Below are 55,598 nucleotides of genomic sequence, written 5' to 3' on the forward strand. Positions count from 1 at the left end.
AGCGACGACGGCAAGACCATGGAGCCGCTGGAAAACTACGGCGTGCAGGTCATGTCCATCGGCTTCCTGGTGGACCAGGACGAAGCCATGATCTGGCGCGGCCCCATGGCCACCCAGGCGCTGGAGCAGCTCTTGCGCCAGACCAACTGGAAGGACCTCGACTACCTCATCATCGACATGCCCCCCGGCACCGGCGACATCCAGCTCACCCTGAGCCAGCGCGTGCCCATGACCGGCGCGGTCATCGTCACCACGCCGCAGGACATCGCGCTGCTGGACGCCAAGAAAGGCATCAAGATGTTCGAGAAGGTGGGCGTGCCCATCCTGGGCATCGTCGAGAACATGGCGGTGCATGTGTGCAGCAACTGCGGCCAGGTCGAGCACATCTTCGGCGCCGACGGCGGCAAGAAGATGGCGGCCGAATACAACATGGACTACCTGGGCGCGCTGCCGCTGGACATGAGCATCCGCCTGCAGGCCGACAGCGGCAAGCCCACCGTGGTGGCCGACCCGGACGGCGACGTGGCCAAGATCTACAAGAAGGTGGCGCGCGACGTGGCGGTGAAGATTGCGCAGCAGGCGAAAGATTTTTCGAGCAAGTTCCCGACGATCTCGATCAGCAAGAACACCTAGTAGGTGCAAAACCTGATTTGCTATTAAAAATATAGCTATCAGCGCTTGATGGATAAGCGCTAGAGGCCAAAATAGCTAAAAAATCATGAGCGGACGAATTGTGCAAGGGGCGCTTGCCCAATTGCCCAGGGGGAGCGCCTGATGTGGCATTCCGCTCTGAGGCAGGGCGCGACCCCATGAACCTGCTCGCCTCCCTGCGCTACCTGGTGGCGCTGCACGAGCACCGGCACTTTGGCCGTGCCGCGCAGGCCTGCCACATCACGCAGCCTGCGCTGTCCAACGCTTTGCGGGCGCTGGAAAAGGAATTTGGCGTGGTGGTGGTGCGCCGGGGCCGCAGCTTTGAGGGCTTTACGCCCGAGGGCGAGCGCGTGCTGGCCACGGCCCAGCGCATGCTGCATGAACACCAGGTGCTGCAACAGGACCTCTTAAGCGACGCCGCTCACCCGCGCGGCACCCTGCGCCTCGCCGCCGTGCCCACGGCCATGCCCATCCTGGCGCGGTTTGCGGCGCAGTTGCAGGCACGGCACCCGGGCATCGTGCCGGTGGCGCTGTCGATGAGCTCGCAGGCGCTGGAGGCGGGGCTGGAGAACATTTCGCTGGACCTGGCCCTGGGCTACACCGAGCGCATGCCCTCGCGTGGCGGGCAGCTCAAGGCCTGGCCGCAGTATGTGGAGCATTACTTTGTGCTGCGCCGCGCCCCTGGGGCCACAACGCGCGGCCTGCGGATCGGTGCGCCCATGCAGTGGGCCGACGCCGCGCGCCTGCCGCTGTGCCTGCTCACCCCCGAGATGCACAACCGCAGCCTGGTCGATGGCGCCTTTCGCAGCGCAGGTGCCACGGTGTTGCCGGCCATGGAAACCGATTCGGTGCTGACCCTGGCGCTGAGCGTGGTGGCGGGCGAGCTGTGCAGCGTTTTACCGGGCGCGCTGGTGGATGCGGTGCGCGGGCATGACGGGATCCAGGCGCTGCCCCTCATCGGCCCCGTGCTGACCACCCCCATTGGTTTCATGTCGCACAGGCATGTGCAGCCCACGCGGGCACTGGATGCGGCGCTGGCGCTGGCACAAGACGCGGACTGGCTGCGACACGCCACGGCGCACAGCGGGTTGTTGGCTGCGGGTTGACGGCCAAAGACGTCGGCCGGGCGCTGACGCTCATTTACGCGGCGCAGACTTTTCCGTCGTTTCATTTGTTTTTGTGATCGCCCCATGTGCATCCGCAATTTGACGTGCTCTGCGGCCGTGCCTGACACTGCGGCGGCGCGCCGGGCTTATGCAGGCGCCTTCATACAAAACAACGCCCCCACGCACCCGCCCCATGCCCCTTACCGAAGCCCCCACCGTGGCCGCCGTGTCGGTCAACGACATGCGCGAGCGCATCCGCCGCAAAAGCCGCCTCAAGGGCCGCCAGCCCGAGGACGCAGCGATGGCCGATGTGGCGCAGTTGCTGGGCCCGCGCCCGGCCGAGGGCTTTCGGCGGGACCTGCTCATTGAATATCTGCACCGCCTGAACGACCACTTCGGCGTGCTGCGCGACCGGCATCTGGTGGCGCTGGCCAAACAGATGAATCTGCCCATGGCCGAGGTCTATGAGGTGGCGAGTTTCTATCACCACTTCGAGATAGTGCGCGGTGATGACGCCCTGGCCCCGCGCCTGGTGCTGCGCGTGTGCGACAGCCTGAGCTGCAGCCTGGCCGGTGCACACGAACTGCTGGCCATGCTGCCCGAGCGCCTGCGCGCGGCCGGGCAGGGCGATGTGCAGGTGGTGGCGGTGCCCTGCGTGGGCCGCTGCGAACAAGCGCCCGTGGCGGTGGTGCACCAGTGCCCAGTGCCACACGCCACGGTGGATACATTGCTGGAAACGGTCAGTTTGAAGCCAAATCGGTCTCTAGCGCTTCATCCACAAGCGCTAGCAGCTATCAATTTTGATATTTCCGGGCTGGCAGAGCAAAGCGTGCCCGCGCAGCCGGATGGGATCAGCCCCGCCCATACGGACCTGGCCACCTACCGTGCGCACGGTGGCTACCAGACCGCCGCCGCGTTGGTTAATGGCGAAATGGATGCCGAGGCGGTGCTCGCGGCCATGGAAAACTCGGGACTGCGCGGCCTGGGCGGCGCGGGCTTTCCGGCCGGGCGAAAGTGGCGCATCGTGCGCGACCAGCCCGCGCCGCGTCTGATGGCCGTCAACATTGACGAAGGCGAGCCCGGCACCTTCAAAGACCGTACGTACCTGGAGCGCGACCCGCACCGCTTTCTGGAAGGCGTGCTCATAGCTGCCCAGGTGGTGGGCACCGAGGCCGTCTATATCTACCTGCGCGACGAATACCACGGCTGCCGCGCGCTGCTGCAAGCGGCGCTCGACGACCTGCGCGCTGAGCCCCCATGCCCCCTGCCGCACATCGAGCTGCGGCGCGGCGCAGGCGCCTACATCTGCGGCGAAGAGTCGGCCATGATCGAGAGCATCGAAGGCAAACGCGGCGAGCCCCGCATGCGCCCGCCTTACATCGCGCAGGTGGGCCTGTTCGGCCGGCCCACGCTGGAGCACAACTTCGAGACGTTGTACTGGGTGCGTGACATCATCGAACGCGGCCCGCAGTGGTTTGCCAGCTTTGGCCGCAACGGCCGCAAGGGGCTGCGCAGTTTCAGCGTGAGCGGGCGCGTGAAGCACCCGGGCGTCAAGCTCGCTCCCGCAGGCATCACGGTGCAAGAACTCATCGACGAATACTGCGGCGGCATGCTGGATGGCCACCAGCTCTACGCCTACCTGCCTGGCGGCGCATCGGGCGGCATATTGCCCGCCAGCCTCAACAACATCCCGCTCGACTTCGACACCCTGCAGCCCTACGGCTGCTTCATCGGCTCCGCCGCCGTCATCGTGCTCAGCCAGCACGACCGGGCGCGCGATGCGGCGCTGAATGTGATGCGATTTTTTGAACACGAAAGCTGCGGCCAGTGCACGCCTTGCCGCGTGGGCACGGCCAAAGCGGCCACGCTGATGGAAGCGCCGCTGTGGGACGAAGAGCTGCTGGACGACCTAGCGCAGGTGATGGCCGACGCGTCCATCTGCGGCCTGGGCCAGGCGGCGCCCAACCCCATTCGCTGCATCCACAAATACTTTCCGCACGAGGTGGGGGAGGGGCCGTGGCCGGGCGATTTGCCCAAGCCGCGCAACAGCCCCCTGACCGAACAGTTGCCTACCGGGGTGAAGCCATGAGCGCCGTGTTGACTTCTACCGCTGTGCAGGCCGGCGTGGCGTTCGAGCTGGACGGCCAGCCCGTCACCGCGCTCCCCGGCGAAACCATCCTCAAAGCCGCGCAGCGTCACGGTGTGGACATCCCGCACCTTTGCTACACCGACGGCCTGCGCCCCGACGGCAACTGCCGCGCCTGCGTGGTCGAGATCGCGGGCGAGCGCACGTTGGCGCCCAGCTGCTGCCGCGCCCCGACAGAAGGCATGAAGGTGCAGGCGTCCAGCCCGCGTGCCCGCAAAAGCCAGCAGATGGTGGTGGAGATGCTGCTGTCCGACATGCCGGATGCGGGCTACAAGTGGAACGACCAAAAGGCCAATACTCCTGAATTGATAGCTGGTAGCGATTGTCCATCAAGCGCTAGCGGCCAATTTGATTCAAAAACTGCTGAAACGATAGGCCAGCACGGCGAGTTGAGCGAGTGGGCCGACCGCCTGGGCGTGGCCGTGCGCCCCGCGCTCCAGGCCCTGCGCCGCGAGCAGCCCGCGCCCGACCTGAGCCACCCGGCCATGGCCGTGAATCTGGATGCCTGCATCCAGTGCAATCGCTGCGTGCGCGCCTGCCGCGAAGAGCAGGTCAACGACGTGATCGGCTACGCGCTGCGCGGGGCCGACAGCAAGATCGTCTTCGACCTGGACGACCCCATGGCAGAGAGCACCTGCGTGGCCTGCGGCGAATGTGTACAGGCCTGCCCCACGGGCGCGCTCAGCCCCAAGACACACATCGGCTCGCAAAAGGTGGACCGCAAGGTCGATTCGGTCTGCCCGTTCTGCGGCGTGGGCTGCCTCATCACCTACAACGTGCGCGATGAAAAAATCATCAGCGTCGAAGGCCGCGACGGCCCGGCCAACCACGGCCGCCTGTGCGTGAAAGGGCGCTTCGGTTTCGACTACGCCCACCACCCCGACCGGCTGACGGTGCCTTTGATCCGCAAGCCCGGCGTGCCCAAGGAGGTGCGGCCCTACGGCGCCGACTGGCGCGACACCTTCCGCGAGGCGACCTGGGACGAGGCGCTCGACCTGGCGGCGGGCACACTCAAAAACCTGCGCGACACGCACGGCCCCAAGGCGCTGGCGGGCTTTGGCTCGGCCAAGGGCAGCAACGAAGAGGCCTACCTGTTCCAGAAGCTGGTGCGCACAGGCTTTGGCAGCAACAACGTGGACCATTGCACCCGGCTGTGCCACGCCTCCAGCGTCGCTGCGCTGCTTGAAGGTGTGGGGTCCGGCGCGGTGAGCAACCCGGTGCACGATGTGGAGCATGCCGAGTTGATCTTCGTGATCGGCTCCAACCCCACGGCCAACCACCCGGTGGCGGCCACGTGGATGAAGAACGCCGCGAAGCGTGGCGCCAAAATTGTGCTGGCCGACCCGCGCATCACCGACATTGGCCGCCATGCGTGGCGCACGCTGCAGTTCAAGGCCGACACCGACGTGGCCATGCTCAACGCGCTGATCCACACGGTGATCGACGAAGGCCTGGTTCATGAAACCTTCATCCGCGACCGCGCCAACAACTTCGAGGCGCTCAAGGCCAACGTGATGGGCTGCAGCCCCGAGGCCATGGCCCCCGTGTGTGGCATCCCAGCCGAGACGCTGCGCGAGGTGGCGCGTGCGTTTGCGCAGGCCAAGGCATCGATGATCCTCTGGGGAATGGGCGTGAGCCAGCACGTGCATGGCACCGACAACGCGCGCTGCCTGATCGCGCTGTGCGCCATCACCGGCCAGATCGGCAAGCCCGGCTCGGGCCTGCACCCGCTGCGCGGCCAGAACAACGTGCAGGGCGCGAGCGACGCGGGGCTGATCCCCATGATGTTCCCCAACTACCAGCGCGTGGACAACGCCGGGGCGCATGCGTGGTTCGAAGACTTCTGGGGCACCAAGCTCGATGAAGCGCCCGGCTACACGGTCGTCGAGATCATGCACAAGGCCCTGGCGCCCGACAGCGACCCGCACAAGGTGCGTGGCATGTACATCATGGGCGAGAACCCCGCCATGAGCGACCCCGACCTGAACCACGCGCGCCACGCGCTGGCCAGCCTGTCGCACTTGGTGGTGCAAGACATCTTCCTGACCGAAACTGCCTGGCTGGCCGATGTGGTGCTGCCCGCCAGCGCCTGGCCCGAGAAGACCGGCACCGCCAGCAATACCGACCGCATGGTGCAGATGGGCCGCCGCGCCTTGAACCCGCCGGGCGATGCGCAGCCGGACCTGTGGATCATTCAGCAACTGGCTCGACGGATGGGGCTGGATTGGAACTACGAGGGGGAAGAGTCGGGCGTAGCTGCCGTGTACGACGAAATGCGCCAGGCGATGCACGCCAGCATTGAAGGCATCACCTGGGACCGGCTGGAGCGCGATTCGAGCGTGACCTACCCGTGCCTCACAGAGGGCCACCCCGGCCAGCCCATCGTCTTCACCGAAAAATTCCCCACCCCCACGGGCCGCCTGCAACTGGTGCCCGCCAGCGTGATCCCGGCGGCGGAAAAGCCCGACTCAGAGTACCCGCTGGTGCTCATCACCGGCCGCCAACTGGAGCACTGGCACACCGGCAGCATGACGCGGCGCAGCACGGTGCTGGACGCCATCGAGCCCATGGCCACCGCGTCGCTGCATGGCGACGAACTGGACCGGCTGGGCGTGCAGCCCGGGGCGCTGGTGGGCATTCGCTCGCGGCGCGGCATGCTGCAGGTGCGCGTGCGCCGCGACGACGGCACGCCGCGAGGCACCGTGTTCATGCCCTTTGCGTATGTGGAGGCGGCCGCCAATCTGCTGACCAACGCGGCACTGGACCCGTTCGGCAAGATCCCGGAGTTCAAGTACTGCGCGGTGGCGGTGGAGGTGCTGGAGGGGGCTGCAAGCTGACCGTGCGCAGAGGGGCTTTACGGACAAAGCTGCTGGTGGCTTTGCGCCGGGGTAAAGTCTGCGCCCATGACTGAGCGCCCCTACACCGACGTTGCCGTGATCATGCGGTGCGAGCACATCGACAACCGCTGGCAGCCCTGGCGCTGGTCGCTGGCCGAAGTGGTGATCAACGAGCCCGCCTTTGGCACCGAGCCGCGCCAGCTCATTCAGGACGACCGTGAGCAGCGCTGGCTGTTCCCGGGGTTCAGGGCAGAGCTGTTCCGCGACGACGCCGAGGGCTACCACCTCAATCTCACTTCGCCCGCACCCTGCTGGTTTGTGATGTGGCGCCGCGATGAGGACCCCGGCACCGGCGAGATCCCGCTGGCCCGCCCCCTGGCTGTGAGCCTGAGCTACCACGATGCCGGACGCTGGCTGGATGCCCAGGAAACCGTGGAACAAGTGCCTGCAGCGCCCGAGGTGGTCGAGGCCCTGCGCGCTTTTGTGGCCGAGCACTACCAACCCGAACCCAAGCGCCGCAAGCGGCCTGACAGCTTCCGCTCGCTGCAGGACCGGTTTGGCAACCCCGCATCCGTTTCCACTGAAAAAACACGCGGTGGAGGGGGCGGCCATGGCTGACGGGTTTTTGGGCCGCTGGTCGCGCCGCAAGCAGGAGGTGCGCGAGGGCAAGCCGTTGGAGGAGCCGCCGCCACCCGCGCCGTCAGTGCCGTCAGCCGCTGCTTTGGCACCGCAGCCCGCGTCGGCTGTGCCTGCTGGTGCAGCCCCTGCCGAAGCGGAACGCGCTGCGCCTGCCAGCGAAGCCCCGCCGCCGCCCACGCTGGCCGATGCCCAGGCGCTTACGCCCGCGTCAGACTTCAAAGCCTTTGTGGCCCGCGATGTATCGCCCGAGGTGCGCAACCTGGCCATGAAGAAGCTCTTTGCTGACCCACACTTCAATGTGATGGATGGCCTGGATATCTACATCGGCGACTACACCCAGCCTGACCCGCTGCCCGAGGGCATGCTGCGCAAAATGGCCAGCGCCCACGCCATGGGCTTCTTTGACCATGAAAAGAAGGCCGAAACCGATGCGGCGCCCGATACACCTTTGGAGGGCGTGGTCGCTGAGGCTCCTGCAGGCACGGACGCAGCAGCAGCCCCAATAGCCCCTGCCGCCGCTCAGCCTCGGGATGATGCGGAGGAAGAAACCCCTTCAGACGTGGCACAGTCCGGGGTATGCAACGCTATTCCTAGCGACCCCTCCAGCGAGCTTGCGCTGGTTACCGGCACCCCAGGGGATGCGGTTGCCATGCCAGCCAGCCACACAGAACATGACCACGACGCTCATCTGCGACTGCAACCAGACGATGCCCCTCAACGCCAAGGCGTTGGGCGCGGCACTGCATGAAGACCTGACCCTCCACTCCACCCTGTGTCGGCGCGATGCGGGGGCTTATCAAAACGCCATCCGGTCGGGCGATCAGGTGGTGGTGGCCTGCACACAAGAGCAGCGCCTTTTTGCCGACCTGGGCCAACAGACCGAAGGTGCGGTGTCCCCCATCCGGTTCGTGAACATCCGCGAAACCGGTGGCTGGAGCCGCGACTCTGACAAAGCCAGCCCAAAGATCGCTGCCCTGCTGGCAGCTGCGCATTTGCCCGAGCCGCAGCCCGTGCCCACGGTCACCTACAAAAGCACCGGCCGCTTGCTCATCATTGGGCCGCTGGACCAGGCCGAGCAGGCTGCTGCGCTGGTGTCCGATGTGCTGGATGTGACGCTTTTCACCCAAGGCCCCGGCAATGCGGGCGGTGCGCAGGCCCGGCGTTTTCCGGTGTTGGGCGGGCGCATCACGGGTCTTGCCGGCTGGCTGGGCGCGTTTGAGCTGCAGTGGAAGGCCGACAACCCCATTGACCTGGACCTGTGCACACGCTGCAACGCCTGCGTGGCAGCATGCCCCGAGAACGCGATTGGGCTGGATTACCAGATCGACATGGCGGCCTGCAGTTCGCACCGCGACTGTGTGAAGGTGTGCCAGGTGGCCGGTGCCATTGACTTCACGCGCGATGCTGCTGCGCAGACCGACCGCTTTGACCTGGTGCTGGACCTGCGCTCACCCACCGCCACACCCACCTTCCTGCAGCATGCGCTGCCGCAGGGCTACCTGCGCTGGGACGGGCGTAGTGATGGGGTCAATATGGCCACGCTGCTGAAGCTGCGCGAGCTGGTGGGCGAGTTTGAGAAACCCAAGTTTTTTGTCTACAAGCAAAAGCTTTGCGCGCACAGCCGCAACGAAACCGTGGGCTGCAACGCCTGTGTGGACATCTGCTCGGCCGAGGCAGTCAGCAGCGACAAGAGCCGCCAACAAATCAAGGTGAACCCCAACCTGTGTGTGGGCTGCGGTGCCTGTACCACCGTGTGCCCCACGGGAGCACTCACCTATGCCTACCCCAGCGCATCCGAGCAGGGCACCAAGCTCAAGACGCTGTTGTCCACTTACACCGCTGCGGGCGGCAAGGATGCCGTGCTGCTGCTGCACAGCCAGGAACGCGGTCAGGCGCTGGTGGAGGAACTGGGCCGCGCCGCCCAGCTGAAACTGGCGCGTGGCGTGCCCGCCAATGTGATCCCGGTGGCGCTGTGGCACACGGCCAGTACCGGGGTGGACCTGTGGCTCAGCGCCATCGCCTATGGGGCTTCGCAGGTGGTATTGCTGACGACAAATGAAGAAGCGCCGCAGTACCTCGATGGCCTGCAGGCGCAGATGGATGTGGCTCAGAGTCTCTTGCGTGGCCTGGGCTATACGGGCACGCATGTGCAGCTGGTGCGGGCATCGAACCCGACGGACCTGGACGCTGCATTGCAGACCCTGGGCCAGACCCGCCAGAAGACCCCGGCCGTGGCCGCACGGTTTGCCGTGGCGCAGGAAAAGCGCAGCACGCTGGAGATGGCGCTCGACCACCTCATCGAGCAGGCCCCGATGCCTGTGGCTGAGCGGCCCGAGGCCATTGCCCTGCCCGCTGTGGGGTCGCCCCTGGGCACGATTGAGGTCAACAAGGACCGCTGCACCCTGTGCCTGAGCTGCGTGAGCGCCTGCCCCGCCAGCGCCCTGCAGGACAACCCGCAGATGCCGCAGCTGCGCTTCATCGAAAAGAATTGCGTGCAGTGTGGCCTGTGCTCCACCACCTGCCCGGAAGACGCCATCACCCTGCAACCGCGTTTGCTGCTGGCGCCGGAGCGTGCGCAACTGCGCGTGCTCAACGAGGCCAAGCCCTGGGCCTGTGTGCGTTGCAGCAAGCCGTTTGGCACGGTCAAAGCCATCGAGGCCATGCTGGGCAAGTTGTCTGGCCACGCCATGTTCCAGGGTGAGGCGCTGGAGCGTCTGAAGATGTGCAGTGACTGCCGCGTGATCGACCTGTATTCCTCCCAAAGCGAAACGAAAGTGACGGACCTGTGAGCGCCAACCCTTCCCTGATGTCTGCCGGACCGCCCACCAGCTCTGCCCTGGACGAGGAAACCGCGCGCGCCGAGCTCTATGGTCTGCTGTCGCAGCTTTACTACGCGGTGCCCAGCGCGGAGCTGTTGTCCGCATTGCGCGTGGCAGTGACGGAGGCCCCGGCCGATGGCGCGTTTTTGCAAGAGCCCTGGCAAGTGCTGGTCGGCACAAGCCGCGAACTGAGCGATGCCGCGATTGCGCTGGAGTTCGATCGTCTGTTTGGCGGTGTGGGCAAGCCCGAGGTGTACCTGTATGGGTCGCACTATCTGAGCGGCTTTTTGAACGAGAAGCCCCTTGCTCGCCTGCGCACCGATCTGGACGGCCTGGGCCTTGCGCGCGACGATGCCATGTCAGAGACCGAGGACCATGTGGCTTACCTGTGCGAGGTGATGCGCTACCTGATTGCCGGGGATGACGTTGCTGTCTGCAACCTGACATCCCAGCGCGACTTTTTTGCAACGCACCTGCAGCCTTGGGTTTTGCGGTTGTGCGATGCACTGGGCGCGCACCCGCAAGCACGCTTTTATGCCGCAGTGGCCCAGTTCACGCGGGCTTTCGTGTCGGTGGAGGCCCAGGGCTTCGACATGTTGGAGTGAGTCTGGTGTCCGCACAAACCCTGATGCGGACGCTATAAAAGATGAGTGAGTTAGTGGGTGGTGTAAAGCTCGATTGCAGGGTTTTACACACTGACATAGACTGTATGAAATCCGTTTCATAGCTGCCAGCCATTCTGGAGACACGCATGCAGAACCGCCAGCCAAATTCGTCCCGCCGGAGTTTTTTTTCCGGCGCCGCCACCGTAGGGGCTGCAGCAGCAGCCGTTGTGGCTCTCCCCCATGTAGCTCCGTCAGATGCCGTCGTGTCTGAACCCGCTCGCGTTGCGCCAGAAAAAGGCGGTGGCTACCACCTGTCTGCGCACGTGAAGCAGTACTACAAGACCACCCAACTCTGACCGCGGGGCGTGCCATGTTGTTAACCAAGAAGTCCTCCCACGAGGTGCAGAACGCATCGTCGTCTGCCTCTCCTTTTGTGCACAGCCTGCGTCGCGGCCTGTCGCAGGCGCTGCCCACCATGGACCGGCGCTCGTTCCTGCGCCGCTCCGGTCTGGGCGTCGGTGTCGGTATTGCGGCATCGCAGCTCACGCTGGTCAAAAAATCAAACGCTGCCGAAGGCGCCAAGGTCGCTATCGGCGACAGCAAGATCGAAGTGCGCCGCACGATTTGCACCCACTGTTCGGTGGGTTGTGCAGTGGATGCCATTGTCGAAAACGGCGTTTGGGTGCGGCAAGAGCCCGTGTTTGACTCGCCCATCAACCTGGGCGCCCACTGCGCCAAGGGCGCGGCATTGCGCGAACACGGCCACGGCGAATACCGCCTGCGCTACCCCATGAAGCTGGTCAACGGCAAGTACGAACGAATCAGCTGGGACACGGCGCTGAATGAAATCACCGCCAAGATGCAAGAGCTTCGCAAGGCCAGTGGCCCCGACAGCGTGTATTTTGTGGGCTCGTCCAAGCACAACAACGAGCAGGCCTACCTGCTGCGCAAGTTTGTAAGCTTCTGGGGCACCAACAACTGCGACCACCAGGCACGCATCTGCCACTCGACCACCGTGGCGGGTGTGGCCAACACATGGGGCTATGGCGCCATGACCAATTCGTACAACGACATGCAAAACAGCAAGGTCGCCCTGTACATTGGCTCGAACGCGGCAGAGGCACACCCCGTGAGCATGCTGCACATGCTGCACGCCAAGGAAACCGGCTGCAAGATGATTGTGGTGGACCCGCGCTTTACCCGCACGGCTGCCAAGGCTGACGAGTTCGTGCGCATTCGCTCCGGCACCGACATCCCCTTCCTGTTCGGCGTGCTGTATCACATCTTCAAGAACGGCTGGGAAGACAAGAAGTACATCAACGACCGTGTCTACGGCATGGAGAAGGTGCGCGACGAAGTGCTGGCCAAGTGGACCCCCGACAAGGTCGAAGAGGCCTGCGGTGTTCCAGAAGCGCAGGTGTTCAAGGTCGCCAAAATGTTGCACGACAACAACCCCGGCACCATCGTGTGGTGCATGGGGCAGACGCAGCACACCATCGGCAACGCCATTGTGCGTGCGTCGTGCATCCTGCAACTGGCGCTGGGCAATGTGGGCAAGACCGGTGGCGGCACCAACATCTTCCGCGGCCATGACAACGTGCAAGGCGCCACCGATGTGGGTCCCAACCCAGATTCGCTGCCCGGCTACTACGGCCTGGCCGAAGGCTCGTGGAAGCACTTTGCCGCCGTGTGGGGTGTCGATTTTGAGTGGATCAAAAAGCAGTACGCATCGCCCGCAATGATGACCAAGAGCGGCATCACCGTGTCGCGCTGGATCGATGGCGTGCTGGAAAACAATGAGCTGATCGACCAGGATTCCAACCTGCGCGGCGTGTTCTTCTGGGGACATGCGCCCAACTCGCAAACCCGTGGCCTCGAAATGAAGCGCGCCATGGACAAGCTGGATTTGCTGGTCGTGGTGGACCCTTACCCATCAGCCACGGCGGCCATGGCCGCCATGCCAGGCAAGGCCGAAGACCTGAACCCCAACCGTGCCGTGTACCTGCTGCCCGCGGCCACGCAGTTCGAGACCAGTGGTTCTTGCACGGCATCCAACCGCTCCATCCAGTGGCGTGAGAAGGTGATCGAGCCGCTGTGGGAGAGCCGCTCGGACCACATGATCATGCACCAGTTCGCTGAAAAGCTGGGCTTCGCGGCCGAGCTGTCCAAGAACTACAAGATGCAGAAGGTCAAGGGCATGGACGAGCCCGTGGTCGAAGACATCCTGCGCGAAATCAATAAGTCGGTCTGGACCATTGGCTACACCGGCCAGAGCCCTGAGCGCCTGAAGGCCCACATGCGGAACATGCACCTGTTCGATGTGAAGACCCTGAAGTCCAAGGGCGGCAAGGACAAGGAAACCGGCTACGACTTTGGCGGTGACTATTTCGGTCTGCCATGGCCCTGCTACGGCACGCCCGAGCTCAAGCACCCCGGTTCGCCCAACCTGTACGACACCTCCAAACACGTGATGGAAGGCGGCGGTAACTTCCGCGCCAATTTCGGTGTGGAAAAGGACGGTCAGAACCTGCTGGCAGAAGACGGCTCGCACTCCGTGGGTAGCGAGATCACCACGGGCTACCCTGAGTTCGACCACGTGCTGCTCAAGAAACTGGGTTGGTGGGACGACCTGAGCGACGCCGAGAAAGCCAAAGCCGAAGGCAAGAACTGGAAGACCGATCCCACGGGCGCGATCATCCGCGTGACGATGAAGCATGGTTGCCATCCGTTCGGTAACGCCAAGGCCCGCGCGGTGGTGTGGAACTTCCCTGATGCCATTCCGCAGCACCGCGAGCCGCTATATGGCACACGGCCTGATCTCATGGCCAAGTACCCCACGCACGATGACAAAAAGGCGTTCTGGCGTCTTCCCACGCTTTACAAGAGCGTGCAGGACAAAAACATTGCGGACAAGGTGCAGGAAAAGTTCCCGCTCATCCTGACTTCTGGCCGACTGGTCGAGTACGAAGGTGGTGGCGAGGAAACCCGCTCCAACCCCTGGCTGGCCGAGCTGCAGCAAGAGTCGTTTGTCGAAATCAACCCCAAGACGGCAGCCGACCGCGGCATCCGCAATGGCGAGCGTGTGTGGCTGAGTTCTCCTACCGGCGCACGCCTCAATGTGCAGGCTCTGGTCACCGAGCGTGTGGCACCAGACACAGTGTGGATGCCGTTTCACTTCTCGGGCCACTGGCAGGGCGTGGACATGCTGGCGCACTACCCCAAGGGCGCAGCACCCGTGGTGCGCGGCGAGGCTGTGAACACTGCAACCACCTATGGCTACGACAGCGTGACCATGATGCAAGAAACCAAAACCACGATCTGCAACGTGGAACGCGCGTAAGGAGACGGCAATGGCACGAATGAAATTTATCTGCGATGCAGAGCGCTGCATCGAATGCAACGGCTGCGTGACGGCTTGCAAGAACGAGCATGAAGTACCGTGGGGCGTAAACCGCCGCCGCGTGGTCACGCTCAACGACGGTGTACCCGGCGAGAAGTCCATCTCCGTGGCTTGCATGCACTGCAGTGATGCACCCTGCATGGCCGTTTGCCCCGTCAACTGCTTTTACCGCACCGAAGAGGGTGTGGTACTGCATGACAAAGACGTGTGCATTGGCTGCGGCTACTGCAGCTACGCCTGCCCATTTGGCGCGCCCCAGTTCCCATCTTCGGGCACGTTTGGTGTGCGCGGCAAGATGGACAAGTGCACGTTCTGTGCGGGTGGCCCTGAGGCGCATGGCAGCCAGTCCGAGTTTGAAAAATACGGGCGTAACCGCCTGGCCGAGGGCAAGCTGCCCGCCTGCGCAGAAATGTGCTCTACCAAGGCACTGCTGGCTGGTGATGGCGATGTGGTGGCGGACATCTTCCGCAACCGTGTCGTGCAGCGTGGCAAGGGCGCCGAAGTGTGGGGCTGGGGTACTGCCTACGGCTCGCAACAAGCGGGTCAGCCTGCAGGAGCCAAGTCATGATGAAGCGTCTTCACCTCATCCTCGCTACCGCTTTCGCATTGACCGCGCTGACGGCTTGCGGAGAGCATCCACAGACTGGCGCGGGCATCCGCAGCGATGCGGCGCCTTACGCCGGCACCGGCAGCAACTTCATGCAGTCCGGCTGGACGGCTGGTGACAAGACCAGCTGGGAAGCCCAGTTGAAGGCGCGCCAGCAGTACGGTCAGAACGAATACACCCGCACTCCATCATCCAAGTGAGGTCCACCATGAAACACATCGTGTGGTCCTTGGCCTTGGTGGCAGGCTTGGCATGGGTGCCTGCCCAAGCGCAGGCACCTGCGGTCCCGGATGCGGCAGCGCGAGCAGGCACTGCTGCCCCAGCGCCCGCTGCTGCGCCGGGGGGCATTCAAAGCCAGAACATTTTTGAGGTCAAGCCGGACGCCAGCGCCGACCCCAAGTACGCAGAGCAGACCAACGGCGAACGCGCCAAGGTGCAGCCCGGCAACAACGCGCCCATGTGGCGCCAAGTGGGCCAGGGGGTGACGGGCTACAGCAGTCTGCCCCAAAGCCAGGCGCCTGAAGCGGGCAACCTGATCCAGCCTTTTGTGCAGTACCCCGGCTCCCGCGTGACCAACGCGGGTGAGGCGTGGCGGCAGGTGCGCAACAACTGGATCATTCCGTACGGCGCGGCGTTGTTTGCCATCGTGTTGCTGGCATTGGCTATCTTCTATTTTGTGAAGGGCCCCATGGGCCAGGAACATTCTGACGGAGTGGGTCCACGCCGCATCGAACGCTTCACGCCATTTGAACGTGCGGCCCACTGGTCCAACGCCTTTGCGTTCATCACCCTGGCCATTTCGGGCATTGTGATGGCGTTCGGCAAGTTCTTCCTGCTGCCCATCATGGGCAGCACGCTGTTCGGCTGGCTCACTTATGCGCTCAAGAACGTGCACAACTTCGTGGGCCCGCTGTTTGCCGTGTCGCTGCTGGTGATCATCCTCACCTTCATCAAGGACAACATCGCCAACCGGGCGGACTTTGTGTGGTTGGCCAAGGGCGGCGGCATGTTTGGCCGTGGTGATCACCACCAAGTCCCCTCGCACCGCTTCAACGCGGGTGAAAAGGGCCTGTTCTGGTGGGGCATCACGATCCCGGGCGTCTTTGTGGTGGTGTCTGGCCTCGTGCTCGACAAGCTGATTCCCGGTTTTGGCGATGTGCGCAGCGACATGCAGATTGCCCACATGGTGCACGCCACGCTCGCGATCTGGATGATGGCGCTGATCTGCGGCCATATCTACATGGGCACCGTGGGTATGCGCGGCGCCTACAAGGCCATGCGCACTGGTTATGTCAGCGAGGGTTGGGCCAAAGAGCACCACGAACTCTGGTATGACGACATCCAGGCTGGCAAGATCCCCCAACAGCGCAGCGCTACGCCCCCTGCAGGCGAGGCCGTTGCAGGCAAGCCCGTTCAGGCATGAGGCTCCCCATGACGATGACATTCCTCGCACGTAAAACCTTGGTGGCTCTGTGCGCCACCTGTGTCTGCACTTTGGCGTCGGCCAAGTTGCCACCGCCAACCCCTGAGGCTGCGGCCAAAGCGGCCGAAGCAGCAGCCAAATCGGCATGGGCAGGCAAGGTCGACAACTTCAAGCTCTGCCTGTCGCAAGACAAGGTTGCCGCGCACTATCGCAAGACCACGCCGTCGGCCAAACCCGCCACTGCAGCGGGCACGGGTTGCACCGATCCAGGGCCATTCGCATACACGCCCCCTGTTGCCAAGCCGATCGAAGCCGCAGGCGCTCATTCGCCACCGGGTACGGCCAGCAGCCCACCTAACACCCAGGTTCCCCAGGCACCTGCGGCGGCGGGGGCGGCATCAGCCCCCAAGTCCTGATTGCAGCATCCGTAGTAACCGCTGGATCAGCGCTCTCTTTACGCAGGCCGCACCACAGACCGTGGTGCGGCTTTTTCGTTGGCGATGGGCAACGTGGCGCCAGCAGATTGTTTACATTGTTTGTAACCGCCATCTCGTAACCCTGTCCGTAGACACCCCAATGTCGTGCCACCAGTGGCTGGACAACGCAGTGCGTACATTTGACCCATGACTTCCCGAACTGCTCCCGCTTTCGCATCCCCCGGCTGGCCCCGCCTCACACAGGCGCAGGCGCCGCTCACGCATTCCGTCGATGTGGTCAACGAGCGCGGAGAACGCGAGCAGGTGCAGATCCCCGCCGAGCGGCCCCTCACCGTCTATGTGGACAAGCGTGAACTGGTCACGCTCATGACCCTGGGCGCACAGCCTGAACTGCTGGTGCTGGGCTACCTGCGCAACCAGCGTTTGGTGGAGTCGGTGTTTGACATTGAATCCATCACCGTCGATTGGGAGGTGCATGCTGCCGCCGTACGCACACGCCATGGCATTGCCCGGATTGAAGAGCGCACGGCCAGCAAGGTGGTGACCACGGGCTGCGGGCAGGGCAGTGTGTTTGGTGGGCTGATGGACGAGGTAGACCGCATCGCATTGCCCGATGCGCGCCTGACGCAGGCCCAGTTGTACGGCATCGTGAACGCCATACGGCTCAAGGAAACCACCTACAAGTCGGCGGGCTCTGTGCATGGCTGCGCGCTGTTCCGGGGCGAGGACCTGCTAATTTTTGTGGAAGACGTTGGGCGCCACAACGCCATCGACACCATTGCGGGCTGGATGTGGATGAATCCCGAGTCAGTTGAACCCGACCTGGCGGACTCCGAGGCTCCGCATTCCGGGTATTCGCAGGAGTCGCGGGCCGTCGGCGCCGAAGCGATTCCTCCTCACGGCGCCCACGTTCCCATGTCTGGCGGAGACAAGGTTTTCTACACAACCGGCCGGCTCACCAGCGAGATGGTCATTAAATCCGCGCAGATGGGTGTTCCCATTGTGGTGTCGCGCAGCGGCATGACTCAGATGGGCCACGCAGTGGCGCAGCAACTGGGGCTGTGTGCCATTGGGCGCGCCACCAACCGGCGGTTTGTCTGCTACAGCGGCGAGCATCGCTTGGTGCTGCAGCCGGAATTGGCGACACCGCCATCGGTGGCCCCGGCTGCGACGACCAATACTGCCGTGTAGTCTGCCAACGGACAGCCTTCGGCCTGCAGCGCGGTCACGCCACAATGGCATGATGCGCGCATGAAAGACCTGCACGCCGAGAAAAAGAGCGCCTGGGCCGACACGCTCCCCAGCCAATGGGGCCCTGAGTTCGCCAAGATAGAAATCCCCCTGGATGGGCATCCCGGGCTGCCGCAGCCTGCCCAGTCGCTGCACCAGGCGACAACGGCCGTCCCCACGCGTCTGCCGTTGGTCCGCTGGCTGGTCGAAGGTCTGCGGGCCACGTTTTTCTATCGACCCCGCACTGGAGCCAGCACACCGACGCCCTGGCAGCTGATCGTGCTGGTGATGGCGGGCACCGCGCTGCTGCTGGGCATGGCGCGGCTGGAGGTCGCAGGCCCCGCTCAGTTCAACCCGCGCGGGTGGCTCATGTCGCTGTGGAGCGGGCTGTTGATTCTGTGGCTTGGCTGGTGGGCCATGGCGCCTGCACAGGCGCGGCCTGCGGACGATGAGCGGGCACCGACGGGCGGACTTGCGGCATGGTATGCCCTGTCTTCGTGGGCACCGCTGCTGCCGACCTTGGCGATGTACGGGCTCTTGGCATCGGTGGCGCACAAGCCGTCACTGTGGGCCGGTGATGTGGCCAGCATGGTTCTCTGGGTTATCTATGGCGCGCTAACGGTCTGGATCATTGCCGCACTGGTAGTGGTCAGCGCGCGCTTCATCCGCTCGTCAGCCCGCACCACGGTGTGTGCCGCGGGGTTGATCGGTGTGATCGCCCTGGGCACCTGGCAGTTTCCGGATCGCCCGTGGGAGTTCGATGCCGAAGCGGCCCAGGCGCTGGCTGCAGCCTCGGGCGATTCTGGTGACCCGGCAGCCGAGCCGGTCCGGCTCACCCTCACGCAAACGGTGTTCGAGGCACAGCAGCCCTTGCTCCCGCAGCAACTTCAGGCCCTGGCGCCCGAACGCCCCGGCGTTGCCGATGTGTATGGCCTGGTGTTTGCGCCCTATGCAGGCGAAGAAGTGTTTCGCCGCGAAAGCACCATGGTCAGCACCTTGCTGCAAGAGCGTTTTGACGCGCAGGGCCGGGTGATCCACCTGCTCAACCATGCCGACACCGCCGCCACCCACGCCTGGGCGACACCTCAAAACCTGCAGCGTGCCATTGCAGGCCTGGCCCAGCGCATGGACCGCGACGCCGACGTGCTGGTCATCTACATGACCTCGCACGGCGCACGCAACCACGAGCTGGCCGCCGCACATTGGCCGCTGCAGGTGCCGCCCGCCACCCCCGAGATGCTGCGTGCCGCACTGGACGAGTCGGGCATCCGCAACCGGGTGATTGCCGTGTCGGCCTGCTATTCGGGCGGCTGGATCGAACCCCTGGCCACCGACAGCACCCTCATCATGACGGCGGCCGACGCCACACACACTTCGTACGGCTGCGGCACACGCTCCGAGCTCACCTTTTTTGGCCGCGCGGTATTCAACGAACAACTGCGCCAGACCCATTCGTTCAGCCAGGCCTTTGAAAAGGCTGTGCCCCTGATCGCCCAGCGCGAAGTCGAAGCGGGCAAGGCCGATGGTTTCTCTAACCCACAGATCCGCGTGGGCACGCAGATTGCGCCTGTTTTGCAGGCGTTGGAGGAACGTCTTGCAACCACCATGGCGGAAGGCGTGCCCGTGGCAGTCAGCGCCAGATAGGCGAGGAGCGTGTCGGACCTAGACATCGTCGGCTGCGAATACAGCACGAACTGTCCTCGCTGGGCCCCATTTTTGCATCGACGCTCCGAGAACCCGTTCAATATCTTTTCGGGGGTCGCAATGGAGTCCAGCCGTCCGATTTCACTCCAACCCCTCGGGCAAGGTCCTTGTGCAACCCCCAAAAGATCTTGAACAGGTTTTAAGTCCGACAGGCCCCTGGAAACTCCCCACGGCCTGTCAGCCCGTTCGGTTTGCGCTAAGGTCCAAGCCATGAATCTGTCTTTTCTACGCCTTGGCTGGCGCACCCTGGCGCGTGACCTGCGCGCGGGCGAGCTGCGCTTGCTCATTGTTGCGGTCACCCTTGCGGTGGCCGCGCTCACTTCGGTCGGGTTTTTTGCCGACCGCCTGCAGGGTGGCCTGCAGCGCGACGCCCTGCAACTGCTGGGCGGCGACGCCGTGGTGGCCAGCGACAACCCCACGCCCGCTACTTTTGTGGAACGTGCCCAGGCCTTGGGTCTGCAGACGGTGACCACGCTGGGCTTTCCCACCATGGGCCGGGCCAGCGACGCGCAAGGCGGCGCCAGCAAGCTGGTGGCGCTCAAAAGCGTGCAGCCTGGTTACCCGCTACGCGGCAGTCTTAAAGTGGCCGATGCGCCCGGGGCGCTGGACCAGCCCACGCGCGACATCCCGGCGCGTGGCGAGGTGTGGGTGGATGCGCCTCTGCTCGAATCGCTGAACCTCGCCATGGGCGACATGCTGCTGCTGGGCGACGCGCAACTGCGCATCGCACGCATCATCGTCATCGAGCCTGACCGTGGTGCAGGCTTCATGAGCTTTGCGCCGCGCGTCATGGTCAACGAGGCCGACCTGCCCGCCACCGGCCTCGTGCAGCCCGCCAGCCGCCTCACGTACCGGTTTGCGGTGATCGGCACGCCTCCCGCCGTCAAGGCCTTTAACGACTGGGCCGTGGCGGAGCTGAAAAAGCCCGAGGTGCACGGCGTACGTCTGGAGTCACTGGAAAGCGGCCGCCCCGAGATGCGCCAGACGCTGGACCGCGCCCAGAAGTTCTTGAGCCTGGTGGCACTGCTGGCCGCGCTGCTTTCTGCTGTCGCCGTGGCCCTGGCGGCGCGCGGTTTCGCAGCAGATCACCTCGATGCCTCGGCCATGCTGCGCGTACTGGGCCAGAGCCAGCGCACCATTGCGGGCGCCTACACCACCGAGTTCGCGCTGATTGGCCTGTTTGCCAGCGCGCTGGGGGTGCTGGTGGGTTATCTGGTGCACTACGTGTTTGTGTTGCTGCTGGCGGGGCTGGTCGAATCGGCCCTGCCTGCGGCCAGCCTGTGGCCGGTGGCGTTTGGCCTGGGCATGGGGCTGACGCTGCTGTTCGCGTTCGGTTTGCCGCCGGTGCTGCAACTGGCCCAGGTGCCGCCACTGCGAGTCATTAGGCGTGACGTGGGCGGGCTCAAGCCGGCGTCGCTGGCGGTGCTGGGCGTGGGCATTGCCGGGTTTGCGGCCCTGCTGCTGGCCGTCAGCAGCGACGTGCTGCTGGGCCTGATCGCCGTGGGCGGCTTTGCAGGCGCCGTGGCGCTGTTTGCAGGGCTGTCGTGGGTGGCTGTGAAGCTGCTGCGCAAAAGCGTGAACGAGGCCACCGCACCGCGCTGGCTGGTGCTCGCCACACGGCAGATCTCTGCGCGCCCGGCCTACGCCGTGGTGCAGGTCAGCAGCCTGGCCGTGGGCTTGCTGGCGCTGGTGCTGCTGGTGCTGCTGCGCACCGACCTGATCAGCAGCTGGCGCAACGCCACACCGCCCGATGCGCCCAACCGCTTTGTGATCAACGTGATGCCCGACCAGGCAGACGCCTTTCAGCAACAGCTCAAAGATGGCGGCGTGGCCAACTACGACTGGTACCCCATGATCCGCGGCCGGTTGATTGCTGTGAACGGCAAGACGGTGGGCCCTGACGACTACACCGAAGACCGTGCCAAGCGCCTAGTAGACCGCGAATTTAACCTCTCCAACGCGGTGGAGGCGCCGCCGCACAACCAGGTGGTGGCCGGTGCCTGGACGCCAGGCGAAGAGGGCGCCATCAGCGTTGAAGACGGCATTGCCGAGACCCTGGGCCTGAAGTTGGGTGACCGCCTGCAGTTCGATATGGGCGGTGTGCAGAACGAAGCCCGTATCACCAGCCTGCGCAAGGTGGACTGGGGTTCGATGCGCGCCAACTTCTTCGTGATGTACCCGGTGGCTACCGTCAAGGACGTGCCCGTCACTTACCTTGCCGCCTACCGCGCGCCCGAAACCAATGGGTTTGACAACGCACTGGTGCGCCAATTCCCCAACATCACCAACGTGGACATGGGCGCCACCATTGCCCAAGTGCAGCGCGTGCTGGAGCAGGTGATCCGCGCGGTCGAATTCCTGTTCGCTTTTACGCTGGCCGCAGGCCTGGTGGTGCTGTTTGCCGCCGTCACCGCCACGCGCGAGGAGCGCGCCCGCGAATACGCCATCATGCGCGCCGTTGGTGCCCGGGCCAGCCTGCTGCGCCAGGTGCAGCGCGCCGAGCTGGTGGGTGTGGGCCTGCTGGCAGGCTTTCTGGCCAGCGCGGTGGCGGTGGGTGTGGGCTGGGCCTTGGCACGCTTTGTGTTTGACTTCACCTGGACGGCGTCGCCCTGGGTGCCGCTGGGCGGTGCCGTGGCAGGCGCGGTGCTCGCGCTGGCGGCCGGATGGTGGGGGCTGCGCGAGGTGCTGCTGCGCCCGGTGGTCGACACGCTGCGGCGCTCGGCTGAGTAATCGGTGCCTGGAGCCGTTGCTATTACAAAGTTGCCCTACTGATATGTTTTTGATAGCTGCTAGCGCTTGATGGATAAGCGCTAGAGCCTATTTTTATATGAATTCTGACGTTTCTTCTCAACCTGGTGGTAGTGGCGACGAACCCGCCGCCGCCGTCATCCCCTTCGAATGGATCGGCGGCGAAAGCCGCGTGCGCGCGCTGGTCGAGCGCTTTTATGACCTGATGGACCTGGAACCCGGCTACGCCGAACTGCGCGCCGCCCACGGCAGCGAACTGGCCCAGGCGCGGCAAAAGCTCTTTATGTTTTTGTGCGGCTGGCTCGGTGGCCCCTCGTACTACACCGACCAGTTCGGCCACCCGCGCCTGCGCGCGCGGCACATGCCCTTTGCCATCGGCATCAAGGAGCGCGACCAGTGGGTGGCCTGCATGGACCAGGCCATGGGCGAAACCGGAGTACCGCCGGACCTGCGCGCACGGCTGAAGGACAGCTTCATGGGCACGGCCGACTGGATGAGGAATAGAAATACCCCCTGAGTCGCCTCCGGCGCCTTCCCCCTGAAGGGGGACGCACCCGGTGGACTGGCAAAGCCAGATCCACGGGCGCACTCGCTCGGTCTGCGCCAGTAGAAGCGAGTTGCTACTTTATTGATAGCTGATTGCCCATATTCAATAAGCGCTAGAAGCATTTTTTCCTGAAAAAACCACCCGTTGAAATGTATGAATGCGCGGCACAACTGCCACTAAGATGCGCCCATTCATCCAATCAATTCACAACAAGGGAGGTGAGGGTATGTCAACAACCGCTTGGATCGTTCTGGGTGTGGTGGTGGTCGCGTTGGTCTGGGCCGTCACCGTGTACAACCGGCTGGTGCAACTGCGCAACCGCATCGCCAACGCGTTTGGCCAGATCGACGTGCAGCTCAAGCGCCGGTATGACCTGATCCCTAACCTGGTGGAGGTGGCGCGCGGCTATCTGGCGCACGAAGCTGCCACGCTCGAAGCCGTCATCAAGGCCCGGGGCCAGGCCCAGGGCGCTGCCGCCGCCGTGCGCGCCAGCCCCGAAAGCGCCAGCGCCATGGGCGCGCTGGCTGCGGCTGAGGGCGTGCTGGGTGGCAGCTTGGGCCGCTTGATGGTGGTGGCCGAGGCGTATCCCGACCTCAAGGCCGACGCCACCATGCAGTCACTGTCCGAAGAACTCACCAGCACCGAAAACCGCCTGGGCTTTGCACGCCAGGCCTACAACGATCAGGCGCTGGAGTTCAACGACAAGGCCGCGCAGTTCCCGGACCTGATCGTGGCGCGCCTGATGGGTTTTCCCATCGTGCCCATGCTCGAATCCACACGCAACGAGGAAGAGCGGGCAGCGCCCCAGGTGAAGTTCTGAGCGGCCTGAAAGGGCGCCAACACCATGAAATTTTGGGACCACCAGACCAACGCGCGCAGCGAGACACGCCGCTTGCTGCTGGGTTTTGCCATGGCGGTTGTCGTGCTGGTGGTGGCCGTGCATGCAGCGCTGGCGCTGGCCTGGCTGCTGATGGCGGCGGTGTTGCCGGTGCATCTGGACTTCCCCCAAGGTTTTTTGGCGGCCAATGTAGGCGTGTCGCTGCTGCTGGTGCTGGGTGGCTGGTGGGTGGAGACGTCCAACCTGCGCGCGGGCGGCGTCAAGCTGGCGCGCCGCGTGGGTGCGCGCGAGCTGCGGCCATCGCTGTCGCACGCCGAGCAGCGGCTGTCCAACATCGTCGATGAGCTGTGCATTGCCGCGCACATGCCGCGCCCCCAGGTCATGGTCATGCCGCGCACCGACGCCATCAACGCGTTTGCCGCAGGTTGGGACGAGAGCGACGCCGTGGTCGCTGTCACGCAGGGCGCGCTGGATTACCTCAACCGCGAAGAAATGCAGGGCATGGTGGCGCACGAGCTGAGCCATCTGCACGAGGGCGACACGCGCCTGAAGATGCGGCTGGCGGGCATGGTGTTCGGGTTGGAGCTGGTCTACAACTTTGGCGACTCGATGCGCGAGCGGCGCGGTCTGGCCTGGTGGTTTGGCTCGGCCATCATGGTGGCGGGGTTTGCGGGCTGGCTCACGGGCCGCATGCTCAAGGCCGCCGTGTCGCGCCAGCGTGAATACCTGGCCGATGCGCGCGCCGTGCAATGGACACGCAGCAAGGACGGCCTGGGCGGTGTGCTGCGCAAGGTCATGGCCCAGCGCCGCGACACCCCGGCCGGGTATGCCGAGAACCCCGTCCACACGGGCCTCGCCCATCCGGCCGTGCAGCACATGCTGCTGGTGGATGTGGACGGTGGCAGTCGCATGGAGCGCTGGCTGGACACCCACCCCACGCTTGAAGACAGGGTGCAGCGCGTTTATGGCCGCCGCATGCAACCCCTGCCTGCGGTTCCCGTGGCTGCCGGGCCCGAACCCCTGCGGCGCGAAGGCGGCGCTGCAGCGCCAGGTGCCACCACCATCGCGTCACTGGTGGACCCGTTTGCGCGATTCACCTGAGGGAGGGTCAACGTGCCCATGTCAGGCCCTGTTCATCACCGCGGCAACTGCGGCAACTGCGGCAGCGTTCGCGGCGAGCCCCACCGTTTCGTTCAGGGGCAAGACCGCGTGAGTTCCCCCCAGTCATTCGCCCAGCCCACACGCACGGCGCGAGGGCGCACAGTGGCAGGTCTACCGCGTGGGTGTCGATGGCAAACGCACGCCAGCAGGCTTTGTGGTGCCCGACTTTGTGGAAGAAGAGGAACAGGCGCAGTTTCTGGGAGACCTGTTGCATGAGAGTGCGTCGCATCGCCTGATTCCGTGACTCTGTGACTCCCTGACGTCCCAGCGCCACGTCACACCCCTGTCAAACCCCCGCCAGACACTCGATCCCTTGTTTCATCCAGGGACTGTCCATGTCTGAGCGCACTCCAACTCACTCGGTTTTTTCTCCGCACCTGTCGCGCCGCGTTGCCGCATTGGGCATGGTGGCACTGGCCGCTTCGCTGGCGGCCTGCGGTGGTGGCAACGACGGCAACAACAACGCGGGCGCCACGGCCACGCTGGCCGTGCTGGAGACCACCGACCTGCACTTCAACGTGCGCAGCTACGACTACTTCAAGCTTGCCGAGGACAAGAGCTACGGCTTTGAGCGCACCGCCACGCTGGTGCGCGCTGCCCGCAAAGAGTTTGCCAACACGCTGCTGGTGGACAACGGCGACACCATCCAGGGCACCGCGCTGGCCGACTACGAGGCCACCATCAACCCCATCGGCTGCACGCAGCAGCTGTCGATGTACAAGGCCATGGGCGCGCTGGGTTTTGACGCTGGCACCTTGGGCAACCACGAATTCAACTACGGCCTGCCGTTCTTGAACCAGGTGCTGGGCGGCGGCTTGGAGGTGGACGGCGTGGATGCTGGCAAGAAGTGCGCGGGTGCGGGCTTTCCGATGGTGCTGGCCAATGTGACCAGCAACAAGACGAACAAGCCGCTTGTGCAGCCCTACACCGTACTGGAGCGCACGCTGACCGCCAAGGGCGCGGACGGTAAAGAGGTGAAGCTGCCCATCAAGATCGGCGTGATCGGCTTCACCACGCCGGGCATCATGAACTGGGACAAGCGCTACCTCGAAGGCAAGGTGACCACCCAAGGCGCGGTAGAGGCCGCCAACAAATATGTGCCCGAGCTGCGCGCCAAGGGCGCCGACATCGTGATCGCGCTGCTGCACGGCGGCATGGACAGCGCGGCCTACTCGCCCACCATGGAGAACCCCGGCCTTTACCTGTCCAAGGTCGCAGGCATCGATGCGATGGTGATGGGCCACCAGCATGGCGTGTTCCCTGACACGGCGGCTACCCCCAGCTTCAATATGCCTGGCGTGGACCACAAGGCAGGCACCATCAACGGCGTGCCTGCTGTGATGGCCAGCTCGTGGGGCAAGGCCCTGGGCGTGGTGCAACTGGCGTTGCAGTGGGATGGTGCCAAGTGGGTGGTCAACAAGACCGCCAGCAAGAGCGAGCTGCGCAACACCCAGAGCAAGAACGCCGCAGGCGCCACGGTGACGGTGGACGCAGACCCCGCCATTGCCCCGCTGATCGAGACACAGCACCAAGCGGCCATCCAGTACGTGAAGACGCCCATCGGCCAGACCGACTTCCGCATGAGCACGTTGTTTGCGGACGTGGGCGACCCGGGTGCGATCCAGATCGTCAACCAGGCGCAGCAGGCGTACGTGGCCGCCTACCTCAAGGCCAGCCTGCCGCAGTATGCGCAGCTGCCCGTGCTGTCGGTCAGTGCTCCGTTCAAGAGCGGTTTTCAGGGCGGCGCCGACTACACCGACGTGGCCGTGGGCCCGCTGGCCATCAACAACGCGGCCGATCTGTACCTGTACCCCAACACCGTGTACGCGGTGAAGGTGAATGGTGGCGACATCAAGAACTGGCTGGAGGCTGCTGCCAAGCGCTTCAACCAGATCGACCCGGCCAAGACCACCGAACAGCAGCTCATCAGCACCTTCCCGGGCTACAACTTCGACATGTTCACGACGGCCGATGTGCAGTACGAGATCGACGTGACCCAGCCCGTGGGCAGCCGCATCAAGAACCTGACCTACCTGGGCAAGCCCATCGATGTGGCGCAGGAGTTTGTGATTGCCACCAACAACTACCGCGCCACCAGCGGCAAGAGCTTCATCGACAAGCTCGACGGCTCCGGCACCATCTGGGCCTCGCCCGATGCCAACCGCGACGTGGTGATCGAGTACATCCGCAAGAACCCCGCCGTGACCCGCACCGCCAACGGCGCGGCCAAGAGTTGGCGCTTTGCCAAGGCCACGGTGGCGGGGCCGGTGGTATTCAGCTCGGGCGCCAATGCGCTCAGCGCGGCGCAGGCGGCCAAGCTGACCAATGTGTCGCTGCTGGCGGCCGATGATGGGTCGGGCAAGGGCACGTCGAAATACGGCGTGGACCTGTCCAAGTAAGTGCGTCGACTGGCCCTGCTTTGTGCAGACACGGGGCTGGCGAGCGGGCAGACGGACACGCATGCAGACAGCCGGAAAGAGCGGCCGTATCTGCTACTGAAAAGGGAGCTTCCAGGGCTTGATTGACAAGCGCTGGAGGCTTTTTTTCTTTGATCACTGGGTGGGGCCACGGCCCTGCATACAACGCCTTGCCTTGCTCGACGTCGGCCTCGGTCTTTGGCCTCAGCCAATGCACGCAGCACTCAGCCCACCAGTACCAGCCCCGGCGGCAGGCTGTCGCCCAGGCTGCGTTTCGCGTCCTCCGCATCCATGGCTTGCACCTGCTCCACCAGGGCGATCCAGCGCGCGGGCGCGTGGGCGGCGCGCAGCTTGTCCAGCACCTGCGCGCGCTGTGCATCGGGCAGGTCGCGCGCGCGGTCGCCGGTCATGCGGGCCATTTGCACGGCGGCGAACAGGGCTGTGTCGTTCTTGCGCCAGTCCTGCGCCAGCGTGGCGTTCAAAAACTCGGTGACGGCCTCGGGCGGCAGGGTCTGGTGGGCATTGGCGGCCAGCGGGATGCGGGCACACAGGCGGCCGATGGCCCACCAGGTCTGCACGCTCTCGCCGGGTTGCTGCAGGCGCTGCAGCATCCACTGGCCCATCTCTTGGCGGTATGGCCAGGGCACGGCCTCGACAGCGGCAAACAGGCGCAGCATGTCGTCGTAGCTGCCGTGCGGGTTGGCTTTGGACTGGTGGCGCTGCACGGCCCGCTGCATATGGCCCGCCACGTTTTCGAGCAAGAGCATTTGTTGCGCTTCGCCCAGGCCCGCCGCCACGCGGCGCCAGAAAACCCACCATTCGGTGCGGTTGGCGGCCTCGGCGGCGTGGGCCAGGTCTTGCGCGTACAGCGCCCAGACCTGCTCCATGCGCCATCCGTCCAGCTCGGCGCCCACGCCGGGGCGCAGGCACCAGCCGGCCAGGTTGAACCACACGCGCTCATGCTCGGCGCTGCGGCGGCGGCGCTTGGCGCGGGCCAGCAGGGCATCGAACAAAGCGCGCAACAGCGGCAGCTCCCAGGCCTCGCGCGGGCCCAGCCAGCGCTCCAGCGTGGGGCGCAGCTGGCGCACCTCTTTGGCGGTCACGTCCTGCGACTGCGTGCCAAAGAGGCGGTCGATCAGGGCCACGGCCTCGGGCAGGCGCGTGGTTTGCGAGTGAGCGTCTTTTAATTCTTTTTGGCCTGTAGCGCTTGCTGTGTATGCGCTGGCAGCTATGTTTTTTGAAGTGCCGCGCACCGCAAAGGCCAGCGCCCATTGCTGGTCCGCGTCATCCACCGCCACGCAGCGCACCTGCAGCGTGCCCACCTCGGTCATGGTGGTGTGCAGCAGCACGTCCACTTGCGACTGGCGGCTGCCCTCGGGGCGGGGCAGCACGGCGGCCAGGGGCGGCAGGGCCACAAAACCATCGCCCGTCAGCGGCACGATCTGGCCGGGCAACAGGCCCCGGTGCTGGCTGGTCGCGACCAGCGCAAAGCGCACGGCCTGGCCCAGTCGCAGCGCAAAGCGCCGGCCCGACAGCACCACGCGCGCGCCCTCCTGCGTGCCGCGCGCCAGCAGGCAGATGCCCTGGGGCGCTGTACCGGCCGCTGCACTCGGCGCGGAAGGCAGCACCAGCAGATAGCTGCGCGGGGCGCCGCCGCCAATGGTGGGCATGGGCGGCGGTGTTACTCCTTTTTTTGTAGCTGTTAGCGCTTGCTTACCAAGCGCTAGAGCCATTTTTTGCTCATATTCCTGCTGCCAGCGCGCCAGCCCGTGGGCGGCGGCGCCGCGCGCCACGGCGTAGTCAGGATGCGGGTTGTGCAGCACCCGCACCGGCGCGCCGCGCCAGTCCGACAAGATCTGCGTCAGACGCTCGGCCAGCGCATGGGCGTGGAAGACGCCGCCGTTGAGCAGCACGGTGTCGGGCAGGGCATCGTCGCCCTCGCGCTGCTGCGCCAGAAACGCGGCCAGGTGCCGCGTGATGGCCGCCTCGGCCGGGTAGGGCAGGCCAAAAGCGGTCAGTGCGTTTTGCCGCCGCCGGGGCAGGTCGGTGATGGCCGTGTGCGGCAAAAACCCTTCGACGATGCACTGCGCCACCTGCGCGCGCGTCAGCGTGGCCGATTTCGTCTGCGCCAACAGCTGCGAGCCCGCGCCCAGCAGCGTTACTGTGGCGGACTCGGGCGCATCTGCCGTCAGCAACTGCTCTTTGGCCACGCGGCAGCGCTGCACCAGCTGCGCAAACCGGGCGGCGGGCAGGCGCTGGCCTGCGCCCGCCAACTGTGGCTCCAGCCAATGCGCCAGCGCCAGGTCCATGTTGTCGCCGCCCAGCATCAAATGCTCGCCCACGCCGGTGCGGGTCAGTGTCGGCAGGCCGCCCGGAGCGCCATCGGTGTTATGGGCATCGGGCGCACTCATCTGGTCAACGCGGATCAGTGTCAGGTCGGTGGTGCCGCCGCCCACGTCCACCACCAGCACCTGTGCGCAGCCCTGCAGCGCGGCGCTGACCTGGTCGCCCTGCAGCACCAGCCAGTCGTGGAAGGCGGCCTTGGGCTCTTCAAGCAAATGCACCTCGGGCAGACCGGCCAGCTGCGCGGCTTCGAGCGTCAGTGCCCGCGCGCCTTCGTCGAAAGATGCTGGCACCGTGAGCACCACACGCTGCTGCGCCAATGGCGCCGCAGGGTGCTGCGCGTCCCACGCTGCCCGCACATGGGCAAGGTAACTGGCCGAGACCAGCAGCGGCGAAATTTTGGCCACACCCCCTTCACCTTCGGGCGCGCCCCAGGGCAGGATGGGCGCGCTGCGGTCCACGCCAGGGTGCGACAACCAGCTTTTGGCGCTGGTCACGCTGCGGCCCGGCACCAAGGCACCCAGGTCGCGCGCATAGCACCCCACCAGCGCGGGCGCGTCGTCGGTGGCCCCGAGCGCAGGCCAGGGCTGCGCCAGCGCATCGGCCGACAGCTCGCCGACCGCCGCCTGGTAACGCACCGACGGCAACAGCGGCTGGGCCTGAACCTCGCCCGCCGCCGTGCGCTGGGGGATGGCCAGCAATGCAATGGCCGCGCTGCCATCCAGCGGCGCATGGGCGACCACGGTGTGGCTGGTGCCGAGGTCGATGCCGACGACATGGCGTGCATCGCCGGAGTCGGAGGTCTGAGTCGTGGCAGTCATGCAGCAGCCGGTTCAGGCAAACGGTTCACTCTGCGGGGTGTTCTGCATCCGTGGCCGAGGCGTCGGCCCGCACATCCAACTCCACCTTCCACCGCTCACTGCCCCCCACGGGCACGGCATTGAGTTCCAGCGTGCCGATGTCGGTGACGCGGGCGTGCAGGTGGACGGCCACGACCTCGCCGGGAGTGCGGGCTTGTGCTGGCAAATTGGCTTCAATCTCTTGCAGCTCCACCAGCTCTTCCGGCCCCCAGAAGTCGAGCAGGGTGCCGACCTGGTCCGTGCGGCGCACGCTGGAGCCGAAGAAGCGCAGGCGCACGGGTTCGCCCACGACCAGGCCAAAGGCTTGTGCGTCGAGGGCCACTTCCGTGCCTTCTTCCATGCCAAACGGTGCCAGGCACAGCGCGGACAGCGGTGGCTCCATGCCGGGGATGGCGGGCATGTTGGATTCGACGCCCACGTAGTAGCTTTGCGCCGTGCCGCCGCGAATGCGCACGCCACGGCCTGAGGCCGCCACGTGGCCGTAGTAGGCGGCGCCGCGGGCCACGGCCAGATCGAGGTTGGCGCCCTCCAGCAGGCGGGCGGGCTCGGCGCCTTCAGCAGCCAGCCAGCCGTTGATGACCTGCACAAGGCGCTGCTCAATCTGCGGTGCCTTGAGCACGCCGCCGTTGAACAAAATTGCCGTGGGGTGCAGGAACGAGGCGCCAGAACCGGACGGGGTTGGCTGCGTGCCTTGCAAGCCGTCGATGGGCGCTGTGGCACCGGCCTGGCGGCTCAGGAAAGCGGCCAGGTGCCGTGTGACGGCTGCGTCTTGCGCGTAGGGCAGGCCCAGTTGCGTGAGCGCGCCGCGCGCACGGGTGACGGGTTTGTCGCTGACCGCCACCGGGGGGAAGAAGCCGTCAACCAGCAAGGCCAGCACTTCGGCGCGCGTGACTTCGGTGCGAATGCTGCCGCCGATGAGCTTGCTGCCCCGGCTGGGCACGACCACCGGAACGCTGTCGGGCACGGACTGCCGCGTTTCGTCGGCCAGCAATTGCTCTTTGGCGGCGCGGCAACCGTGGGCCAGGGCCCGGGTCTGCCAGGCGTCGAGCTGTTTGCCTTCGGCCGCCAGCTTGCGTGCCACGCCGTAGGCCAGGGCCAGGTCCATGTTGTCGCCGCCGAGCAGGATGTGCTCGCCCACGGCCACGCGCTGCAGCTCCAGTTGGCCGTCACGCTCCTGCACGGCGATCAGCGACAGATCGGTGGTGCCGCCGCCCACGTCCACCACCAGCAGCACGTCGCCATGTTTTACCTGCTTGCGCCAGTCGCCGCCGCTGGCCTGGATCCAGCTGTACAGCGCGGCCTGCGGTTCTTCGAGCAAGGTGAGGCGCTGGTAACCAGCGGCTTGGCAGGCCTCGGCCGTCAGCTCGCGTGCGGCGGGGTCGAAGGATGCGGGGATGGTGACGGTGATGTCTTGCGCGTCAAACGGCGCCTCGGGGTGGGCCTGGTCCCAGGCATAGCGCAGGTGCGACAGGTAGCGGATCGACGCGGTCAGGGGCGACACGCGCTGCACTTCGGCGGGTGCGTCGGCGGGCAGCAGCGGGCTGCGGCGGTCTACACCGGGGTGGCACAGCCAGCTTTTGGCGCTGCTGACCAGGCGGATGGGCGTGGCCGCACCCCGGCTGCGGGCGAATTCGCCCACGGCAAAGTCTTGCGCTGCGCTCCAGGGCAGGGCCAGGTCGCCCGGGGCCAGCTCGCTCTCATGCGGCAGGTACAAAAACGAGGGCAGCAGTGGCTTGGCTTCGATGCTGGCCGGGCCGGTGAGCTGGGGAATGTCGAGCACGCCTTGCACGACCTTGTCGCCGTCGCTGGCGGCGCGGTCGACATACGACAGCGCGCAGTGCGTGGTGCCCAGGTCAATTCCCAAGCTAAAACGGGCTGTAGCGCTTGCTGTGCCTGCGCTAGCAGCTATGGAGTTTGTAGTGTTTATCGTGTTGGATGTGTTCGGAGTGTTGGTGGTGTCCATGGTCACAGCTCCACCTCCGCCTGCGCCAGCACCGCTGCGGCTTTGTCGTCGGTCAGCTGGGGCAGGCGGGTGTCGGTGACGTGCCAGCCACGGTGGCCGAGCGTGCCGGTGAACGGGGCCTGGCCGACCACGTTGCCGGTCAGGCGCACTTCGGTCGCGTCAAAGCCAGCGGCCAGCGTCACGCGGCTGCCTTCGGCCTCGTTGCGCACGGGGGCAATGGTGAAATGCGCGCGCAGCACTTTGCGGCAGCCTTCGTGCACCACGCGCGCTGCGGCGCCGATGTCGGCGTCGGTATAGCTGGCGGTGTCTTCCTGCACAAAGTCCACAAAGCGGGCTTCGCGCTGCAACAGGCCCAGCAACTGCAGTGCGGCGGTGTGGCTGGGCGCGGTCACAGTCACGGTTTTTTCGACGACCTTCTCTACGATCTTCTCAACGGGGACTTCCACGCGGACTTCGACGATCTTTTCGACGGGCACTTCGATGCGCACTTCTTTGGCGGCGGCGGGTGGCACATCGGCGGCCAGGGCCTCACCGGCGCGCAGGCGGGTGATATCAGAGGCCAGGCGGCCGTTGCCCAGGATGGCGAAAAAGCTGCCGATCGCAATGGCGATGCGGCTCAGAAAGGAGGGATGTGTTGGGTTCATGGCGTTCTCGGATGAGAAAAAAGCCGCGCCGGGCAAGCGCCACGCGGGAAGGCAGCGGTGCGCGCAGCGCAAGTGAGAAGGGGGTCAAAAGGGGAGTGATGTTACCCAGATGGTTTTAACCTGTGACAACGCGGTTACTTGAAGGGAAAGCCGCATGTGCAGCGACATGTGCTTGCTGCGCCAGCCTGGCGCCATTCATGCTCGGCCTTTGGTCTTTCAAATCCCGCCGGGGCGGAGTGGGTCGAAGCCCTCCGACCTGCTCAGTGCGAACGGTCGACCCCGCATGGGACGGCATCAATGGCCGGTTTGCCTGTGCAACACAGGCTGCAGCAGCACGACCAGCGCGCCCGCGCCGCCGTCCATCGGCCGGGCCTGCACAAAGGCGAGCACCTCGTTCTTTTGCACCAGCCAGCGCTGCACGCGGCCCTTGAGGACAGGGCTTTTTCCGGGCGATCCCAACCCCTTGCCGTGCACCACGCGCACACAGCGCATGCCCGCCTTGTGGGCGTGGCGGATGAACTCGCCCAGCGCTTCGCGCGCCTCGTCAACGCGCAGGCCGTGCAGGTCGAGCTGGCGCTGGATGCTCCAGCGGCCCGAGCGCAGGCGGCGTGTCACTTCGACACCGATGCCGGGGCGCCGAAAGCTCAGCTGGTCATCGGTGTCAAGCAGGGTGCTCACGTCAAAGTCGTCGCTGATGGATTCGAGCAGCACGCGTTCTTCATCCAGCCAGTGCTGAACGGGCAACGGCTCGGGCTTGGCGGGCGTGTGCCAGCGCCGGTCACCCCGGTCCTTGAGCGCCTTGACCGGGCCGACGAAATTCTGAAACAGCATTTGCTCATCGCGGGCCCGCCGCTCGGCCTCCAGCCGCTCCTGCGCCCGCCGTGCCTCGCGCGCGGCGACGTCGGCCAGCGCCTGGCGCAGCGGCTTCAGATCGGCAAATGATTTGGCGCGGATGGGGCGTGTCATGACGTGCCGGTTGTACCCGATGTGCGCTGCCGCACCGCCAAGGCAGGGCATTGCAGCGGCCCGGTTGCAGGCGCTCGCACGGCGGGCGGCGGGCGGCGTTATGGCGCGGGCCGCGTCTCCACGTACTCCGCGGCAATGAACTGGGTGGCTTGCGCAGGGTTGAAGTTGTCGTCGCTCACGAATACCAGCACCCGCCCACCGCCTGCTGCGACGGGCAGGTGCGGGCCCCAGGTCATGCCTTCGATGTTGTCCAGCTGCTTGAGGCCCAGTTGCGCAAAGTCAGCCACCAGGGTTTTGGCCACGGGCGTGTGGTTGCCTGGCGCCAGCGCCTGCACATCCAGCGTGTTGTGGCCTGGTGCGGCGCTGGGCCGCACGCTGATGCGGTACAGCCGCACCGAATTGCCCACGCCCAGGGTGTAGGCGCGTTCGAGCACCAGCAGGTGGTCCGGGCCATCGGCCAGGATCTCGCTCACGCCGTTGGTCGTGTAGCCGCCGGGCATGGGGCTCTTGTGGGGCACGGGGTCGGGCTGGTAGGCCACCTGGCGCAGTGCCTGGCCCGTGTGCACGTCGATGGCGGTGATACGCACGGGGGCACCGCCACTGGCGGGCGTGGCGCGGGGACCGTCCTGCAGCCACGGACCCTCCATGGCCAGCCATGCGGTGCGCCCGTCGGGCGACAGGGCCAGGCCCTCCAGCGTGGCGTTGTCGCGCGGGCCTATCCGTGCGCCCTTGACGGGTTGAAAGGCCGCAAGCAGCGTGTGCTCGCGCAGCAGTGCGCCGTCGGCCGCCCGCGCGGTGTGCAGCGCGGGCCCAAAGCCGCGCGCAAAGTCGCCCTCGCTGGTCCACAGAAAGGTGCCAGCGCCTGGCAGCCAGCGCACGGCCTCTGGGTCGGGCACGGCCACGCCCGCAACGGCACGGCGGCTGGGTGCGTAAGGCTGGCCCGCAGCGTTGCGCAGGGGTGTGACGGCGTTGAACTGCGGCCGATCAAGCGTGCTGACGGTGTAGCGGATGCGCGCGGTGTAGTAACGCGCGTCGTCCACCGCAGACCGGTCGTCCGAGATCAGGATGTACTCGTCGCGCCCCGCCTCGTAGTCAATGCCCGACAGCCCGCCAATGGTGGTGCCGCCAAAACCCTGGCGCTGGTCCAGCACCACGTCGCCGATGAGGCGCAGGCAGGGCGCCTGGCACGGAGCTGTTGGTGCGGAGTCTGCACCGGGCGACCGTGGCGCGGCCGGGGCGCCGCAGGCAGGCAGCAATGCGGCTGCGACCAGCAGGCCCAGCGCGGCAACGGCTTTGTGGAATGGTGCAAAGGGCAGAGACGGCAAAGGTCGCATGGGACGTATCTGGATGGAATCGGCGGGCGGTTAAACCAAGTCTCAGTCTCAGACCAGGCCTTTTTCTGCCATCGACAGCGCCTGTCCTGGCGCCACGATGACATGGTCCAGCACGCGCACGTCCACCAGGGCCAAGGTGGTCTTGAGGGTCTGCGTCAGCGCCTCATCGGCGCGGCTGGGCTGCACGCTGCCGCTGGGGTGGTTGTGGGCCAGCACCACGGCGGCGGCTTGGTGGTGCAGCGCGCGCAGCACCACCTCACGCGGGTACACGCTGGTTTGGGTGAGCGTGCCGCGAAACAGTTCTTCCATGGCCAGCAGGCGGTTTTGTGCATCGAGGAACAGCACCGCAAACACCTCGTGGCCTTTGGCCGCCAGGTGCAGCTGCAGGTAGTGCTTGACCGTATCGGCCGAGTCGAACACCTCGCGCTCGCGCAGTTGCTGGGCGAGGGCGCGGCGTGCCAGCTCCAGCACGGCTACCAGCTCGGCGCGTTTGGCGGGGCCCAGGCCCTTGATGCGGGTGAGGTCGGCTGCGCTGGTGTGCAGCAACCCGGCGATGCCGCCAAATCCGCCGGTGATGGCGCCTGTGGTGGGGTCGATGCCGGGCGGGTCGAGCAGCTCTTGCGCCATCTGCAGCACGCCTTTGCCCACAATGCCGGTGCGCAGCAAGATGGCCAGTAGCTCGGCATCGGCCAGGGCGGCGGGGCCACGCGCCAGCAGTTTTTCGCGGGGCTGGGCGTCGGAAGGCAGGTCTTTGAGGGGCATGAAGCAGGGTCTTTGACACCCGTCAGGCGCTGACGAGCGTAGGGCTTTGCCCGGTTTTCTACAATCGGGGCAGTTTATCGGGACTCTCATGACCACTATCGCCGCCGCCCTTCCTACCGTCCAGCCGGGTTCTTTTCTCACCTTGCACTACCGCCTGGCAGGTCCAGCGGGGGTTGTGATCAACACGTTTACCGACAAACCGGCCACCTTGTCCCTGGGCACCGGCGAGCTGTCGCCCGCCATGGAGCAGCGCCTGCTGGGCCTGACTGAAGGCACGCGCACCACGTTCGAGCTGCCTGCGGGCGAGGCCTTTGGCGAGCGCAACGCCGACATGCAGCAGTGGGTGGCCAAGAAGCTGATGAATGAGCTGGGCGACCCTGACGAGAAGTACAACGTGGGCGACGTCGTGCAGTTCCCCACGCCTGACGGGCAGGGCAGCTACGCAGGTGCCGTGATGCAGGTGCGTGAAGACGGCGCGGTGTTGTTCGACTTCAACCACCCCCTGGCGGGCCAGCCGGTGACGTTTGAAGTGCAGCTGATCGGAATCCTGTGATGCAGGCACCCCAGGAGATCCTGCTGGCCGAGCCGCGCGGCTTTTGCGCGGGCGTGGACCGCGCCATCGAGATCGTCGAACGCGCCATCCAGAAGTTCGGCGCCCCCATCTACGTGCGCCACGAGATCGTGCACAACACCTACGTGGTGAACGACCTCAAGGCCAAGGGCGCGATCTTTATCGAAGAGCTGTCGGACGTGCCCCCCGGCGCCACGCTGGTCTTCAGCGCCCACGGCGTGAGCAAAGCGGTGCAGCAGGAGGCCGTGGCGCGCGGCTTCAGCATTTTTGATGCCACCTGCCCGCTGGTGACCAAGGTGCACGTCGAAGTGGCCAAGCTCGCCAAAGAGGGCTACGAGTTCATCATGATCGGCCACAAGGGCCACCCGGAGGTGGAAGGCACCATGGGCCAGCTGGACCATGGCATCCACCTGGTGGAAGACGTGGCCGACGTGGCCCGCGTGCAACCTGCGCAGACCGCCAAGCTGGCGGTGGTTACGCAAACCACGCTGAGCGTGGACGACGCGGCCGAAATCTCTGCCGCCGTGCGCGCGCGCTTTCCCACCGTGCGAGAGCCCAAGCAGCAGGACATCTGCTATGCCACCCAAAACCGGCAGGACGCCGTCAAGGTGCTGAGCCCGCAGGTGGACGTGGTGATTGTGGTGGGCAGCCCCACCAGCTCCAACAGCAACCGCTTGCGCGAACTAGCGGCCAAGCTGGGCACCACCGCCTACATGGTGGACAGTGCCGACGAGCTGCGCGGCGAGTGGTTTGACGGCACTGCCCGCGTCGGCCTGACCGCCGGTGCCTCAGCGCCAGAAATCCTGGTGCAGCAGGTCATCGACCGCATCAAGGCGCTGGGCGCGGTGTCGGTACGCACCATGGCGGGCATCGAGGAAACCATCAAGTTCCCGCTGCCCAAGGGGCTCAAGATCGATGCCACGACCGGCTTGACCATCACCGAGCGCACGCCAGAGACAGGGCCTGCCCGGCATTGATGGCCACGGGCGCAACCTGTGGCGCAGAAATACTTCTGATTTGATAGCTACCAGCGCTTGATGGATAAGCGCTAGAGGCCATTTTGAATCATATTTTTGGCGGAAAGCCGGTCAGCCGCCTACAGCGCCATCGCAGGCCCGCTCCACAAATCCAGCGGCGGGTCGGCCGCCACCGCGCGCAGGATGTCGGTGCGCGAGATAAAGCCTGACAACACGCCCGCCTCGTCCGTCACCGGCAGGCCGGGCAGGCCGGTCTCTAGCAGCACCGCCGCCACGCGGCGCAGCTCGGTGTCGGCGGCCACGGTGGGCACGGGGCTCACCATCACTTCAAACACCGGGCGGCGCGCGAGGTCAATGGCCTGCTTGACGGCGCCGGGCTCGGGCAGCAGGTCCAGCGGCGCCATGTCGGCCCGCAGCAGAAGGCCAGTCACGCGGCCCAGCGCATCCACCACGGGCGCCTGCGCCACCTGGTGTTCAGCCAGGGTTTGCCAGGCGTCGTTCACCCGCACATCGGGCGGCACGCTCAGGGCATCGGTGGTCATCACGTCGCTCACCTTGGTCAACGGCTGGCGGGCGGTCTGCGGGCCCTGTTCGGTCTGGGCGTAGGCACTCACCGCGTCCTGCATGCGCAGATTGACGACAGCCGCAGGCGCGGCGCTGGTGGGGTCGGCGGCAGCAGGGTTGTTCGGCATGCGGAAGGTGGGGGCGGGATCGCCGGACACATCCATCGCGCGTGTGCGCAGCGCCTGTGGGCGCTGCACGTTGCGCACCGCAGAAATGCGCGTCAGATTTTCGGGCCCGCCCCGGTACATCTGGCCTGAGGGGCCGAACACAAAGAACATGCTTTTCTCCTGGGGGCAGGCCCGCAAAGGACGGTGGCAAAGGCGGTGGCAAGGAACTGCACTGGCCATGTTATCGGCAGTTGCTCGGCGCGCGTGCAGTCAGCGTTGTGTCTGCATGTTGCGGCTGCCCCTACACTGCCCCCCTTTGCCTCACCGGAGCCCCTGCATGATCGACCGCGCCGCCATCGCCGCCGCCCGCCGCCAACTGGCCGACCAGCCTGATTTTCTGCGCACCACGCCGCTGATGCGCGTGTCCGGCAAGTCGCTGGGCGTGGACTGCGGCGAGGTCTGGATCAAGCTGGAGCACTTGCAGGTGGGCGGCAGCTTCAAGGCCCGCGGCATGTTGTACCGCCTGCTGGCCAACCCGGTGCCCGACAGCGGCGTGATCATTGCGTCCGGCGGCAACGCCGGAATTGCCGTGGCGGCCGCCGCCAAGGCACTGGGCGTGCGCTGCGAGGTGTTTGTGCCCGAGGTGTCGCCCGAAGCCAAGCGCGCCCGCCTGCGCGCCCTGGGCGCCGAGGTGGTGGTGACGGGCGCGGCGTATTCCCAGGCGTTTGAAGCCTGCGTGGCACGCCAAGCACACACCGGCGCCTTGCAGGCCCACGCCTACGACCAGCCCGAGGTGGTGGCCGGCGCAGGAACCCTGGCGCTCGAGATGGAAGAGCAGGGTGGCCGCCTGCCCGACACCGTACTGGTCAGTGTGGGCGGTGGGGGCCTCATCGGCGGCGTGGCTGCGTGGGTGGAGAGCCGTGCCCATGTGGTCGCCCTGGAGCCTGAGCGCGCGCCCACGCTGCACGCCGCACGTGCTGCAGGCCACCCAGTCGACGTCGAAGTCGGCGGCGTGGCCGCTGATTCACTGGGCGCCCGCCGTATCGGCGCCATCGGCTGGGAGGTGAGTCAGCGCCACGTGCACGATGCGCTGCTGTTGCCCGACGACGCCATTCGCGCCGCGCAGCTGTGGCTGTGGAAGGAACTGAAACTGGCCGTGGAGCCCGCTGCGGCGCTGGGCCTGGCGGCCTTGCAGACGGGCGCCTACAAGCCCCAGCCGCAGGAAACGGTGGCCCTCATTCTTTGCGGCGCCAATTTCGACCCGGCAAACCTCGCCTGAGCCCAGGCCGACCACCCCTTTAAAATCCAGCCATGCTTGACATCCTTCTTCTCCGCAAAGACCTCGACACCGCCATCGCGCGTCTGGAAACCCGCAAAAAGCCCCAGGCCTTTCTGGACGTCACCGCGTTCCAGTCCCTGGAAACAGAGCGCAAAACACTGCAATCCCGCACTGAGGAGCTGCAGGCCCAGCGCAACCAGCTGTCCAAACAGGTCGGCATGCTGATGAGCAGGGGCGACAAGGACGGCGCCGAAGCCGTCAAGGCGCAGGTGGCTGCAGGCAAGGCAGAGCTGGAGCAATCCGCCGCCCGCCTTGAACAAATTCAAGCCGAACTGCTGGCGATGCTGGTGGCCGTGCCCAACCTGCCACACGCATCTGTGCCTGTGGGCGCCGATGAATCGGGCAACGTCGAAGTGCGCCGCTGGGGAACGCCTGCCACGTTTGCTTTCGACATCAAAGACCACGTGGATGTGGGTACCCCGCTGGGCCTTGATTTTGAAATGGGCACCAAGCTGTCGGGCTCGCGTTTTACGGTCATGAAGGGCCAGATCGCCCGCCTGCACCGCGCCCTGGCGCAGTTCATGCTGGACGTGCAAACCACCGAGCACGGTTATACCGAGTGCTATGTGCCCTATGCGGTGAACGCCGATTCGCTCAAAGGCACGGGCCAATTACCCAAGTTTGAAGGCGACTTGTTCGCCGCCAAAAAGGGCGGCCAGGATGGTGAGGCTGTGCCTGACAACACCGCGCTGTACCTCATCCCCACCAGCGAAGTGCCCCTGACCAACTTCGTGCGCGATGTGGTCACGCCAGAGGCCGACCTGCCCATCAAGCTGACCGCACACACGCCGTGCTTCCGCTCTGAAGCGGGCAGCGGCGGGCGTGACATTCGGGGCTTGATCCGCCAGCACCAGTTCGACAAGGTCGAAATGGTGCAAATCGTGCACCCCGAGAAGAGCTATGAAGCGCTGGAAGAAATGACCGGCCACGCCGAAGCCGTGTTGCAAAAGCTGGGCCTGCCTTACCGCGTGATGAGCCTGTGCACCGGCGACATGGGATTTGGCGCCGCCAAAACTTACGACCTGGAAGTATGGCTGCCCGCGCAGAACACCTACCGCGAGATCAGCTCGGTGAGCAACTGCGAGGCCTTCCAGGCGCGCCGTCTGCAAGCCCGCTTCAAGAACGCGCAAGGCAAAAACGAATTGCTGCACACGCTGAACGGATCGGGCCTGGCCGTGGGGCGCACGCTGGTGGCGGTGCTGGAGAATTTTCAGAACGCCGACGGCAGCGTAACGATTCCCGAATTGCTGCGGCCTTACATGGGTGGCGTGGCGGTGCTGGCGGCGGCGTAGTCGTAGACACTGCCCGCTGGAAGCAATCTGGCACTGACACAAAACAATGGGCCCGAGGGCCCATTGTTTTTTACAGGGTTCATGTTGAGGTTTGAGCTATATAAATGATAGCTGCTAGCGCTTTACTAGTAAGCGATAGAGCCTGTTTTCATCATATTTTCTTCCATCGTGGGTGGCCCACGTTGCTTGGGCGTGCGGCGGGCAGCCCTTTTGTTGGATACCACCTATATCCGCCCCCCGCTGGATCAGTAGTCAGCGGGATTCGACACCTCGTTGCCCGGCTTGCCAAAATGGCGTTGATGGTTAAAAACATCACTCGCCTCGGACCAATGGTCCACCCTAGCTAATCTTCGCAATCTGGATGAGCTTACTGAAACCTACCGAAATTGATGGCCTCCCCATACCCTGGAGTACTTTCGCAACGCGTTCTTTAGGTTCGTCGGCGTCGAAGTAGTAACCCGCAGCCTTAGATGCTGCAACAACTGCGTCATGCTGGCGAGTGCGCTCAGTTTCGTCTGCAATTTTTGATAGTTCAATGAGCTGTTCTTGTGCGGCGGTCGCTTTGGCAAGTAGCGTCGTTTGAAACAGAGTCAGCATGCTCAGACGTGCGGACTCAATCTCTTCACAGCCATCGAAGAACCTGTCGATCAGAGCCAAGTCATCCACTACAAGCGTCCGGGCGAACAGATGTTTGCCCTTCGCCCAGTTTGCCGAAGTAGGAAAGGGCTTCATCAATCTATCAATGCTGCCTTTTTCTATCAAGCTCCTTGCGGCCTGTTCCGCTCGGCGAATGTCCATGACGATCAAAATCGCGGCATCTTGCTGCTGGTGTTTTTTGTTGAGCCGATACACCCATAGCGCAATTAAGCCTGCGACTAGCGTGACAGCCGGATTCAATAAATCCAACCAGTTTATTTCGCTGACTTCGGTCATCGTTTTCCCTCCTTGCGACCTTGGATGGTTCGAGCAGCCCCAGACTTGTTTGGCTAGTCTGTAGTCCGAAAATCTTCGCGCTTGCGAGGAGTGACCGCTGTTCAGTCGAATGGTAGCCGAGCTTGCCCTCCTCACCGATCAGCCTAACCAAGGCCTCAGTTCGCGGCCGGCTGGGCGGCCCTGGCTGACGTGGGCATTCAACCAGCGGCCAAAACGTTGGTGTACGACGTCGTCAAGGAAATGGCCTACCCGCACGACAAGATGGAAGGCCTGTGGGTCATCGACGCCAACCGCGTGGGCATCGTCAACGATGACGACTTTGCGATCGAGCCCAACGGCAGCGGCGGCGTGCGCCAGAAGGTGCTGGGCAACGGCAAGGTGGACGCGAACACCTTGTACGTGGTGAAGCTGGCAGCGCCGCTGTATTGACGGATTGGTTGCCCGCCGGAAAAGGTATGCGTTGGAAGCGGAAGAAATCCGGCATCTGAAACTTGCTATAATTGCAGGCTTCGACACACAGGAGAGGTGGCAGAGTGGTCGAATGTACCTGACTCGAAATCAGGCGTAGTAGCAATACTACCGTGGGTTCGAATCCCACCCTCTCCGCCAGCATCAAGGCCCTGTAGCTATCTAATCAGTAGCACAGGGCCTTTTTCTTTAGGGCGACGGATGAATGCGTCGGGATTCCGTCAATTGGTGTAGATCGCAGTTACACGGTGCAGTGCTGTGACGACGTTCAAGCCTCCTGGCTACCCAGCCGCGTCGGCAGCACCAGCCGAAACTCGGCGCCCTGGCCCACATCGCTGTCCACCTCCAGCGTCCCGCCATGGCGCTGCACCACGGTGTGCACCAGCGCCAGCCCCAGGCCCACACCGCCGATGGCAGGGTGGCTGCGGTCGTGCAGGCGCTGGAAGGGCGCAAACAACTGGCCTTGCAGTTCGGGGGCGATGCCTGGTCCCTGGTCGCGTACCGACACCACCCACTGGCGGCCGCGTTGCGAGATAGCGCACTGCACTTTGCCACCCGCAGGGCTGAACTTCACGGCGTTGTTCAGCACGTTGGCCAGCGCGCGGCACAGCAAGGCGCGGTCGCCCAGGCTGGGCGCAGTGTCTGGCGTGGTGGTGATGGTTACCTCCACGTCGCCTTCGCGGGCCAGGGCCCATGCGTCGTCCACGGTTTCGGCCAGCACCGCCACCAGGTCCAGCGGGGCCATGCGGTATTCCTGCGACTGTGCGCTGGCCAGTTTGACGAAGTTCTCGGCCATGCCCAGGGAGGTCTGTGCGTAGCGTTCGATGCGCTGCATCAACTCTTCGGCGGGCATGCGGCCCGGGTAGGCGCGCTGCATTTCCAGCAGGGTAAGGATGGATGCATTGGGCGCGCGGATGTCGTGCGAGATGAAGTTCATCGCCTGGTCGCGCTGCTCCAGCGCGCGGCGCATGTCGGTGATGTCCACCAGGGTCAGCAGCCAGCCCGCTTGCGCCAGGTCGGTGAAGGGCTTGCATTGCACGAGCATGCTGCGGCCTTGCGCATCGCGGCCCTCGCTTTGTTCGGGCATGCAGCCGCTGTGCAGCTTGTCTTGGGTGATCAGGGGTAGATTGGTGCCGGTCTGCACCAGGTTGCGTAGCAGTTCGACCGCCGACAGGCCCTGCAGGGATACTTCGGCGTCGCCGCCCACATGCAGGCGCGCGGCCTTGTTGGTCAGCAGGATGCGGCCGTCTGGGTCGCACACCAAGGTGGGCGACGGTAGCTGCTGCAGGCTTTGGCTCACAAAATGGTGCAGATCGCGCAGCTGGCGCGACGCACGTTCTACCGCGTTGATGCGCCGTTCCAGAAAATCGGTGGTGTCCCCGGGGCGCTCCCGCAGCCGCATCGACAGGCCATCCTGCTGCAGCCGATCCATCTCCAGCCGCAGAAAATGCGCCGCAGCGCTCAGGCGCCGCCAGCTCCACAACGGGTACGCCAGCGCCAACCCCACTAGCGCGGCAGCGGGCGCAAACTGCGAACCTGTCCACAGTGGCAAGGCCGCACTGAGCAGCAACGTGGCTGCCCCCAGCCCTGCACTGGTGAGCAGTGCTACAAACGGGCCCAGCAGCAATAGCGCCAGCAGCGCGCAGGCCACTGGCAGCAGGTTGAACAGCAGATTGAGCGCGGGCGTTGCGGGCTGTATCTGCACGCCCGACAAACGCGCGTCCAGCACATGGCCCACCACCTCCACTCCCGGCATCAGGCGCGATTGGCGGCTGACCGGCGTGGCAAACATGTCGCCCAGCCCCGACGCCGCCGCGCCCACCAGCACGTATTTGCCCAAGAATGCATCCGCAGGCACCTTGCCGCGCAGCACGTCAATATAGGAATAGGTGGCGAAGTGCGAAGGCCCGCCTGCATAGGCGATCAGCGTGTGGTCGGTGCGCTGCCAGGGACCACCTTCGGAAGGTTTGGCAGACGCGCGAGCGCGCGCGGCTGAACACTCAGCTGCCTTGCCGTTGGCCACACATTGCATGGCAGTGCTGAAGTGGGGCCAGGGTGCGGCCGCTGGCCCTTCGTGCAGGTACAGGCTGCGCACCACGCCGTCGTTGTCGGGCGCCACATGCACATGGCCCAGCCCGGCCGCTGCGCCGGCAAATGCGGGCCAGGGCAGCTCGGCGGCGTTGCTGGTAGAGCCGTAGCCGCGCCGCAGCACCGGCAACACCACGCGGCCGCTGCGCTCAATGGCGTTGGCCAGCAACACATCGTCGGCGGGGTAGTCCAGGTCCTCTTCGTTGAACAAAACGTCCAGGCCGATGACGCTTGGGTTCTGGGCAGAGATCCGGTTGACCAGCTCGGCATGCAGGGCGCGGCGCCAGGGCCAACGGCCAATGGCGGCAATGCTGCGGTCGTCAATGGCCACGATGACGATGTCCGGGTGTGCAGGGCGCGATACAAGGCGCAGCCCGACGTCTTGCACCAGATGGTTCACCCGGCCCAGGCTGGCCCCAGTGCTGAGCCAGGCCACCAGCCCCAGCAGGGCGATGGTCAGCAGCGCCCACTCCAGCCTCCGCCGCTGTCCCCGGGTGCGCGCAACCGTCATCGGCATGGGGTGCCCGGTGGCAGAGGTTGCCGCAGGGGTCGGGGCGTAGCGCTTGGTGCCTGCGGACTCCGCGCCATCAAAGGGGCGGTATGGCTATCAAGTCCCCGGTGGGGTCTTGTCCTTGCGCAACCGCTCAAGGGCGCCCCACCGGCTGGCCGCTGGACGTAGACACCGGCAGCCCGCTGCCCGTGCTGATGCCCGAGCCCACGCGGATCTTGCGCGGAGGCGAGAAGTCACCTTGAAGGCCCGAGGGGTCGAGCACCTGGATGCGTACCAGGTAATCGCCAGCGGGCAGGTTGCTGGCAGTCCACGAGGGGCTGTCCAGCTGGGTGTCCAGCGTGACCTTGTCAAAGGCTTCATCACTGGCACTGGCCAGTTGCAGGCGAAAGCGCTGGCCGGGTTGCGCGGGCCAGTGCAGGCGCACCGTGGTGTCGCCGTCCTGTGCTTGCAGCGACTGGGCCGACAGGGTGGGTGGGCGATCAGCCACCGTAAAGGCCTGCGCGGGCGCGAAAGGCCCCTGGTCGCCCTGGCCGTCCGGCATCTCCAGCAGGCTGGCCATGCGCCAGAAGTACGCGCCTGCGGGCAGGCTGGCGAGGGACAGGCGGCATTCAGACAGGCGCTGCTCGTCTTTGACGGGCGCGCGGAACTCGGCCTCGATCGCCACCTGCACGCGGTACCAGCGCACGCCGGGCACCTGCGTGCATTGCAATTCGCCCGAACCGGTGGCCACGACCGCACCGGGTGCGGGCTGCTGATGCAGCGGCGCTATAGGCCGGGTTTTGATCACAATCGGCTGAACAGCGGGTACGCCCGCAATGCCCGCGTCGTCCACAGCGCGCACCGACAGGTAGTAGCGCCCATCGTCCAGCGCCTTCCAGCGCAACTGGCCGGTGGCAAAGCTGCCATGGCGCAGCACCTGCGTGAAGTCGGCGTCTTGGGCCACCTGCGCCACATAGCGTGCCGCACCCGGTAGTGCGGGGATGTTGATGGCCAGAAGGCTGGCGTCCCCCAACGTGGCGGGTACACCGGATGTGTCGGGCGCAGCCAGCAAGGCACGCGGGGCGCCCACGGTGCCGTCCGTGGCCACGGCCAGGCCCTGGCCTGGAGTCAGAAGGGATGTGGGCGCTGTAGCGGCCCCCTGGCTGGCTTCGTTGTTGCTGCGCGATTGCACCGCCACTGACCCGTTGAGCACCGAGGCCGTGGTCTGGCCCGATTCCGCCATTTCTACGCTAAAGCGCGTACCCCGCACGCTGGTCACGGCCAGCGGGGTGCGGATTTCCATACGGCGAAACGCTTCGGGGCTGGGCGGCACGGTGGACTCCAGCGCGCCGCTGCGCATCTCCAGCACCGACTGCACGCTGCCTGCGCGGCCGCGTCGGCGCAATTGTCGCAATTGCAGATCGGACTGGGCCTGCACCCGCACCACCGTGCCGTCGGCCAGGCGCACGGCTACAAACCCGTCAGGCCCAACCTGCAGTGCGGTGCCTTCGTCGAGCTTGCCGCCTTTGGCGACGGGTGCAGGGGCATCGCCTGCGCGTGCCTGCGCGGTGACTGCGCCATGCACAAACTCCACCGTCGCGGACTCGGCAGGCTGCAGGCGCACCGGAATCCACACGATAGAGCCCGGCTGCAGCCGCCGCGGGTTGGCGACCTTGTTGCGGGCCTGCAGCAGCGGCCACTGGCGTGGGTCGGTCAGGTAGGCCTTGGCAAGGCCTTCCAGCGTGTCGCCGTCTTTCACGGTGTGGGCGATTTCATCCCCTTGCGCAGCGGTATCGGTGGCAGCGGGGTTGGCATGGGCACTGGTGCTGTACAAGCCTGCCAACGTGCTGAGCGTCAAGGCGGTGATGGCACCCAGGGGCCAAGGTGCGCGGTGGTAGGTGGTAGCCAAGTCGTTTCTCCGTCTTGCCGATAGGGCGGGCAAGTTAACGCCCGGGTGGGGTTAAGCCTCTCAGGCCTTGGGTGGGGTGTCCACGGCTTCAAAGCGGTAGCCGACACCGTAGATGGCGCTGACGATGAAGCCATTGGCGGGGCGCAAGTCCAGCAGGGTGCGCAGGCGCGAGATGTGCGTGTCCAGCGAGCGGGACATCACCTCGGCCACCTGGCCCCAGACGATTTCCTTCAGGTGGTCCCGCGACAGCAGGCGGCCCATGTTCTGGAACAGGAACAGCGCCAGGTCGTACTCGCGGTTCTTCAGTTCCACGGGCACGCCGTCCATTTCAATGGATCGCGTCTCAGGCAAAAACCGGTAGCGACCAAACTCCATGACACCCCCGGCGTTCCCGGGGTAGGCGCGGCGCAGCAGGGCGGCAACGCGGGCATTGAGTTCGCCGATGCGCACGGGCTTGACCATAAAGTCGTCGGCCCCGCTTTCGAGGCCTTCAACAATGTCGCGTTCTTCCTGGCGGTTGGTGACAAACAGAATGGGCAACTGGGCCGCCACGTTCTTGCGCACCCAGCGCACCACCTCCGGCCCCGAGGTGTCTGGCAGGTGCCAGTCCACGATCAGCAGGTCAAAGGTTTCGCGGCGCAATGTGCGCAGCAGTTCTGCGCCCGTCAAATGGGTGTGGCAGACATGGCCCATCGCCTCGGTGGCCTGTTTGATCAGATCCAGCTGAAGCGCATCGTCGTCCAAAGCGGCTATGCGCATGGTTCTCCCCGGCAAAACACAAACGCGCATTATTTGCGATATCGCGTGTCCTTGGCACGCAGCTTCTGCGGCAGCGTTGTCAGATCGACATTTCTTGATGGCTGCCAGGTTGCCTGCTGGCGTGCCTTGCCTTGTCTTGCTACGCCCGTCAGATCTGCCGCACCGCTGGCAAAAAAACCGTCAGGGCTGGCGGCCTGGCGCTTCGCTCACGCATTCAAAGACGAGGCGAGACCCGTCGTTGCGCAGGAGCTTGGGAAACAGAATGAGCTTTTGGCATTCGCGCGTGGCGGCTGCGTAGGCGGGGGAGGTGTCGGCCCCATACACCGGCACGCTGAAGGTACGGTCAGTGCCCGAGGCCATGGGGCCGGACGGGCGCTGGGAGGTGGTGGCATTGCAGCCCGCCAGCACGACGAGCACAGTGAAGGATGCAATCAGCGTTTTCATAGGGGTCTCCAAAGGGGTGAGCCAGTTTAAACACCACGGTACCGGTTGCATGAATTTCGTGACTTACATGCTCTCTGCGCACCTGTGGACCTGCGCACCTGTGGACCTGTGGACCTGTGGACCTGTGGACCTGTGGACCTGTGCGCGGGCTCAAGCCTGAACCTCGCGCTGTTCCACACATCGGCCGACCGCTGCATGGCACGGTGGGCCCACGCTGCGGACACGCCTGCGTCTCGGGTTGGATTGGTGGTGTTTTTGGCCTCTAGCGCTTATCTGGTAAGCGCTGGAAGCTATCAAAATAGAAGTATTCTGAGGGCGTGCGATTTATGCAGCGGCGGCGGCAGCTGCAGTATCAGCCAGCGCCTTCAGCGCCGCGGCCACATCGGCATCCGCTACGCCATCGACTGGCGCCAGCTGGCCCGCTAGCGCGCTCAAGCCCTCGCGCTGCAACCGCGCAATGGCCTGGCCTGCTTCTTTGGGTGCATCGAAACCGGTGCTTTGCAGCAGCAGGCGGCCATCGGCATCCACCAGCTTGAAGTAGAACTTGTTGTCGGCTTCGCGGTACTGCTTGAACGACGGCAACGCTGCCTTGGCCACCTTTGCAGGCTTGGCAACTGCGGCACCCTGTACCAGGCTGCGCAGGCCCACAGCAGAGCGCAGCTCGCGGATGAACGGCGTAGCCAGTGTGCGCGCGCGCTCGGCACCGGCCAGCAGCGTTTGTTCGATGCGGGCGGGGTTGTGGATGAGTTCTTCGTACTGCGCGCGCATGGGGGCAATCACCTGGTCCACGCGCTCAAACAGCGTGTTCTTGGCATCGCCCCAGGCAATGCCGTCGGCATAGGCCTGGCGCAGGGCGGCTGTTTCGTCCGGCGTGGCAAAGGCCTGGTAGATCTGGAACAGGGCGGAGCCTTCCACGTCCTTGGCCTCGCCGGGCGCGCGCGAGTCGGTCAGGATGCCGCCGATCAGTTTTTTGAGCTGATCGCGCGAGCTGAACAGCGGGATGGTGTTGTCGTAGCTCTTGCTCATCTTGCGGCCGTCCAGCCCGGGCAAGGTGGCCACATGGTCGTCGATGGCGGCCTCGGGCAGCACAAAGTGCTCGCCGTACAGGTGGTTGAAGCTCGCGGCCATGTCGCGCGCCATCTCGATGTGCTGGATCTGGTCGCGGCCCACGGGCACTTTGTGGGCCTTGAACATCAAAATGTCTGCGCCCATCAGCACGGGGTACATGAACAGGCCCGCCGTCACTCCGTCGTCGGCATCGCGCCCTGCAGCCACATTCTTGTCCTGCGAGGCCTTGTAGGCATGGGCACGGTTGAGCACGCCCTTGCCGGTCACGCAGCTGAGCAGCCAGTTCAACTCGGGAATCTCGGGGATGTCCGACTGGCGGTAAAACGTGACGTGCTCAGGGTTGAGCCCCGCTGCCAGCCAACTGGCTGCGATCTCCAGCGTGGAGCGCTGGATGCGCACCGGGTCCTCACACTTGATGAGCGCGTGGTAGTCGGCCAGAAAGTAAAAACTCTGCACGCCCGGCGTGAGGCTGGCCGCCACCGAGGGGCGGATGGACCCTACAAAGTTGCCCAGGTGGGGCGTGCCCGTGGTGGTGATGCCGGTGAGAAAACGCGTGATGCTCATGGGACGAAGTCAGCAAAAAATGAGGGGAGAAAACGGGTTACCGCAACATTGCGGTAAGCGGTGTGAGCAGCAGGTTGATGGCGCCGTAACCCAGCGACATCAGCGGGCGCAGCCACAGCGACCCCAGCACCCCGGCCACCACCAGGCCCAGCACGATAAAAAAGCCGTAAGGCTCGATGCGCGAAACCAGGTTCGCCTGCTTCCAGGGCAGCAGCCCAACCAGAATGCGCCCGCCATCCAGCGGCGGCAGCGGAAACAGGTTGAACGCCCAAATCACCAGGTTGACCAGCACACCCGCGCGGGCCATCTCGATGAAGAAGCGTTCTTCCACGCCCGAGCCCACCAGCGCCACCAGCAAGATCGCCCAGCCAATGGCCTGGACGAAGTTGGACGCCGGCCCGGCCAGCGCCACCCACACCATGTGTTTTTTGGGGTTGCGCAGATTGCCGAAGTTGACGGGCACCGGCTTGGCATAGCCAAACAGGAAGGCGCCCGAGGTGGCGAAGTACAGCATCAGAGGCATCAGGATGGTGCCGATGGGATCGATGTGCTTGAGCGGGTTGAGGGTGATGCGCCCCATCATGTACGCGGTGTTGTCGCCAAAGTGGCGCGCGGCGTAGCCATGGGCTGCCTCGTGCACGGTAATGGCAAACAACACCGGCAGGGCGTAGATCAGAACGGTTTGGATGATGTTTTCCACCGGGCGATTGTCTCAGGCTATTAATTGCTGCAAAAATGAGAGCTGCCAGCGCTTATTGGATATGCGCTGGAGGGTGATTTGGCTTGAATTCTTCAAGGGGCTCAAAGCCCCAGCGCCTGCAGACTGCCGCGGCCTTCGCGCACCACTTCGGGCTCGCCACCTGCACCCATCGGTGTCAGGTCGATCACGGTGGTGGGCTCCAGCGGGCAGGCGCCTGCGTCCACGATGGCGTCCAGCAGTTTCTCGTAGCGGTTGCGGATCTCCTGCGGGTCGTTCAGGGGCTCGGTCTCGCCTGCAGGGATCAGCGTGGTGGCCAGCAACGGGGCGCCGTGCAGCTCCAGCAGCAGCTGCAGGCCCTTGCGGTCGGGAACGCGCAGGCCGATGGTCTTGCGGGACGGGTGGCTTACGCGGCGCGGCACTTCCTTGGTCGCTTCAAGGATGAAGGTGTAAGGCCCCGGCGTACCCAGCTTGAGCAGCCGGTATTGGCGGTTGTCCACACGCGCGTAATTGGCCAGCTCCGACAGATCACGGCACAACAGCGTGAGGTGGTGCTTGTCGTCCACCTGGCGGATGCGGCGCATGCGGTCCACCGCATCCTTGTCGTCCAGGTGGCACACCAGCGCGTAGCTCGAATCGGTGGGCACGGCCAGGATGCCGCCTTTTTGCAGCAGCATGGCGCCTTGCTTGAGCAGGCGCGGTTGCGGGTTGTCGGGGTGAACTTCGAAATACTGGGCCATGGCAATCGCTGAAAAGGACGAACGAACGCGGTCAGTGCGCGGGCTGGACCCGGTTGGACAGAAGCTCCCAAACGGGAGTCAGCGCGCCGGGCAACAGCGGCAGGGTGCCCAGGTCGGTGTGCGATTCGTCGGGGCTGTGAAAGTCGCTGCCGCGCGAGGCGGCCAGGTCGAACTCTTTGGCCATGGCTGCGTAGGTCACGTATTCGGCGGCGCTGTGGCTGCCGGTCACCACCTCCACGCCGCGCCCGCCGTGCGTCTTGAACTCTGAAAACAGCGCAAATTCTTCGTTGGCACTGAACTTGTACCGTGCGGGGTGGGCAATCACGGCCATGCCGCCCGCTTGGGTAATCCAGCGCACCGCGTCGCCCAGGGACGCCCAGCGGTGGGGCACGTAGCCGGGTTTGCCTTCGGTGAGGTATTTGCGAAACACCTCGGACGTCTCTTTGCACACGCCGGTTTCCACCAGAAACCGCGCAAAGTGGGTGCGCGAGATGAGCGCCGGGTTGCCCACAAACTTCAGGGCGCCTTCATAGGCGCCCTTGATGCCCACCTGGGCCAGCTGCTCGGCCATGTCTTTGGCGCGTTCGCCGCGCCCGCCGCGGGTGGCGGCCAGGCCTTCGGCCAGCTGGGTGTTGTCGGGGTCAAACCCCAGGCCGACGATGTGCACGGTGGTGTCGGCAAACGTCACCGAAATTTCGACACCCGTGAGGTAGGCCATGCCCTGCGCACGGGCCGCAGCCGCGGCGCGGTGCTGACCACCGATCTCGTCATGGTCGGTCAGGGCCCACAGCTCGACCCCGTTGGCTTTGGCGCGTGCCGCCAGTTCTTCGGGCGACAAAGTCCCGTCGGAAACCACGGAGTGGCAATGCAGGTCGGCGTTCAGGTAAGTGGTCACCAAACCATTCTACGGGTTTGTCCCTGTGAGGCGAGGGCGCTACTACCCCTGCTGCTGGCGTAGGCTACTCCATTGATGTTGATGTAATCGATTGTTTCTGGCACCGGATGTGCCGAACATGAGAGTGTCCGCAAACCACAAGGAATCAAACCATGCAATTCGACAATATCCGGGTGTCCCGCAAGCTGTGGGGTGCGTTCATCCTGCTCATGGTGGCCATGATGGCGATCTCCGGGTTCCAGCAATACCGGGCCAATACTTCCATGTCGGCCGCGCTCGAAGAAGTCGTCCACATTGATGACCGCGTAGCAACTGCCATACGCTGGCGCGGCGCCACGGAAACAGCCGTCAACATGGTGATGGGTGGTGCACTCACGACCGACACCGCGCTCGCCCAGCAATATGACACGCGGGTCAAGCAGATCATTGGCAATATCAACAAGATTCAGGAAGGCATCATTGCCAGTGCGACGTCGCCTGCGGAAAAGGCGGCACTCGACAAGGTGCTGGCTGAGCGGAAACTGGTGCTCGGTTCGACCGCAAAAACGGCAGAGATCAAGGCCATGGGCGACGCCGCTGCCACCCAGCGATACGCCGACGAAGAGTTCACCCCGATGGTCGCCCGCTACCTCAAGGCGCAGGACGACTTTGTCACGATCTTGCAGCAGCGCCGCGAGCAGATCCGCGCCGAGGCGCTGCAGCGGCGTGTGTCCTATGCCATCCAGGGCCTGGTTGCCTCGGCCGTGCTCATTTTTGTGATCGTGCTGCTGGCCTGGAGGCTGGTGCGTTCCATCACCCAGCCGCTGAACGAAGCTGTTGTGGCGCTGGACGCCATTGCCGCAGGCGATCTGACGAGCGACTTGCAATCCACCCGCAAGGACGAGTTTGGCCACATGCTGCGTTCGCTGTCTGCCATGTCCGCGCGGTTGCGGGGCGTGGTCAGCGATGTGCGGGTGGGCGTCAATTCGGTATCAGCCGCATCTATCGAGATCGCCAACGGCAACCAGGACCTGTCGGCACGCACGGAACAAACCGCTTCCAACCTCGAAGAAACCGCCGCCAGCATGGAGCAGTTGACCGCCACCGTCAGCCAGTCGGCCGACACCGCGCGCCAGGCCAATCAGTTGGCGGGCACTGCCGCACAGGCCGCAGCCCGGGGTGGTGAAGTGGTGGGCCAGGTGGTCCACAGCATGCAGCAGATCACCGACAGCTCGCGCAAGATCGCCGACATCATCGGGGTGATCGATGGCATCGCCTTTCAGACCAACATCCTGGCGCTGAATGCTGCGGTGGAAGCAGCGCGTGCAGGCGAACAAGGCCGCGGTTTTGCCGTGGTGGCCAGCGAGGTGCGCAGCCTGGCCGGGCGCAGCGCCGAGGCGGCCAAGGAGATCAAGACGCTGATCAACGCATCGGTCGAGAACGTGGAGTCGGGTTCGGCCCAGGTCGCCCAGGCAGGCCAGAGCATGGAAGAGATTGTGGCCAGCGTGCGCCGGGTGAGTGACCTGATCGGCGAGATCACCGCCTCGTCCACCGAGCAGCGCGACGGCATCGCCCAGGTCAACCAGGCGGTGACACACCTGGACCAGATGACACAGCAGAACGCGGCACTGGTGGAAGAATCCACCGCCGCCGCCGCCTCCATGCGCGACCAGGCGCAGCGGCTGGCCGAGGTGGTGTCGGTGTTCAATGTCGGCGCGGTGGCCACCCAGTCGCCCGCTGCACCCCGCTTCGCGCCGACACCCGCGCCGCGGCCCGCCGCTCCACGCGCAGTCGGCACCCAAACGGCGGCTAAGCCCCCCGCCGCCGCCCGGTTGGCCTCATCGCCAAAACAACCCCCGCTCAAAGCCGCTGCTGCACCGTCAGCATCCGCTGCGGCACCCCGTGCGCAGGCCAAGGGCGGTGATGACGATTGGGAAAGCTTCTGAGGGAATGGCTACTTAAATTGATAGCTGCTAGCGCTTGATAGATAAGCGCTAGAGGCCAATTTGGCTTGAAATCGTCCACATCCCTCACAAAGGCAGCGCAGGCTGCCTTTTGTTTTTGTTCGCCCGCGAGGTGGACGCAGACAATCGGACAAAGGCTAATAGGCGCGGGGTGGCGAATCTGTGTCGGTGATCCTGCTCCGCCAGCGGCGCAAGGGATCAGCGCAGGCCTGAGCCTCCGCGCTCAGAGCTGCGCACCCTCCACCAGAAACTGCACCTTGCGCTCGCCCTTCCACTCGTTCACATCCAGCCGGAAGGCCAGCAGCACGCGCGCAGGCAACTGCTCGGTGTGGCCGAACCAGATCGCGTCTACCGGGTTGCCCTGGTGCAGCAGTTTGATGGACAGGTGGTTTTTGGCCTCGCCCACTAGGCGCTGGCTCAGCACCTGCACTTCTTCGCTGAAGGTGGGCGGCAAAAAGCCCTGGCCCCAGACCTCGTGGTGCAGGGTGTCCACCATGTCGGCGCGGCAGTATTCCGGGGCCAAGGGGCCGTCGGTTTCGATGCGGCGGGTGAGGGTGGCAGCGTCCAGCCACTCTTGGGCGACTTGCGCCAGCGCCTGCTCGAAGGTGTCGAACGAGTCAGCGTCCACTGTGCAGCCTGCGGCCATGGCGTGGCCGCCAAATTTGAGCAACACGCCGGGGTGGCGCTTGGCCACCAGGTCCAGCGCGTCGCGCAGGTGAAAGCCGGGGATGGAGCGGCCTGAGCCCTTGAGCTCATGCTCCTTGCCGGGCGCGCTGCTGGCCGCAAAGACAAAGGTGGGGCGGTGCAGCTTGTCCTTGATGCGGCTGGCCACGATGCCGACCACGCCTTCGTGGAAATCGGGGTCGAACACGCTGATCGCTGGCGGCGGTTCTTCGTCTTCCTGGAACAGGCTTTCGGCCATCAGCATGGCCTGGTCGCGCATGCCGCCTTCGATCTCGCGGCGCTCGCGGTTGATGCCGTCGAGCGTGCCCGCCAGCTCGGCGGCGCGGCCTGCGTCGTCGGTGAGCAGGCATTCGATGCCCAGCGTCATGTCGGCCAGGCGCCCTGCGGCGTTGATACGCGGGCCTAAGGCAAAGCCAAAGTCGAACGTGGTGGCCACCGGCGCCTTGCGGCCAGCGGCGGTGAACAGCGCGGCCACCCCGGCGGGCATCTGGCCTGCGCGGATGCGTTTCAAGCCCTGGGCGACGAGGCGGCGGTTGTTGGCGTCGAGCTTGACTACGTCGGCCACGGTGCCGAGCGCCACCAGCGTGAGCAGCGGGTCGAGCTTGGGTTGGGTGGTCGCGTCAAACATGCCGCGCGCCCGCAGCTCGGCGCGTAGCGCCAGCAGCACATAGAACATCACGCCCACACCGGCCATGGACTTGCTCTCGAACGTGCAGCCGGGCTGGTTGGGGTTGACGATGGCGTCGGCCGCGGGCAGCTCGGGGCCGGGCAGGTGGTGGTCCGTGACGACGACCGTGAGGCCCAGCGCCTTGGCTTCGGCCACGCCCTCCACGCTGGCGATGCCGTTGTCCACGGTGATCAGCACATCGGCCCCGCGCT

The 55,598-nt window shown here is 65.2% G+C and carries 45 protein-coding genes and 1 tRNA gene; 29 read left to right on the plus strand and 17 right to left on the minus strand.

The window, feature by feature from the left end; genetic code table 11:
• From ACK4OE_RS10295 to ACK4OE_RS10400, 22 genes are all read left to right on the plus strand, one after another.
• Positions 1-633: Mrp/NBP35 family ATP-binding protein (locus tag ACK4OE_RS10295; RefSeq protein WP_409884722.1), on the plus strand; the 633-nt coding region annotated here is incomplete at its 5' end.
• Between the two features lie 176 nt (positions 634-809).
• Positions 810-1,757: a LysR substrate-binding domain-containing protein gene (locus ACK4OE_RS10300; protein WP_409884723.1), complete on the plus strand. Its 948-nt coding sequence runs from the start codon at positions 810-812 to the stop codon at positions 1,755-1,757.
• 193 nt (positions 1,758-1,950) lie between these two features.
• On the plus strand, positions 1,951-3,846 hold the full coding sequence (locus tag ACK4OE_RS10305) for an NADH-ubiquinone oxidoreductase-F iron-sulfur binding region domain-containing protein (protein ID WP_409884724.1): 1,896 nt from the start codon (positions 1,951-1,953) through the stop codon (positions 3,844-3,846).
• Entirely contained in the window at positions 3,843-6,740 is a 2,898-nt protein-coding gene (gene fdhF, locus ACK4OE_RS10310) for a formate dehydrogenase subunit alpha (protein ID WP_409884725.1), read from the plus strand. The genes ACK4OE_RS10305 and fdhF overlap by 4 nt, the downstream gene beginning before the upstream one ends.
• Before the next feature lie 66 nt (positions 6,741-6,806).
• Entirely contained in the window at positions 6,807-7,358 is a 552-nt protein-coding gene (locus ACK4OE_RS10315; protein ID WP_409884726.1) for a DUF3305 domain-containing protein, read from the plus strand.
• On the plus strand, positions 7,351-8,127 hold the full coding sequence (locus tag ACK4OE_RS10320) for a DUF3306 domain-containing protein (protein ID WP_409884727.1): 777 nt from the start codon (positions 7,351-7,353) through the stop codon (positions 8,125-8,127). The genes ACK4OE_RS10315 and ACK4OE_RS10320 overlap by 8 nt, the downstream gene beginning before the upstream one ends.
• The gene (locus ACK4OE_RS10325; RefSeq protein ID WP_409884763.1) at positions 8,087-10,168 is read left to right on the plus strand and encodes a 4Fe-4S binding protein; all 2,082 of its coding nucleotides are present in this window, start codon (positions 8,087-8,089) and stop codon (positions 10,166-10,168) included. Before ACK4OE_RS10320 ends, ACK4OE_RS10325 begins: the two co-directional genes overlap by 41 nt.
• A 17-nt stretch (positions 10,169-10,185) precedes the next feature.
• Positions 10,186-10,803, plus strand: coding sequence for a molecular chaperone (locus ACK4OE_RS10330; RefSeq protein ID WP_409884764.1), 618 nt, complete (start codon positions 10,186-10,188; stop codon positions 10,801-10,803).
• A gap of 146 nt (positions 10,804-10,949) precedes the next feature.
• A complete protein-coding gene (locus ACK4OE_RS10335; RefSeq protein WP_034692953.1) occupies positions 10,950-11,159 on the plus strand; it encodes a formate dehydrogenase in 210 nt (69 codons plus the stop codon).
• Positions 11,160-11,173: 14 nt separating this feature from the next.
• Complete coding sequence (locus ACK4OE_RS10340) at positions 11,174-14,143, plus strand: formate dehydrogenase subunit alpha (RefSeq protein WP_409884728.1); 2,970 nt, start codon at positions 11,174-11,176, stop codon at positions 14,141-14,143.
• Positions 14,144-14,153: 10 nt separating this feature from the next.
• Positions 14,154-14,771, plus strand: a complete 618-nt coding sequence (gene fdh3B / locus ACK4OE_RS10345; RefSeq protein ID WP_409884729.1) for a formate dehydrogenase FDH3 subunit beta — start codon at positions 14,154-14,156, stop codon at positions 14,769-14,771.
• Positions 14,768-15,010 carry a hypothetical protein gene (locus ACK4OE_RS10350; RefSeq protein ID WP_409884730.1) on the plus strand — a complete coding sequence of 81 codons (243 nt, stop codon included), beginning with the start codon at positions 14,768-14,770 and terminating at the stop codon, positions 15,008-15,010. Before fdh3B ends, ACK4OE_RS10350 begins: the two co-directional genes overlap by 4 nt.
• Before the next feature lie 8 nt (positions 15,011-15,018).
• Positions 15,019-16,233 carry a formate dehydrogenase subunit gamma gene (locus ACK4OE_RS10355; protein WP_409884731.1) on the plus strand — a complete coding sequence of 405 codons (1,215 nt, stop codon included), beginning with the start codon at positions 15,019-15,021 and terminating at the stop codon, positions 16,231-16,233.
• Between the two features lie 14 nt (positions 16,234-16,247).
• Positions 16,248-16,649, plus strand: a complete 402-nt coding sequence (locus tag ACK4OE_RS10360) for a hypothetical protein (protein ID WP_409884765.1) — start codon at positions 16,248-16,250, stop codon at positions 16,647-16,649.
• Between the two features lie 207 nt (positions 16,650-16,856).
• Complete coding sequence (locus tag ACK4OE_RS10365) at positions 16,857-17,861, plus strand: formate dehydrogenase accessory sulfurtransferase FdhD (RefSeq protein WP_409884732.1); 1,005 nt, start codon at positions 16,857-16,859, stop codon at positions 17,859-17,861.
• Positions 17,862-17,921: 60 nt separating this feature from the next.
• Complete coding sequence (locus ACK4OE_RS10370) at positions 17,922-19,544, plus strand: C13 family peptidase (RefSeq protein WP_409884733.1); 1,623 nt, start codon at positions 17,922-17,924, stop codon at positions 19,542-19,544.
• Positions 19,545-19,814: 270 nt separating this feature from the next.
• Positions 19,815-22,334, plus strand: coding sequence for an ABC transporter permease (locus ACK4OE_RS10375; protein WP_409884734.1), 2,520 nt, complete (start codon positions 19,815-19,817; stop codon positions 22,332-22,334).
• Positions 22,335-22,431: 97 nt separating this feature from the next.
• A complete protein-coding gene (locus ACK4OE_RS10380) occupies positions 22,432-22,869 on the plus strand; it encodes a group II truncated hemoglobin (RefSeq protein ID WP_409884735.1) in 438 nt (145 codons plus the stop codon).
• 256 nt (positions 22,870-23,125) lie between these two features.
• A complete protein-coding gene (locus ACK4OE_RS10385) occupies positions 23,126-23,719 on the plus strand; it encodes a LemA family protein (protein ID WP_409884736.1) in 594 nt (197 codons plus the stop codon).
• 24 nt (positions 23,720-23,743) lie between these two features.
• Positions 23,744-24,838, plus strand: coding sequence for a M48 family metalloprotease (locus tag ACK4OE_RS10390; protein WP_409884737.1), 1,095 nt, complete (start codon positions 23,744-23,746; stop codon positions 24,836-24,838).
• Between the two features lie 178 nt (positions 24,839-25,016).
• Positions 25,017-25,142 carry a hypothetical protein gene (locus ACK4OE_RS10395; RefSeq protein WP_409884738.1) on the plus strand — a complete coding sequence of 42 codons (126 nt, stop codon included), beginning with the start codon at positions 25,017-25,019 and terminating at the stop codon, positions 25,140-25,142.
• A gap of 91 nt (positions 25,143-25,233) precedes the next feature.
• A complete protein-coding gene (locus ACK4OE_RS10400; protein WP_409884739.1) occupies positions 25,234-27,297 on the plus strand; it encodes a bifunctional 2',3'-cyclic-nucleotide 2'-phosphodiesterase/3'-nucleotidase in 2,064 nt (687 codons plus the stop codon).
• Between the two features lie 242 nt (positions 27,298-27,539).
• Here the strand turns inward: ACK4OE_RS10400 and ACK4OE_RS10405 are convergent, their stop codons facing one another.
• The 6 genes from ACK4OE_RS10405 to radC form a co-directional block, all read right to left on the minus strand.
• Positions 27,540-30,479 (minus strand): Hsp70 family protein, encoded by a 2,940-nt coding sequence (locus ACK4OE_RS10405; protein ID WP_409884740.1) that lies wholly within the window; start codon positions 30,477-30,479, stop codon positions 27,540-27,542.
• Positions 30,480-30,504: 25 nt separating this feature from the next.
• A complete protein-coding gene (locus ACK4OE_RS10410; protein WP_409884741.1) occupies positions 30,505-32,481 on the minus strand; it encodes an Hsp70 family protein in 1,977 nt (658 codons plus the stop codon).
• A gap of 2 nt (positions 32,482-32,483) precedes the next feature.
• A complete protein-coding gene (locus ACK4OE_RS10415) occupies positions 32,484-33,125 on the minus strand; it encodes a DUF2760 domain-containing protein (protein ID WP_409884742.1) in 642 nt (213 codons plus the stop codon).
• Between the two features lie 294 nt (positions 33,126-33,419).
• Positions 33,420-34,091, minus strand: coding sequence for a Smr/MutS family protein (locus ACK4OE_RS10420; protein ID WP_409884743.1), 672 nt, complete (start codon positions 34,089-34,091; stop codon positions 33,420-33,422).
• Between the two features lie 98 nt (positions 34,092-34,189).
• Positions 34,190-35,425, minus strand: a complete 1,236-nt coding sequence (locus ACK4OE_RS10425; RefSeq protein WP_409884744.1) for an esterase-like activity of phytase family protein — start codon at positions 35,423-35,425, stop codon at positions 34,190-34,192.
• Positions 35,426-35,473: 48 nt separating this feature from the next.
• Positions 35,474-36,187 (minus strand): RadC family protein, encoded by a 714-nt coding sequence (radC, locus tag ACK4OE_RS10430; protein WP_409884745.1) that lies wholly within the window; start codon positions 36,185-36,187, stop codon positions 35,474-35,476.
• 88 nt (positions 36,188-36,275) lie between these two features.
• Here radC and ACK4OE_RS10435 point away from each other — a divergent pair, with 88 nt between their 5' ends.
• Together ACK4OE_RS10435 and ispH are read left to right on the plus strand one after the other, a co-directional pair.
• Positions 36,276-36,740 carry a peptidylprolyl isomerase gene (locus ACK4OE_RS10435; RefSeq protein ID WP_409884746.1) on the plus strand — a complete coding sequence of 155 codons (465 nt, stop codon included), beginning with the start codon at positions 36,276-36,278 and terminating at the stop codon, positions 36,738-36,740.
• Positions 36,740-37,735 (plus strand): 4-hydroxy-3-methylbut-2-enyl diphosphate reductase, encoded by a 996-nt coding sequence (ispH, locus tag ACK4OE_RS10440; RefSeq protein WP_409884747.1) that lies wholly within the window; start codon positions 36,740-36,742, stop codon positions 37,733-37,735. The genes ACK4OE_RS10435 and ispH overlap by 1 nt, the downstream gene beginning before the upstream one ends.
• 119 nt (positions 37,736-37,854) lie before the next feature.
• Here ispH and ACK4OE_RS10445 read toward each other — a convergent pair whose 3' ends face one another.
• The gene (locus ACK4OE_RS10445) at positions 37,855-38,577 is read right to left on the minus strand and encodes an HPP family protein (RefSeq protein WP_409884748.1); all 723 of its coding nucleotides are present in this window, start codon (positions 38,575-38,577) and stop codon (positions 37,855-37,857) included.
• 166 nt (positions 38,578-38,743) lie between these two features.
• Between ACK4OE_RS10445 and ACK4OE_RS10450 the strand changes: the two genes are divergently transcribed.
• Both ACK4OE_RS10450 and serS read left to right on the plus strand, forming a co-directional pair.
• The gene (locus ACK4OE_RS10450) at positions 38,744-39,685 is read left to right on the plus strand and encodes a threonine/serine dehydratase (RefSeq protein WP_409884749.1); all 942 of its coding nucleotides are present in this window, start codon (positions 38,744-38,746) and stop codon (positions 39,683-39,685) included.
• 32 nt (positions 39,686-39,717) lie between these two features.
• Complete coding sequence (gene serS, locus ACK4OE_RS10455) at positions 39,718-41,037, plus strand: serine--tRNA ligase (RefSeq protein ID WP_409884750.1); 1,320 nt, start codon at positions 39,718-39,720, stop codon at positions 41,035-41,037.
• A 339-nt stretch (positions 41,038-41,376) separates the two neighbouring features.
• On the opposite strand, the gene ACK4OE_RS10460 is transcribed toward serS, so the two are convergent.
• Complete coding sequence (locus tag ACK4OE_RS10460) at positions 41,377-41,970, minus strand: hypothetical protein (protein ID WP_409884751.1); 594 nt, start codon at positions 41,968-41,970, stop codon at positions 41,377-41,379.
• 189 nt (positions 41,971-42,159) lie between these two features.
• Here ACK4OE_RS10460 and ACK4OE_RS10465 point away from each other — a divergent pair, with 189 nt between their 5' ends.
• Entirely contained in the window at positions 42,160-42,399 is a 240-nt protein-coding gene (locus tag ACK4OE_RS10465) for a hypothetical protein (protein ID WP_409884752.1), read from the plus strand.
• Positions 42,400-42,489: 90 nt separating this feature from the next.
• Positions 42,490-42,579: transfer RNA gene (locus ACK4OE_RS10470), tRNA-Ser, on the plus strand.
• Between the two features lie 127 nt (positions 42,580-42,706).
• Here ACK4OE_RS10470 and ACK4OE_RS10475 read toward each other — a convergent pair.
• The 8 genes from ACK4OE_RS10475 to ACK4OE_RS10510 form a co-directional block, all read right to left on the minus strand.
• Positions 42,707-45,043, minus strand: coding sequence for a CHASE2 domain-containing protein (locus tag ACK4OE_RS10475; RefSeq protein WP_409884753.1), 2,337 nt, complete (start codon positions 45,041-45,043; stop codon positions 42,707-42,709).
• Positions 45,044-45,170: 127 nt separating this feature from the next.
• Positions 45,171-46,925, minus strand: a complete 1,755-nt coding sequence (locus ACK4OE_RS10480) for a FecR domain-containing protein (protein WP_409884754.1) — start codon at positions 46,923-46,925, stop codon at positions 45,171-45,173.
• Between the two features lie 60 nt (positions 46,926-46,985).
• Positions 46,986-47,684 (minus strand): response regulator transcription factor, encoded by a 699-nt coding sequence (locus ACK4OE_RS10485; protein ID WP_409884755.1) that lies wholly within the window; start codon positions 47,682-47,684, stop codon positions 46,986-46,988.
• 180 nt (positions 47,685-47,864) lie between these two features.
• Complete coding sequence (locus tag ACK4OE_RS10490; protein ID WP_409884756.1) at positions 47,865-48,128, minus strand: hypothetical protein; 264 nt, start codon at positions 48,126-48,128, stop codon at positions 47,865-47,867.
• Positions 48,129-48,452: 324 nt separating this feature from the next.
• Positions 48,453-49,760: a tryptophan--tRNA ligase gene (locus tag ACK4OE_RS10495; protein WP_409884757.1), complete on the minus strand. Its 1,308-nt coding sequence runs from the start codon at positions 49,758-49,760 to the stop codon at positions 48,453-48,455.
• 37 nt (positions 49,761-49,797) lie between these two features.
• Complete coding sequence (locus tag ACK4OE_RS10500) at positions 49,798-50,460, minus strand: site-2 protease family protein (protein WP_409884758.1); 663 nt, start codon at positions 50,458-50,460, stop codon at positions 49,798-49,800.
• A gap of 101 nt (positions 50,461-50,561) precedes the next feature.
• Positions 50,562-51,197, minus strand: a complete 636-nt coding sequence (locus ACK4OE_RS10505; protein WP_409884759.1) for an L-threonylcarbamoyladenylate synthase — start codon at positions 51,195-51,197, stop codon at positions 50,562-50,564.
• A 31-nt stretch (positions 51,198-51,228) separates the two neighbouring features.
• The gene (locus tag ACK4OE_RS10510) at positions 51,229-52,092 is read right to left on the minus strand and encodes a 3',5'-nucleoside bisphosphate phosphatase (RefSeq protein ID WP_409884760.1); all 864 of its coding nucleotides are present in this window, start codon (positions 52,090-52,092) and stop codon (positions 51,229-51,231) included.
• Between the two features lie 152 nt (positions 52,093-52,244).
• Between ACK4OE_RS10510 and ACK4OE_RS10515 the strand changes: the two genes are divergently transcribed.
• Positions 52,245-54,017, plus strand: coding sequence for a methyl-accepting chemotaxis protein (locus ACK4OE_RS10515; RefSeq protein WP_409884761.1), 1,773 nt, complete (start codon positions 52,245-52,247; stop codon positions 54,015-54,017).
• A 241-nt stretch (positions 54,018-54,258) separates the two neighbouring features.
• Here ACK4OE_RS10515 and ACK4OE_RS10520 read toward each other — a convergent pair.
• The coding region (locus ACK4OE_RS10520) for a single-stranded-DNA-specific exonuclease RecJ (protein WP_409884762.1) at positions 54,259-55,598 on the minus strand (1,340 nt) is incomplete at its 5' end.

This window comes from Acidovorax sp. (genome assembly GCF_046314175.1).
GTDB lineage: Bacteria > Pseudomonadota > Gammaproteobacteria > Burkholderiales > Burkholderiaceae_C > Acidovorax.

Coding starts and splice junctions, on each gene's coding strand:
- ACK4OE_RS10300 (WP_409884723.1), top strand. CDS start 810: ATGAACCTGCTCGCCTCCCTGCGCTACCTGGTGGCGCTGCACGAGCAC.
- ACK4OE_RS10305 (WP_409884724.1), top strand. CDS start 1,951: ATGCCCCTTACCGAAGCCCCCACCGTGGCCGCCGTGTCGGTCAACGAC.
- fdhF (WP_409884725.1), top strand. CDS start 3,843: ATGAGCGCCGTGTTGACTTCTACCGCTGTGCAGGCCGGCGTGGCGTTC.
- ACK4OE_RS10315 (WP_409884726.1), top strand. CDS start 6,807: ATGACTGAGCGCCCCTACACCGACGTTGCCGTGATCATGCGGTGCGAG.
- ACK4OE_RS10320 (WP_409884727.1), top strand. CDS start 7,351: ATGGCTGACGGGTTTTTGGGCCGCTGGTCGCGCCGCAAGCAGGAGGTG.
- ACK4OE_RS10325 (WP_409884763.1), top strand. CDS start 8,087: ATGCCCCTCAACGCCAAGGCGTTGGGCGCGGCACTGCATGAAGACCTG.
- ACK4OE_RS10330 (WP_409884764.1), top strand. CDS start 10,186: ATGTCTGCCGGACCGCCCACCAGCTCTGCCCTGGACGAGGAAACCGCG.
- ACK4OE_RS10335 (WP_034692953.1), top strand. CDS start 10,950: ATGCAGAACCGCCAGCCAAATTCGTCCCGCCGGAGTTTTTTTTCCGGC.
- ACK4OE_RS10340 (WP_409884728.1), top strand. CDS start 11,174: ATGTTGTTAACCAAGAAGTCCTCCCACGAGGTGCAGAACGCATCGTCG.
- fdh3B (WP_409884729.1), top strand. CDS start 14,154: ATGGCACGAATGAAATTTATCTGCGATGCAGAGCGCTGCATCGAATGC.
- ACK4OE_RS10350 (WP_409884730.1), top strand. CDS start 14,768: ATGATGAAGCGTCTTCACCTCATCCTCGCTACCGCTTTCGCATTGACC.
- ACK4OE_RS10355 (WP_409884731.1), top strand. CDS start 15,019: ATGAAACACATCGTGTGGTCCTTGGCCTTGGTGGCAGGCTTGGCATGG.
- ACK4OE_RS10360 (WP_409884765.1), top strand. CDS start 16,248: ATGACATTCCTCGCACGTAAAACCTTGGTGGCTCTGTGCGCCACCTGT.
- ACK4OE_RS10365 (WP_409884732.1), top strand. CDS start 16,857: ATGACTTCCCGAACTGCTCCCGCTTTCGCATCCCCCGGCTGGCCCCGC.
- ACK4OE_RS10370 (WP_409884733.1), top strand. CDS start 17,922: ATGAAAGACCTGCACGCCGAGAAAAAGAGCGCCTGGGCCGACACGCTC.
- ACK4OE_RS10375 (WP_409884734.1), top strand. CDS start 19,815: ATGAATCTGTCTTTTCTACGCCTTGGCTGGCGCACCCTGGCGCGTGAC.
- ACK4OE_RS10380 (WP_409884735.1), top strand. CDS start 22,432: ATGAATTCTGACGTTTCTTCTCAACCTGGTGGTAGTGGCGACGAACCC.
- ACK4OE_RS10385 (WP_409884736.1), top strand. CDS start 23,126: ATGTCAACAACCGCTTGGATCGTTCTGGGTGTGGTGGTGGTCGCGTTG.
- ACK4OE_RS10390 (WP_409884737.1), top strand. CDS start 23,744: ATGAAATTTTGGGACCACCAGACCAACGCGCGCAGCGAGACACGCCGC.
- ACK4OE_RS10400 (WP_409884739.1), top strand. CDS start 25,234: ATGTCTGAGCGCACTCCAACTCACTCGGTTTTTTCTCCGCACCTGTCG.
- ACK4OE_RS10405 (WP_409884740.1), bottom strand. CDS start 30,479: ATGACTGCCACGACTCAGACCTCCGACTCCGGCGATGCACGCCATGTC.
- ACK4OE_RS10410 (WP_409884741.1), bottom strand. CDS start 32,481: ATGGACACCACCAACACTCCGAACACATCCAACACGATAAACACTACA.
- ACK4OE_RS10415 (WP_409884742.1), bottom strand. CDS start 33,125: ATGAACCCAACACATCCCTCCTTTCTGAGCCGCATCGCCATTGCGATC.
- ACK4OE_RS10420 (WP_409884743.1), bottom strand. CDS start 34,091: ATGACACGCCCCATCCGCGCCAAATCATTTGCCGATCTGAAGCCGCTG.
- ACK4OE_RS10425 (WP_409884744.1), bottom strand. CDS start 35,425: ATGCGACCTTTGCCGTCTCTGCCCTTTGCACCATTCCACAAAGCCGTT.
- radC (WP_409884745.1), bottom strand. CDS start 36,187: ATGCCCCTCAAAGACCTGCCTTCCGACGCCCAGCCCCGCGAAAAACTG.
- ACK4OE_RS10435 (WP_409884746.1), top strand. CDS start 36,276: ATGACCACTATCGCCGCCGCCCTTCCTACCGTCCAGCCGGGTTCTTTT.
- ispH (WP_409884747.1), top strand. CDS start 36,740: ATGCAGGCACCCCAGGAGATCCTGCTGGCCGAGCCGCGCGGCTTTTGC.
- ACK4OE_RS10445 (WP_409884748.1), bottom strand. CDS start 38,577: ATGTTCTTTGTGTTCGGCCCCTCAGGCCAGATGTACCGGGGCGGGCCC.
- ACK4OE_RS10450 (WP_409884749.1), top strand. CDS start 38,744: ATGATCGACCGCGCCGCCATCGCCGCCGCCCGCCGCCAACTGGCCGAC.
- serS (WP_409884750.1), top strand. CDS start 39,718: ATGCTTGACATCCTTCTTCTCCGCAAAGACCTCGACACCGCCATCGCG.
- ACK4OE_RS10460 (WP_409884751.1), bottom strand. CDS start 41,970: ATGACCGAAGTCAGCGAAATAAACTGGTTGGATTTATTGAATCCGGCT.
- ACK4OE_RS10475 (WP_409884753.1), bottom strand. CDS start 45,043: ATGCCGATGACGGTTGCGCGCACCCGGGGACAGCGGCGGAGGCTGGAG.
- ACK4OE_RS10485 (WP_409884755.1), bottom strand. CDS start 47,684: ATGCGCATAGCCGCTTTGGACGACGATGCGCTTCAGCTGGATCTGATC.
- ACK4OE_RS10490 (WP_409884756.1), bottom strand. CDS start 48,128: ATGAAAACGCTGATTGCATCCTTCACTGTGCTCGTCGTGCTGGCGGGC.
- ACK4OE_RS10495 (WP_409884757.1), bottom strand. CDS start 49,760: ATGAGCATCACGCGTTTTCTCACCGGCATCACCACCACGGGCACGCCC.
- ACK4OE_RS10505 (WP_409884759.1), bottom strand. CDS start 51,197: ATGGCCCAGTATTTCGAAGTTCACCCCGACAACCCGCAACCGCGCCTG.
- ACK4OE_RS10515 (WP_409884761.1), top strand. CDS start 52,245: ATGCAATTCGACAATATCCGGGTGTCCCGCAAGCTGTGGGGTGCGTTC.